Source organism: Paraburkholderia sp. J11-2 (genome assembly GCF_905220185.1).
In the GTDB taxonomy this organism is placed as follows: Bacteria; Pseudomonadota; Gammaproteobacteria; order Burkholderiales; family Burkholderiaceae; genus Paraburkholderia.
This window is the reverse complement of the sequence record NZ_CAJMYY010000026.1, coordinates 1-57,671: the sequence shown is the minus strand read 5'-3', so window position 1 is coordinate 57,671 and position 57,671 is coordinate 1. Positions and strand designations below refer to the sequence as shown.

Genomic DNA, 57,671 nt, shown 5'->3' with positions numbered 1-57,671 from the left:
GCTGTCGCCGTTCATGACGAGCGACTTGCCGAGTGCGAGCGTGGCCGCATCGACCGTGGGTTTGGCTGGCGGCGGATAGGGCGGGTGCTCCTGCGCGAAGAACTCCGCGATCTGCTTGAGGTAGGCGTCGGGCAGATACGCCAGCAGATAGTTCATGGGCGGATAGCTGCGGCCGCCGTCGCGGAAGGCGACGAGCTGGTTGAACAGATAGCCGGCCGGCTTGCCCGCGAGACGCGGAAAGTAGTCGTTGTCGGTGCCTTCGCCGTGCGCGCCGTGGCAGGCCGCGCAACCCATCACGCGGGCCTGCATCGTGTCAGGCGCGGGCTCGGCGGGCGGCGCCGCGAAGAGCGGCGCCCAAGGCAGCGCGAGCGCAAGGATGAGGAAGACGATGCGGTTTCTCAATGATTCCCTCGGTACGGAATGTGACTACACAAACGCGTTGCGATTCGATATCAGTTGAGGCGTCGTCCGTGGGGATTCTGGTTTTCTTTGACGGCCGGGCGCGCACCTTGTTGTGGAGATTATCGGAGAACGCCGACTTGTGCAGCCAGGATGCGCAAATAAATTCGCTCCGATCGCAGCGTAACGATATGTTTGCTAACACAACGACATGCGCGTCTCATTGCGAAAAGACGAGGCGTGAATTGCATCGGAATACGAAATAAAATGAGGATCATTTCGTGGGCGAACCTGTGTGGTGTTCAGGCCGTCTCGCGCGCAGTCCATCGCGCAGTCATAGGATGTCCTCAGTCGCTTGTGCACAGGCTTTTCCTGTGGTTGTCCGACAACGTATAATGCAGCGATATACGCATATCGAGCCAAGGAGAGCCACATGGCGGAGTCGCTTGCCACGCCCATCGCCGCGCGTAGCCGCAATCTCGCCGAGCAGGTCGTCAACTTCATCAACGAACAGATCGCCACGCGCTCGCTGAAGCCCGGCGACAAGCTGCCCACCGAAAGCAACCTCATGACGCAACTGGGCGTGAGCCGCACGGTGGTGCGCGAAGCCATTTCGCGTTTGCAGGCCATGTCGGTGATCGAAACGCGTCACGGCATCGGCAGCTTCGTGCTGGAGCCGCGCCGCGAGCCGCTCGATCTCGACGTCGTGCCGGCCAGCACGCTGGACGATGTGCTGTCCGTGCTCGAGCTGCGCATCAGCCTCGAAACGGAGGCCGCGGGTCTTGCCGCGCAGCGTGCGAGCGAGCGCGACCTGGCCGGCATGCGCGCCGCGCTCGACGCACTCGACGTCGTGATCCGCTCGGGCGGCGACAGCTCGGGCGCCGACCTCGAATTTCACGTCTCGGTGGCGCGCGCCACGGGCAACCGCTATTTCGTCGATATCCTCACGCAAATGGGCGCGGCATTGATCCCGCGCCGTCGCGTCGATTCGGCGGGCATTGCGCATCGCGATCCGCAGGCTTACGCCGAACTCGTGAACCGCGAGCACGAAAGCATTTTCGACGCGATTGCCCGCCACGATCCCGAAGGCGCGCGTGCGGCCATGCGCATGCATCTGTCGAGCAGCCGCGAGCGGCTGCGCCGTGCGGCGGCGGAGTCGGGGGGGAAGGCGTAGGGCGCTTGAACTTCGAGCGCGCATGAAAAAACAGCGGCCAAGGCCGCTGTTTTCATTGACATCATCGAGAGACGGCGATTAGCCGCGCACGAGTTCGCCGTTCTTGCGGCGCCAGAGGTCGAGCGGATTGGCGTCTGCGAGCGCCTGCGGCAGCAGCTCGGCGGGGAAGTCCTGATAACAGACCGGACGCAGGAAGCGCTCCATCGCGCTCGTGCCCACCGACGTCGCGCGGCTGTCGGACGTGGCCGGGAACGGGCCGCCGTGCACCATTGCGTGCGTGACCTCCACGCCGGTCGGAAAGCCGTTCACGAGCAGGCGGCCGGCCTTGCGCTCGAGAATCGGCACGAGGCGCATGGCGGCGGGCACGTCGCTGCGATCCATCTGGATCGTCGCCGTGAGCTGGCCCGCGAAGTGCTCGGCCACCGCGAGCAGTTCGGCTTCGTCCTTGCAGCGCACGAGCGTCGAGGCTGGGCCGAACACTTCGTCTTCGAGCGCGGGCTGCGCGAGGAAGGTTTGCGCATCGGTCACGAACAGGGCGGCGAACGCCTGGTTCGGGCCGCTCGCGGGCTGGCCTTGCGCGAGCGCGCTCACACCCTGGGTTTCGGCGAGACGCCGCGCGCCTTCTTCATACGCCGCATGAATGCCCGACGTGAGCATGGTCTGCGCGGGCTTCACGCCCAGCGCCTGCGCGGCGGCCTGCGCGAACTGGTCGAGCGCCGGACCTTCGATGCCGATCGCCAGACCCGGATTCGTGCAGAACTGACCCGCGCCGAGCACGAGCGAATCGACGAAGCCCTGGGCGATGGCCGCGCCGCGAGCCGCGAGCGCTTCGGGCAGCAGGAACACGGGATTGATGCTGCTCATTTCCGCATAGACGGGAATCGGCTCGGGGCGGTTCGCGGCGATGCGCATGAGCGCCGTGCCGCCCGCGCGCGAGCCGGTAAAGCCCACGGCCTTGATGGCCGGGTGCGCCACGAGCGCTTCGCCCACGGTGCGGCCTGCGCCAACGATGAGCGAGAACACGCCTTCGGGCAGCCCCATCTCCTGCACGGCTTGCTGGATCACACGGCCGACCATCTCCGAAGTGCCGAGGTGCGCGCCGTGCGCTTTGACGACCACCGGGCAGCCCGCCGCGAGCGCCGCCGCCGTGTCGCCGCCCGCCACCGAGAACGCGAGCGGGAAGTTGCTCGCACCGAACACCGCGACCGGGCCGAGCGCGATTTTCTGCAGACGCAGATCGGCGCGCGGCAGCGGCTTGCGCTCGGGCAGGGCGGCGTCGAGCGTGGGTGTGAGCCACAGGCCCTGGCGCACTTCCTGTGCGAACAGCTTCAGCTGACCAACGGTGCGGCCGCGCTCGCCTTCGAGGCGCGCCTTGGGCAGGCCGGTTTCCGCGTGGGCGCGTTCGGTGAGTGCGTCGCCCAGCGCGGCAATGCCGTCGGCGATGCGTTCGAGGAACGCCGCGCGCACGGCGAGGGGCAGCGTGCGGTAGGCGTCGAACGCTTCGGCGGCGAGCCGGCAGGCGGCGTCGACGTCGGCTGCCGTGCCGCTGCCGAAGGCCGGCGCGGGGATCGCTTCGCCCGTGGCGGGATTGAAAGCCGCGAGCGGCTTTTCCGAGCCGCGTACAGCGCGGCCTCCAATGAGCATGTCGCCAGTGATTTGCATGTCGTCTCCGAGTTTCGTTGCAGTGATGGTTACCATGAGTTAAGTCATCGTACAACTATCATACGCCAGATCACGGCCGCCGAACATCTGCGGCAGGCACTTTTGGGACGTGATGGGCGTAGAAAGTGCGTCAATACAAGCCTTATCGGTTATGATTCCCGTTCCATGACAGGGTAAACACGACGTTGGTTCCCGGTGCAGACACGCTTAGAATGTCATCAGACAACGTACCACGAAACATCCAATCCGCGCGCCACCGGCACGCCTGAAGGAGACAACCCGATGTCCGCCCCTGCCAACCGTTATGAGGACCTGCTGGAGTCGGCTAGCGCCAAGGTCCTGCGGCACGTGCTCCCGCTGTTCCTCATCATGTTCATCGCCAACTATATCGACCGTGTGAACGTCGGCTTCGCCGGCGCGCACATGAAGGCCGATATCGGTCTTTCGGCGGCGGCGTACGGGTTCGGCGCGGGGCTGTTCTTCGTGGGTTACGCGATCTTCGAGGTGCCGTCCAACATCCTCATGCAAAAGTATGGCGCACGCGCCTGGCTCACGCGCATCATGGGCACGTGGGGCGTCGTGGCGGCCGCCATGGCGTTCGTGCACAACGACACCTCGTTCTACGTGCTGCGTTTCCTGCTGGGCGTTGCCGAAGCAGGCTTCTTTCCCGGCGTGATCTATTACTTCGCGCAGTGGCTGCCGCAGAAGGAGCGCGGCAAGGCGGCGGCGGTGTTTCTCGCGGGCTCGGCGTTCGCCTCGGTGCTCTCGGGCCCGATCACGGGCGCGTTGCTTTCGGTGCGCGGCCTGGGTCTGGCGGGCTGGCAGTGGATGTTCCTGATCGAAGGCGGCTTTTCCATCGTGCTGTGCGGCGTGAGCTGGGTGTTCCTCAAGTCGCGCATTCGCGACGCGCACTGGCTCACGAGCGATGAGCAGGGCGCGCTCGAAACGTATCTGGCGCGCGAGCAGGCCGAGCGCGAAGCCGCAACGGGCGCGCACGTGCCGGTGCTGCGTCTCTTGAAGGACCCGCAGATCGTGCTGTTCTGCTTCCTCTATTTCGCCATTCAGCTCACCATTTACGCGGCCACGTTCTGGCTGCCCACGATCATCCGCAAGATGGGCGGCTTGAGCGACTTCCAGGTGGGCCTCTACAACGCCATTCCGTGGATGATCGCTATCGTCGCGATGTACGGTTTCGCGCTGCTCTCGGCGAAGTACCGCTTCCAGCAGGCGTGGCTCGCCATCGCGCTCGTGATCGCGGCCTGCGGCCTGTTCGCTTCGACTTCGGCGGACCCGGTGTTCTCGTTCGTGGCGATCTGCTTCTCGGCTATCGGCTTCAAGGCGGCTTCGTCGCTGTTCTGGCCCATGCCGCAAGGCTATCTCGACACCCGCGTGGCCGCCGGCGTGATCGCGCTGATCAATTCGCTCGGCAACCTGGGCGGCTTCTTCGCGCCGGCCACCTTCGGCTATCTTCAGCAGCATACGGGCTCGATTACGGGCGGTCTCTACGGCCTGGGCGTGACGTCGCTCATTGCCGCCGCCGCCGCGTTCCTTGCCCGCAACAAGCCGTCGCGCCGCACGTTTGCGGACGATTCCGTGCACAGCGGCGCGCACTGAACCCGAGCGCAACCATTAATCGAGAAGGACACACACACCATGAACCAGCCGAACCCCGACCGCTTCTTCGTCTACGTCGCGAATTCGAAAGACGGCGACATTGGCGTGTTTCATCTCGACGCGCGTAATGGCGCGCTCACGTCGCAAGCGCGCGTGGCCGCGCAGGACAACGTGATGCCGATGGCGCTTTCGCCCGATCGCCGCCGCCTCTATGCGGCCACGCGCGGCGCGGACAAGCGCATCAACGACTATGCCATCGACGCGCAGACCGGCAGCATCACACCGCGTGTGCAGACGCCGATCGAATCGAGCCTCGCGTATCTGTGCGCCGAGCCGCAAGGGCGTTTCCTGCTCGGCGCTTCGTACGGCGAGCATCGCGTGAGCCTGTATGGCGCGAACGCGCTCGAGAACGGGCAGGGCGCGCCGCTCCAGGTGATCGGCGACATCGAGCACGCGCACGCGGTGATCGTTTCCGCCGATGGGCGCTTCGCGTACGCGTCGTCGCTCGGCAGCGACCGCGTGTTCGCCTTCGCGCTGGAAGACGAAGGACGACTCGTCGAAATCGGCGCGGTCGATCTCGGTGCGGGCTTCGGTCCGCGGCACCTGCGCTTTTCGCCAGGCGGCGACGTACTGTATGTGCTGAGCGAATTCCGCGCGACGGTGGCGGTATTCGCGCGCGACGCCGCCAGCGGCAAGCTCACCGCGCAGCACGTTTCGCCGCGCGCCGCCGCCCTCGCGCATCTGAACGACGGTTTCGCGCGCCCGAGCCCCACGGACCCCGTGCAGCCCGACCCGGCGGTGCTCGCGAAGAACGTTTGGGCCGCCGATATCCACGTCTCGCCCGATGGGCGCTTCGTCTACGTGTCCGAGCGCACGACGAGCCAGATTCTCACGCTGCGCGTGGCTCATGATGGCGCGCTCGAATACGTGGGCGCGACTGCGACCGAAACGCAGCCGCGCGGTTTTCGCATCGATCCCACGGGCCGCTTTCTCGTGGCGTGCGGAGAAAAATCGCAGCACGTCTCGGTCTATGCAGTCGATGCAACCACCGGCGCACTCACACCCCTCTCGCGCGGCGAGGGCGGCAACGGTGCGAACTGGGTGGAGATCGTCGCCGCGAGCGCTTAACCGGTTCAACCCCAAGTTTCGATTGTCAGGGCGCAGCGCGCCGCACTTTTACAGGTAATCCGTTCATGTCTACACAAACCGTTCAACCGAACGCCACGCCCGTTGTGACCGAGCTGCGCGTCGTGCCCGTGGCGGGCCGCGACAGCATGCTGCTGAACCTCTCCGGCGCGCACGGTCCGTTCTTCACGCGCAACGTCGTGCTGCTGCGCGACAGCGCGGGCCATACCGGCATCGGTGAAGTGCCGGGCGGCGAGGCGATCCGCAAGACGCTCGAAGACGCGCGCGCGTTCGTGGTCGGCCAGTCCATCGGCAATATGCAATCGGTGCTCAACACCGTGCGCAAGCAGTTCGCCGACCGCGACTCGGGCGGCCGCGGCCTGCAGACCTTCGACCTGCGCACCACGATTCACGCCGTCACCGCGCTCGAAGCCGCGCTGCTCGACCTGCTCGGCCAGCATCTGAACGTGCCCGTTGCCGCGCTGCTCGGCGAAGGGCAGCAGCGCTCCGAAGTGGAGATGCTCGGCTACCTGTTCTTCATTGGCGATCGCAACAAGACCGATCTCGAGTACGCGAGCGGCGCCGATGGCCGCGACGACTGGGACCGCCTGCGCACCGAAGAAGCGATGACGCCGGAAGCGGTCGTGCGCCTGGCAGAAGCCGCGAAGGCGCGTTACGGCTTCAACGACTTCAAGCTCAAGGGCGGCGTGCTGGCGGGCGACGCGGAAATGGAAGCGGTCACGGCGCTGGCCGAGCGCTTTCCCGAAGCGCGCGTGACGCTCGACCCGAACGGCGCGTGGTCGCTCGCGGAAGCGATCCGCCTGTGCCGCGACAAGCACGACGTGCTCGCCTACGCCGAAGACCCCTGCGGCGCGGAAAACGGCTATTCGGGCCGCGAAGTGATGGCCGAGTTCCGCCGCGCCACGGGCCTGCCCACGGCCACCAACATGATCGCGACCGACTGGCGCCAGATGGGCCACGCCATTCAACTGCAATCGGTGGACATTCCGCTTGCGGACCCGCACTTCTGGACCATGCAGGGCTCGGTGCGCGTAGCGCAGATGTGCAACGACTGGGGCCTCACGTGGGGCTCGCACTCGAACAACCACTTCGACATTTCGCTCGCCATGTTTACGCATGCGGCGGCCGCAGCGCCCGGCAAGATCACCGCGATCGACACGCACTGGATCTGGCAGGACGGCCAGCGCCTCACGCGCGAGCCGCTGCAGATCGTGGGCGGCAAGGTGCAGGTGCCGCAAAAGCCTGGCCTTGGCATCGAGATCGACATGGACGAGCTGGAAAAGGCCCACGCGCTCTACCAGGAGCACGGCCTCGGCGCGCGCGACGACGCGATCGCCATGCAATACCTCGTTCCCAACTGGAAATTCGACAACAAGCGCCCGTGTCTCGTGCGCTGAACGCCATCTTCGACTGAACACCTTTACTGACTTCGCAACAGGATCAACACCATGACCACGCCGCAAGAACTCAAGCAAATCGTCTCCGAAGGCCTGCTTTCGTTCCCCGTGACCGACTTCGACGCGCAAGGCAACTTCCGCGCGAACACCTACGCCGAGCGCCTCGAATGGCTGGCCCCCTATGGCGCGAGCGCGCTGTTCGCGGCGGGCGGCACGGGCGAATTCTTCTCGCTCACGAAGAGCGAATACTCGCAGGTCATCAAGACGGCCACCGAAACCTGCAAGGGCAAGGTGCCGATTCTCGCGGGCGCGGGCGGCGCGACGCGTGTGGCGATCGAATATGCGCAGGAAGCCGAGCGCAATGGCGCGCAGGGCATTCTGCTGATGCCACACTACCTCACGGAAGCCTCGCAGGAAGGCATTGCCGCGCACGCCGAGCAGGTCTGCAAGGCCGTGCCGAACATGGGCGTCATCATTTACAACCGCGCCAATTCGAAGCTGAACGCGGACATGCTCGAGCAACTCGCCGATCGCTGCCCGAACCTGATCGGCTTCAAGGACGGCGTGGGCGAAATCGAGGCGATGGTGACGATCCGCCGGCGTCTGGGCGACCGCTTCTCGTACCTGGGCGGCCTGCCCACGGCCGAGGTCTATGCAGCGGCGTACAAGGCGCTGGGCGTGCCCGTATATTCGTCGGCAGTGTTCAACTTCATTCCGAAGACGGCCATGCAGTTCTATCGCGCGATTGCCGCCGACGACCACGCGACGGTCGGCAAGCTCATCGACGAATTCTTCCTGCCGTACCTCGCGATCCGCAATCGCCGCGCGGGCTACGCGGTGAGCATCGTGAAGGCGGGCGCGAAGCTCGTGGGCCACGACGCCGGCCCCGTGCGCGCGCCGCTCACCGACCTCACGCAAGAGGAAGTGGCGCAGCTCGACGTGCTGATCAAGAAGCTCGGCGCGCAGTAACGCGCCCGGTATTCACGCCATGCTCGCGCCAGCCGGCGCGCGGCATGGCTGGCTGCACGACACGCAACAGGGCCCTTGCGGCCCTGTTTGCGTATGAAGCGCGAATGCGGCCGGTCAGGCGTTGTCGGCGGTGTCGCCGAACAGGTCCAGATTGGCGCGCTCGCGCTTTTTGCCTTCATTGCCTTCATTGCCTTCATTGCCTTCGGTCTTGCGCGCGCGGCGCACGGCTTTTTCGCGGCGCGGCTTGCCGAACACCTCGTCGGGCGTGAAGCCGAATTCGGCGATTGCCGCGCGCACGGTAGCCAGCGCCTCGTGGGCCGCTTCGGCGCGCGCCGCTTCGATGCGCTCGTCAAGCTCGCGCTTCTGGGCGAGCAATTCGCGGTAGGTAGCCATCAATCATTCTTGTCGAGTGAAAACGAGCCGCTGATTTTACGCGCTGTGCGGGCTTCGCGTGGGTTTGACACATCAATTTGCGGCATCACACATAGGCGGCGAGGAGGGCGGTCACGACGCCCGATAAGCCCATCAGCAAGGCCGCGAGCCAGAGCGATCCGCGCGCGGGCGCACGCACCGAGGCGGGCAAGCGCTTTTTACCGCTTACCATCGGGCCGATCAGATTGTGGCCTTTCACGAGTGCATAGACGGCAATCGCGCACACGTGCAGCACGACGGCCGCCGCGAGCAGATCCCAGCCCCACGCGTGCAGGCCGGCGATGGCGTTGGCGATTTTTGCCGGCACGATTTCGCTGAGCGGGCCTTCGTCGGCGATATCGTTGTTGTCGTAGAGTCCGGTGAGCGTTTCGATTAGCAGCAGTGCGAGCAGTAGCAGAACCATCCAGCCGCCCGCCGCGTTGTGGCCCACCTGCACGTCGGGCTCGCGCCGCAACACGTGGCGCAGATGTTCGATCGCCCTGCGCGGCGAGGCGACGAAGCGCGAGAAGCGCGCCGTCTCGCTGCCAAAGCACCCCCACAGAATGCGAAACAGCACGAGCGCGAGCAGCGTCTCGCCAAGGCGCACGTGCATCTGCATCCAGTTCATGCGCTGCGTGACGTAAGCGGCGGCCACGAGCACGACGCTCAGCCAGTGGAAGAGCCGCGTGGGCAGGTCCCAGACGCGCACGCGGCGGTCCGGGCGTTCAGCGTGTTCGGGGTGCTTGGGGTGCTCGGGGCGGTTGCGGGATGCGGAGGTCGGGGTGTTCATGATCCGTGGCTGGCTTTCTGGCGGGCGTGGCGCTCAAGGGCATCATAGGTCAGGAACGCTTGCGCGCCATGTGCAGCGCACGATACGCAACCGTGTTGCCCCCGCGGCTACGTGGCGTCGCGCCGCGACTTCGGCCATACTTGCCGCTTGCCTTACATCCCTTGCAGACCGATCCCGCAGATGGAAAAAAATCGACTCGAAGCATTCAGCGATGGCGTGCTCGCCATCATCATCACGATCATGGTGCTGGAACTCAAGGTGCCGCACGGCGACACGCTCGCCGCGCTCGCGCCGCTCTGGCCGGTTTATCTGAGCTATGTGCTGAGCTTCATCTACGTGGGCATCTACTGGAACAACCATCACCATATGCTTCAGGTGGCGCGCCGCGTGAACGGCTCCGTGCTCTGGGCCAACCTGCATCTGCTGTTCTGGCTCTCGCTGCTGCCGTTCACCACGGGATGGATGGGCGAGAACGAATTCGGACGCTGGCCGACCGCGCTTTACGGCGTGAACCTGCTGCTCTGCGCGGTTGCCTATGTCGTGCTGCAATTCACGCTCGTGCGCTATCACGGCACGCAAAGCCCGCTTGCCATTGCATTGGGCAGTGACGTGAAGGGCAAGATTTCGCCAGTGATTTATCTGGCCGGGTTTGCGCTTGCAGCGCTCGACTATCCCCGCGTTGGCGCGATTTTCTACTTCATTGCGGCGTTGCTCTGGCTCGTGCCCGATCAACGCATGGAGCGGCTGGCTCTCGCCGCGAGCGAAAAGAAGGAAGAGTAAACGCCAAAGGGGCCGGCGCGCGAGCGGCCGGCCCCTTTGCGCATCACATCGTCATCAGCCTGCCAGGTGCTTGCGCTTGGCAAGTTCCTGCGCCTTGGCATAGTCGGCCTGGATCACGGGCAGGCCTTCCGTTGCTGCCTTCTTGAGGCCCGCGTCGCGGCCCGAGGCGATCTCCGCCTGGAACGCCGAGAGCGTTTTCTGCTGGCCGGCCAGCGCGACCTGCTCGATATACGTCTTGTCGAAATCCGCGCCGCGCAAATTGTTGATGCTGCTGATCACCGCCGCATCCGGGTCGTTGCGCGGCACGTCAACGCCGCGCGGGCTCGCCGCGCGCATCGAGTCGGAGAGCTTCGAATAGTCGGCCACCAGTTTTTCCGCGAAGGCCTTCACTTCGCGGTCGGTCGAGCGCGAGTCGGCAATGCGCGCGGCGTCGCGCTGCGTGGCGACGGTTTGCGTGCCGTCTGCGATGAAGGCCTTGTCGGCTTCGTGAAGCCGAACGGCCGCGCCCGAGGTGGAGGCAGAAGCCGCGGAAGGCGCGGGGGTCTGCGCATGAGCGCTCAGCGAAACGGCGCAAAGGCTGGCGGCCGAAGCCGCGATGAGCGAGGCAAGCGAGAGGCGAGTCATGTGAACTCCTTTCTGCATAGTTGGTATCGATTACGCGCGCAGTGCCGCGCCATTCCATGCGGCATGTGGTGCGGCTTTGTGCGCGACCGTTCTGGCGTGTCAGCCTTGCTGCTCAACGGTCTGAGGAATTCTATGAACTCGCTTGCCATTCAGGTGAAACGATTGCTTCGCTTGTGTAACGGTTGGTAAGAGAGCATGCGAGAGCCATAACGATCCGCGTATTCACATCGACGTCATGGGTTTATGCAAAACGGCGTTCTCCATTCGCGTCAACCGGCGCACAATGTCCCTCGCGCGTAATGTTGCCCCCACAGCGAAAAGTCCCACGATGTGGGCACGAACGCGGTTTGAGTCCCACGAGCGCGCGCAAAAAGCGCGCGCAAAAAAAACGTAGGCCAACGAGGAGGAGACAGGATGGACGACAAACTGGTTGCACCCGCATCCACCAGCACGCCGGCAGCCTCAACCACCGCCGCCGCGAACTTTCGCTGGCGCGTGCTGATCTGGCTGCTGTTTGGCGGCATCATCAACTACCTCGATCGCGCGAATCTCGCGATCGCCGCACCCGGCATGATTCACGACCTGGGCCTCACGCGCACGCAAATCGGCCTGCTGGGCACCGTGTTCGCCTGGACCTACGCGGTCATGCAATTGCCTGCGGGCTGGATCATCGACCGCTTCGGCGCGAAGCGCGCCTATGCGGTGGGCATGATCTGGTGGAGCGTGGCGACGTGGCTCACCGGCGTGGTCGGCTCGATCTCGGGCCTCATCGTCATGCGCGCGCTGCTTGCCGTGGGCGAGGCGCCGTGCTGGCCGACCTCCGCGAAGATCACGGCGGCATGGTTTCCCGCCAAGGAGCGCGGCTTTGCCACCGGCATTTGGGATTCGTCGTCGAAGTGGGGGCCTGCGCTCGCACCCGCCGTGCTGGTCGCGCTGATGATCGCCTTCGGCTGGCGCTCGCTTTTTCACGTGACGGGCGCTATCGGCATTGTCTTTGCGGTGCTGTTTCTGTTTCTCTATCGCAACCCCGTGCAGAGCAAGCGGCTCACGCGCGAGGAGTTCGCCTACATCGAAGCGGGCGGCGGCGGCCACGAGCGTTCGCTCACGACCGCGCCCATTCGCTGGCGCGCGCTGTTCGCTTCGCGCAGCGTGTGGGGCATGATTTTCGGTTACTTCTGCGCAATCTGGCTGTGGAATATCTTTCTCGTGTTCCTGCCGCTCTATCTGCTCGATCGCTTTCATATTTCGTTCGCACAACTGGGCTTCTACGCAAGTATTCCGTGGTTCGGCGGCGCGGCCGGCGAGATCGTCGCGGGCTGGATCGCCAAGAAGCTCGTAGATCGGCATGTGGCAACGCCCATGGTCGCCAAGCGCTTGCTGATCGTGGTGGGCGCGATTGGCGCGGGCGTGTGCGCGGCGGCGTTGCCGCTCGCGGGCACGATCGGCGCGAGCGTTGCGCTGATGACGCTGGGGCTCGCGTTCATCGCCGCCACCATCGGCAACGCGTGGGCGCTCGCCGCCGACATCGCGCCGTCTTCGATGGTCGCTTCCGTGAGTTCGATCCAGAACTTCGGCGGCTATTTCGGCGGCGCGTTCTCGCCGGTCGTGGCGGGCTTTATCGTCGACCGCACGGGATCGTATTCGCTCGCGTTCATCATGGGCGGTGCGATTGCGGGGTGCGCAGCGCTGTTCTACTGGTTCATGGCGCGCAAAACGGTGGGTCAGCCGGCCGAAGCGGCTTGAGGAGGCCAACGTGAACGCCTACGAAAGCTTTCCCTGGCGCACGCTATACGACACCGGTATCCAGGCGAATCCTCAGCAGGACTATGCGAACGGTCTGGACATGTTCGCGGCGGCGCTCGCTCGCGCGCCGCACGAAAGCGCGCTGCTTTACTTCGACGGCAGGCTCGACTGGCAGGCGCTCGACGCGTGGAGCGACCGCATCGCCTGCGTACTGATTGACGAAGGCGTGCAGCGCGGCGATCGTGTGGCGCTTTACTTGCAGAACGTGCCGCAGTTCGTGATGGCCTTGCTCGGCATCTGGAAAGCGGGCGCCGTGATGGTGCCGGTCAATCCGATGAACCGTGCGCGCGAACTGAAACTGCTGCTCGACGATTCGCAAACGCGCGCGCTGATCTGCGATGCCGCGCTCGAAGGCGATGTCGTTCGCGAAGTGCTAGCGGGCATCGAAGCCGATGGCAACGCCGCGCCGCGTGTACTGAGCACGCGCGCGCGTGCGCTGCAAACACGCGACGATCCACGCGTGTTCGGTGCACACGGCGAAGAGAGCGGGGAGGCACGCGATCTTTTGCAGGCAGCCCAGTCCGTGCAGAAAGGGCGCAAGCCGCCGCCAGTCACGCTTGCGGCGAGCGACCCCGCCATGCTCGTCTATACCTCGGGCACGAGCGGCCGCCCGAAAGGCGCGATCTGCACGCACGGCAATTTCGCGTTCAACGCGCAGACCTACCGCGACTTCTGCGGCCTGCGCGAAGGCGGCCCGATACTGGGCGTCGCGCCGCTCTTTCACATTACCGGCCTGGTTGGCCATATCGGCGCGGCGTGGATTGCGCGCGCACCGCTCATTCTCACGCACCGCTTCGACCCGGCAGCCACGCTCGACGCCGTCGAGGAGCACCGCGCGGAGTTCACCATCGGCGCGATCACGGTGTTCATCGCGCTGCTGCATCACGCCGATGCAACCCGCGAGAAACTGGCCACGCTCACGAAGATCTATTCGGGCGGCGCTCCCATCGCGCCGAGCGTGGTGGAGGCGTTCCGCGCGAAGTTCGGCCACGTGATCCACGGCGCCTACGGGCTCACCGAAACGAACTCGCCCACGCACATGGTGCCGCTCGGAAAGATGGCGCCTGTCGATCCGCGCAGCGGCGCGCTCGCCATGGGCGTGCCGGTGCCGGGCGCCGAAGCGGCGATCGTCGGCGACGACGGACAGGTGCTCGCGGCCGGTGAAACGGACGAGATCGTCTGCCGTGGACCGATGGTCGTGCCCGGGTACTGGAACAACGCGGCAGAGACGGCCCATGCGTTTCGCGGTGGCTGGTTCCATACCGGCGACGTCGGCTTCATGGACGAAGCGGGCTGGTTCTATCTCGTCGACCGCAAGAAGGACATGATCAACGCGGCCGGCTTCAAGGTTTGGCCACGCGAAGTGGAAGACGTGCTTTACGGCCATCCTGCGGTGCGCGAAGCGGCCGTGGTGGGCGTGCCCGATCCCTATCGCGGCGAAACCGTGAAGGCCGTGGTGAGCCTGCGTGCGGGCGCAGTGGCCGATGCGGCGGAGTTGATTGCGTTCTGCAAGGCGCGCATGGCGGCGTACAAGTATCCGCGCATCGTCGAGTTCCGCGACGAGTTGCCGAAGACGGCTACGGGGAAGATATTGCGGCGGGAACTAAGGTAACGGTTGCGCGAGCAACTTGATCAGGACGCGCCCCGAGACCGGCCCGGGGCGCATTTTGGCAAACTTATTGCACCTGACTGCGCAGCGCCTTGGCGGCAGCAACCATGTTGGTCAGCGCAGGAACGACCTCCGCCCACTGTCGCGTCTTCAACCCGCAATCCGGATTGACCCACAGACGCCCAGCCGGAATACGCTCGGCGGCCTTCTGCATCAGTTGCACGATGTGCGCTTCGGTCGGGATATTCGGCGAGTGAATGTCGTACACACCCGGTCCGATTTCGTTCGGATACTTGAAGTTGTCGAACGCGTCGAGCAGTTCCCTATCCGAGCGCGACGTCTCGATCGTAATGACGTCCGCATCCATATCGGCGATCGACGCGATGATGTCGTTGAACTCCGAATAGCACATATGCGTGTGGATCTGCGTTTCGTCTTCCACGCCGTTCGCGGTGATGCGGAACGATTCCACGGCCCAGCGCAGATACTCGCCCCACTGTGCGCGGCGCAGCGGCAAACCTTCGCGCAGCGCGGCTTCGTCGATCTGGATCACGCCCACGCCGGCCTTCTCCAGGTCGAGCACTTCTTCGCGAATGGCGAGCGCGAGCTGGTAGCACGAGACCGAACGCGGCTGGTCGTCGCGCACGAAGGACCAGTTGAGGATCGTCACCGGGCCCGTGAGCATGCCCTTCATGGGCTTGTTCGTGAGCGATTGCGCATAGGTGATCCATTCCACGGTCATTGCCTTCGGGCGGCTGATATCGCCGAACAGAATGGGCGGTTTCACGCAGCGCGAGCCGTACGACTGTACCCAGCCGAACTGGCTGAACGCGTAACCGTCTAGCTGCTCGCCGAAGTATTCGACCATGTCGTTGCGCTCGGCTTCGCCGTGCACGAGCACGTCGAGGCCCAGTTGCTCCTGCTCGCGCACGCTGCGTTCGATTTCGGCGCGCATGGCGGCCTCGTAGCCCACGTTGTCGAGCGCGCCGCTCTTGAACTGGCTGCGCGCCTGGCGGATCTCCGCCGTTTGCGGGAACGAGCCGATCGTCGTGGTCGGGAAGGCGGGCAGCTTCAGGCGTGCGGCCTGTTTCGCGGCGCGCTCGGCGTAAGCGTGCTGGCGATTGCCGAGTTGCGCGTCGATGCGCGCGATCGCGGCCTTCACCGCGGGGTTGTTCACGCGCGGCGACTGGCGGCGCGCTTGAACGGCGGCGGCGTTCGCGGCGAGTTCGGCGGCGACCTTGTCGCGGCCACCCTTCAGCGCCGTGGCGAGCACCTTTACTTCGTCGAGCTTTTGCAGCGCGAAGGCGAGCCACGAACGGATTTCAGCATCGAGCTTTTCTTCGCTCGCGAGATCGACCGGCACGTGCAGCAGCGAGCACGAAGGCGCGATCCAGAGGCGCTCGCCCAATTGCTTCGCGAGCGGTTCGAGCCATTCGAGCGCTGCGTTCAGGTCGGTCTTCCAGATGTTGCGGCCGTTGATCGCGCCCACCGAAAGCACGCTCTGCGCAGGCAGCTTTTGCGCGGCCAGCGCGACTTCCGTGCGGGCGTTGATCGCGTCGATATGCAGGCCGTCGACGGGCAGTGAGCACGCGAGGTCTAGATTTTCCTGTAGTTCTCCGAAGTACGTGGCCAGCAACAACTTGACGCTGCGCAGCTCGAACCCTTCATAGGCTGTCGCAAATGCCGCGCGCCATGCCGGATCGAGTTCGGTCACGAGTATCGGCTCGTCGATCTGCACCCACTCGACGTCCATCACGCGGAAGTAGTCGAGCAGCGCGCGATACACGGGCATGAGGCGTGGCAGCAGTGCAAGCTTGTCGGAGTCGTCCTTGGCCTTGCCGAGCCACAGGTAAGTGAGCGGCCCGATGATCACGGGCTTGGCCTTCACGCCCAGCTCGCGCGCTTCGCGCAGCTGTTCGGAAAGACGCGACGTGTCGAGGTTGAATTGCGTATCGGCCGTGAATTCGGGGACGATGTAGTGATAGTTCGTGTCGAACCACTTCGTCATTTCGCCGGCCGCAACGCCGCCGCAGCAAGCGGCATGGTCCTCGGCGCCATGGGCCGAGCGGCCGCGCGCCACGCGGAAGTAGTTGTCGAGCTTGTCGCCGTGAAAGCCCTGCACGCGCCCGGGCAGGTTGCCCAGCGTGAAGCTCATGTCGAGCACCTGGTCGTAGAACGCAAAGTCGCCGGCAGGCACGAAGTCGAGACCCTTCTGGTTTTCCCAATGCCGTGCGCGCAGTTGCACGCCAAGCGCCTTCAGTTCGTCGCGCGAAGATTCGCCCTTCCAGTAGCGTTCCAGACCGAATTTGAGCTCGCGTTTCGCGCCGATGCGCGGGAAGCCGAGATTGTGCGTGGTGACCATGTGCGTTGCCGTCCGAAATGAGGGTGCTGAAAACGATCCAGAGTGGCAGCGATCATAGAGGTATTCGATGATGAATAAAAATGGCATTATTTCATCCATCCATTAGTTTCATTCATCTGTTATTTCCATGCTCGAACGTGTTCATCTTGTCATCGTCCGCGAAGTTGCCCGCCAGGGCTCGCTTACCGCAGCCGCGGAGTCGCTTTTTCTCACGCAGTCGGCCCTAAGCCACACGGTCAAGAAAATCGAGCAGCAGCTCGGCACCCCGATCTGGGACCGTGAGGGCCGCAGCCTGCGGCTGACGCAGGCCGGGCAGTACCTGCTGTCATTGGCCGAACGGCTTTTGCCCCAGTTCGAACTCGCGGAAGAACGCATGAAGCAGTACGCGGCGGGCGAGCGCGGCACGCTGCGCATCGGCATGGAATGCGCGCCGTGCTATCAGTGGCTGCTCAAGGTGGTGTCGCCGTATCTGGCACGCTGGCCCGATGTCGACGTGGACGTGAAGCAGCGTTTTCAGTTTGGCGGCATCGGCGCGTTGATCGGCTATGACATTGACGTGCTCGTCACGCCCGATCCGCTCATCCGGCCCGGACTGCGTTTCGATCCGGTATTCGACTACGAACAGGTGCTGGTGGTCGCCGAAGACCATCGGCTCGCGAACGTGCGCTATGTGAAGCCCGAGCAGCTGATCGACGAAACGCTCATCACGTATCCCGTGGATACCGACCGGCTCGATATCTACAACCAGTTTCTGCGGCCCGCGAGCATCACGCCGCGCCGTCACAAGACGATCGAAACGACCGACATCATGCTGCAGATGGTCGCGAGCCATCGCGGCGTGGCCGCGTTGCCGCGCTGGCTCGCGGAAGAGTACGCAGACCGCATGCCGCTTGCGATCGTGAAGCTCGGCAAGCAGGGCATTGCGAAGCAGATCTTTCTCGGCACGCGGGAGGGCGACGCCGTGGTCGATTACCTGAAATCCTTCGTCGAATTCGCGCGCGATCCTGTCTGGCAAACGCCCCGCGTGCAAGGCTGATGCCGCGCGGCGCATGTAAAGCCTTACGTTTTTAAAATGAAAGGAATGCAGCCTAAGTTCGTATATTGATCGTTCAATTAACTTAAAGCTGCTGTTCTTGGGGCTTCGCGGGAATCGCTTGTCGCTTCTGCGCAATTGCTCGTCGCAATTGCTACGTTAGCCGGCTTTTTGCCGGACAACTATGTGTCATGAGACTTCATGACCCAGCGACGCAGTTCGATTCCTCGAGGAGATGACGATGTGCCGATTCCCCCTGCTTAAGACAGGCGCGCTCGCGTGCGCCGCAGTCCTCAGCGCCAGCGCCTTCGCGGCCGATCCCGCCGCGTGCAAGGACGTGCGTTTCGCCGACGTGGGCTGGACCGATATCGCGGCGACCACGGGCGTTGCATCGACGATTCTCGGGGCGCTGGGCTATACGCCGACGAAAACGATCGCCTCGGTGCCGATCACGTTCGCCGGACTCAAGAGCAAGCAGATCGACGTATTCCTCGGCTACTGGTCGCCGACCATGGACCCGATCATCGAGCCCTTTACGAAAGCGGGTTCGATCAAGGTCCTCTCGACGCCGAATCTCACGGGCGCGAAATACACGCTGGCCGTGCCCGATTATGTCTACCAGGGCGGCCTGAAATCGTTCCAGGACATTGCGAAATTCGCGGACAAACTGCAAGGGCGCATTTACGGCATCGAACCCGGCAACGACGGCAACGCGCTGATCCAGAAGATGATCGGTGCGAACCAGTACGGCCTCGGCAAATTCAAGCTCGTCGAGTCGAGCGAAGCGGGCATGCTCGTGCAGGTGAACCGCGCCGTGCGCGAGAAGCAATGGATCGTGTTCCTCGGCTGGGAGCCGCATCCGATGAACGTGCAGATGAAGATCGACTATCTCTCGGGCGGCGACGACGTGTTCGGGCCCAATTACGGCGCGGCGCGCGTGCTGACCGCCGAACCGCCCGACTATGCGGCGCGCTGCCCGAACGTGGCGAAGTTCGTCTCCAATCTGCAGTTCACGACCGCCATCGAGAACCATTTGATGGTGCCGATCGCCAACAAGGAAGACCCCAACAAGGCCGCCGCCGACTGGCTGCGCGGCAATCCGCAGGTGCTCGACAACTGGCTCGCCGGCGTGACCACGCTGGACGGCAAGCCGGGCCTGCCTGCCGTGCGCGCCTCGCTGGGCGTGCATTGACGTGCCCTGGTCCGCGGTGAAAGCCGCGGACCACCCTGCGGTACATCCCTATTTGCGCGGCAATTTTGGTTGATTAGCGTTCAAAAGAGGAGGAGGCAGATGGAGCAAGCGGGAATTGGGACGCACGGCGCCGAGGAGAGCGCCGCACGAGGCGGTCATGGCCATGCGCTGCAGCGCGGCCTTACATGGAAAGATGCGTTCTGGGTGACGAGCGGCGTGCCCGCGGGCGTGCTGTTCACGATTGGCGGCGTATGCGCGACGATCGGCCAGCCAGCCTGGGCCATCTGGATCGCGTCGATCACGATGGGCCTCGTGCAAAGCGCCACGTACGCCGAGATTTCAGGGCTCTTTCCGCATAAATCGGGCGGTGCTTCGGTGTACGGAGCAATCGGCTGGGTGCGCTACAGCAAGATGATCGCGCCGGTTTCCGTGTGGTGTAACTGGCTCGCGTGGTCGCCCATGCTCGCGCTGGGCTGCGGACTCGCCGCGAACTACGCGCTCGCCACGCTGTTTGCGCCCGAGGCGGCCATCATGCAGTGGCACTGGACGCTCGCGAACCTCGACTTCATCAAGCCGGGTCTCACCCTGCGCATCAACGCCACCTTCCTGATCGCAGCGGCGTTCCTGCTCATCACCTTCCGGCTTCAGCATAGCGGCGCTTCCAAGGCCGCGAAAACGCAGAAGATTCTGGGTATTGCTTCGCTCACGCCGCTTTTGATCGTCGGACTCGTGCCGTTCGTCACGGGTGACGTGCCGGCAAAACATCTGTTTCCGCTGCTGCCGCTCGGGCACGATGCGCATGGCAATCTCACGGCGTCAGTTTTCGGCGCATGGAACGGGCAGGGCGTGGTCATGGCGCTGGGCGCGATGTTCATGGCGGGATGGGCGTCATACGGTTTTGAAACGGCAGTGTGCTATACACGCGAGTTTCGTGACCCACGGCGCGATACGGCGAGGGCGATTTTCTGGTCGGGCGCGCTTTGCCTCGTTGTCATGACGCTCGTGCCGCTCGCGTTTCAGGGGTCGCTCGGCACCGCGATGATGCTCGATCCGCGCATCGGCGACGGCACGGGCGTGGGCACCGCCATGGCCGCAATGGTGGGCGGCGGCGCCTGGGTGGGCAACGCCGTGGTGGTCATGCTCATGCTGTCCATTTTGCTGATCGTGATGACGTCGATGATGGGCTCATCGCGCACGCTCTATCAGGCTTCGGTGGATGGCTGGCTGCCGCGCTATCTCTCGCGGGTGAACGAGCATGGTGCGCCGACGGCGGCGATGTGGACAGATCTCGGCTTCAATCTCGTCCTGCTCGCGATGTCGGACTATATGACGGTCCTGTCGATCTCGAACGTCTGCTACATGTTGTTCGTTTTCCTGAATTTGCAGTCGGGATGGATTCACCGCATGGACCGTGGCGCGTGGGCGCGTCCGTTTCGTTGCCCGACGTGGCTGCTCGCGCTCGGCGCGCTGTGCGGGTATGCGAACCTCGTGTTCGTGGGCGCTGGCGCCAATCTGCAAGGCGAGGGCACGCTGCGCGATGGCCTCATTGCGATGCTGCTGATCGTGCCGGTGTTTGCATTCCGGCATTACTGGCAGGATCGCGGGCGGTTTCCGGCCGGCAGTGCGCTCGATATGGAAGTAAGCGTGCCGGCGCGCAGCCGGTGGTTGAATCTCGCGCCTTATGGCGCGCTCGTTGTGGCGGCGCTGACGATCGCGGTTTCGCATTGGCTGGCCGCTTCGGTCTGAGTTGGCTTCAGTAGTCGGCTTCAGTGTTGGCGGCATCATGCGGGCTAGTTGCCCGTGTGGTGCCGCTTTTTTGTTGCCTTGCGCGCACACGGGCTGAAGGCAACAAAAAAGGCGGCGCGCAGATCCCCGCGCGCCGCCTCTGGCCGATAAGCGTGTCTTAAAGCGTCACTGCGCGTACTTTTTCCGTACGCGCCGCGCCATTCGGGGCGGACAATCCCGCATCCCGAGCCGGCGCCCCGTTCGCCACGAAATACGGCGCATGCGAACGCGCCAGCGCGTCACGCCCGCGAATCCGGTCCGCAATCTTCTCCGCGATCATGATCGTCGGTGCGTTGAGGTTGCCGGTGGTAATGCGCGGCATGATCGACGCATCCACGACGCGCAGCCCGTCAACGCCATGCACGCGGCCTTCGCCGTCCACCACGGCCATATCGTCGTAACCCATCGCACACGAGCACGACGGGTGATAGGCGGTTTCCGCGCGGTTGCGCACGAAAGCATCGATCTCTGCATCGGTCTTGAGCGCCGCGCCGGGGTTCAACTCGCGTCCGCGAAAACGGTCGAGTGCAGGCTGCGCAATGATTTCGCGGGTGATGCGGATCGCGTCGCGGAATTCGCGCCAGTCGAGCGCTTCGGCCATGTAGTTGAAGAGAATCGACGGATGCTGGCGCGGATCGCGCGATCGCAGCTTCACGCGCCCGCGGCTCGGCGAGCGCATCGAGCCCACGTGCGCCTGGAAGCCGTGCATCTTGATCGCATTGCTGCCGTTGTAGTTGATCGCAACCGGCAGAAAATGATACTGAAGGTTCGGCCACGGATCGTCGTCGCGTGTGCGGATAAAGCCGCCCGCCTCGAAATGATTGCTCGCGCCAATACCGGTGCCGCGCAGCATCCATTCAATGCCGATGGCCGGTTGATTGCGCATGAGCAGCGCAGGATAGAGCGAGACCGGCTCCTTGCACTCGTACTGCATGTACATTTCCAGGTGGTCCTGAAGATTCTGACCCACGCCCGGCAGATCGAGCACAACGGGAATGTCGAGTTCGCGCAGCCATGCGCCAGGACCGACGCCCGAACGCTGCAGAATTTGCGGCGAGGCGATCGCGCCCGCGCACAGCAGCACTTCTCGGCGCGCATAGCGCGTCACGCGCGCGGGCCCATCGAGAAAGACAACGCCGCTCGCCCGCTTGCCGCTGAACAGAATGCGGTCCGTCACGGCATGCGTGACGATGTCGATGTTCGGCCGATGCTTTGCCTGATCCAGATAGCCGCGCGCGGTGCTCGCGCGCCGGCCTTTGGCGGTCACGGTGCGATCCATCGGCCCGAAGCCTTCCTGGCGGTAGCCGTTGAGGTCGTCGGTGCGGGCGTAGCCTGCCTGCACGCCGGCTTCGATCATCGCTTCGAAGAGCGGATTCACGCCCGGCTTGCTCGTCGTCACGTGAACGGGACCTTCGCCGCCGTGATAATCGTTCGCGCCGACGTCGCGCGTTTCGGCCTTGCGGAAATAGGGCAGGCAGTCCAGATAGCTCCAGTTTTCCAGGCCTTTGCGCTCGGCCCAGCCGTCGTAGTCGAGCGCATTGCCGCGTATGTAGCACATGCCGTTGATGAGCGACGAGCCGCCCAGCCCCTTGCCGCGCCCGCATTCCATGCGCCGGTTGTTCATGTGCGGCTCGGGGTCGGTTTCGTAGGCCCAGTTGTAGCGGCGCCCTTGCAACGGGTACGCAAGCGCCGCGGGCATCTGCGTGCGGAAATCGAAGCGGTAGTCGGGGCCGCCCGCTTCGAGCAGCAGCACCGTCGCGTCGCGGTCTTCGGTGAGGCGCGCGGCGAGCACATTGCCCGCCGACCCTGCGCCAATGATGATGTAGTCGTACTCTTGCGCTGCCATGCAGGACTCCCTCAGAAAACGGGCTGATACGGTCCCAGTTCCACCTGGACGGATTTGATGCGCGTGTAGTGTTCGAGCGTCGTGATGCCGTTTTCGCGGCCCACGCCCGATTGCTTGTAGCCACCCACGGGCATTTCGGCGGGCGACTCGCCCCACGTGTTGATCCAGCAGATGCCGGCTTCGAGCCGATGAATCACGCGGTGCGCGCGCGAAAGGCTTTCCGTCACGACGCCGGCGGCCAGGCCGTACAGCGATTCGTTGGCGCGCGCGATGACTTCGGCTTCGTTGGCGAAGGCGAGAATGCTCATCACCGGGCCGAAGATTTCTTCCTGCACGATGCGCATGTCGTCACGGCAGCCGGAGAACACGGTGGGCTGCACGTATTGACCGCGCGCGAACTCGCCCTGGGTGAGGCGCACACCGCCCGCGATCAGCCGCGCGCCTTCGCGCTTGCCGCTCTCGATATAGCCGAGCACCTTGTCGAGTTGCGCGGCGCTCGCGAGCGGCCCGAAGTTGGTGGCGGGATCGGCGGGATGGCCCACGCGGATGCGCTGCACGCGTTCGAGCACACGTGCTTCGAACGCGGCAATCACGGATTGGTGAACGAACACGCGCGTGGCGTTGGTGCACACCTGGCCGGCGCTGAAAAAGTTGGCGGTCACGGCGATATCGGCGGCGCGATCGAGGTCGGCGTCTTCAAAGACGATGAGCGGCGACTTGCCGCCCAGTTCCATCGTGACTTCCTTGAGCGTGGAGCCGCCTGCGGCCGCCATGACCTTCTTGCCCGTTTCGACGCCGCCCGTGAAGGAAATCTTTTCGATGCCGGGGTGCATGCTCAGCATGGCGCCCACGCGGCCGTCGCCATGCACCACGTTGAACACGCCCGGCGGCACGCCCGCCTCGATATAAATCTCGGCGAGTTTCGAAGCCGAAAGCGGGGTGATCTCGCTCGGCTTGAAGATCATCGCGTTGCCGGCCGCAAGCGCAGGCGCCGACTTCCAGCAGGCGATCTGCAGCGGGTAGTTCCACGCGCCAATGCCGGCCGTGACGCCCAGCGGCTCGCGCCGCGTGTAGACGAACGAGGTCTCGCGCAGCGGAATCTGCTGGCCTTCCAGCGCGGGTGCGAGACCCGCGTAGTACTCGATCACATCCGCGCCGGTGACGATATCCACGCTGCGCGTTTCGGCGATGGGCTTGCCCGTGTCGCTCGTTTCGAGCGCCGCGAGTTCGTCGTTGCGCTCGCGCAGCAGCTCGACCGCGCGCCGCAGCACGCGCGAGCGCTGCATCGCGGTCATGGCCGCCCAGACGCGTTGGCCGGCGCGCGCCGATTGCACCGCACGGTCGATGTCGGCGGCGCTCGCGTGCTGCACGGTGGCGAGCCTCGTGCAGGTGGCGGGATCGTAGGTGTCGAAGGTCTCGCCGCTGGTGGCGTCGGTGTAGGCGCCGTCGATAAAGAGGCGTTGCAGGGGAAAGAGAGACATCGATAGGCTCCGGGCCGGGTTATTTGGCCGACTTGCCTGAGCGCGGCTTAGCGCGCGCTTCGAGCAGCAGGTCGATGTAGTCGTTGGCCACGCGCAGCGCGGCCTTCGTGTCGAACGGTTCGCCCGTGAGCGCGCCGCGCAGCCACAGGCCGTCGATCAGCGCGGCGAGCCCGCTCGCGGCGCGCCGGGCCGCGGCGCCTGGCAGCACCTTCTCGAACTCCGCGCAGAGGTTCGAATGTAGCCGCCGCGTGTTGACGCGCTGCAGCCGGCGCAGCGCGGGCTGATGCATGCTCTCGGCCCAGAACGCGAGCCACGTCTTCATGACGGGCGAGTTCACCTGCGAAACGTCGAAGTTGGCCGCAACGATGGCGCGCAGGCGCGCGCGCGGCTCGTCTTTCGCGGCAAGGCGTCTGCGCACCGTGGCTTCCCAAAGGTCGTGCAGCACGTGGCGCATGGTGGCTTCGAGCAGGCCGTCCTTGCCGCCGAAATAGTGACTGACGATGCCGGTGGAGATTTTCGCGTGCTGCGCGACGGTGGCGAGCGTGGTGCCCGAGAGACCCGACTGGTCGATCGATTGCAAGGTGGCGTCGATGAGTTGCGCGCGACGCACGTCGCGCATTCCGATCTTGGGCATGGAGATTCCGGGCAATGCGGGAAGGTTTCCACTCTAGGTATTTTTTATTGAATGTTCAATCAATATAAACGTAGAAATGACGGGATCGGCGGATTTTACAAAGTCCGCGTCGGATTACCGATGATCGCCACCGCGCAATGCCTCGCGAGGCCCGCCACACAACGGTTTGCGCCTGTTTTTCAGGCCTTTTTTCGCTGCGGGCGTGTCGCGTTAGCGCCAGCGCGTGTCGTGTCTGCGCAAGTCGGGTGAGATTTGGACTTGTACGTTTTGATCCACCGCGCAAGACGCCACGCGCTTTCTGTGCGGCCCGACAACCTGTATCGCCAGACAAGAGAGACCCGACATCATGAGAAAACCGAATGCGGTGGCACTGAGCGGCATCGCGATGGCATTGAGCGCTGTTTCGACCGCAAGCCATGCCCAAAGCAGCGTCACCCTGTACGGGATCATCGACGCAGGCGTGACGTACGTGAGCAATGCGGGCGGTTCGCATCAAGTGAAATTCGACGACGGCATTGCTCAGGCGAACCGCTGGGGCCTCAAGGGCACCGAGGATCTCGGCGGCGGGTTGAAGGCCGTGTTCCAGCTCGAGAGCGGCTTTCACCTTGGCAACGGGCAGATCGCCAACGGCGGCTCGCTTTTCGGCCGTCTCGCTTATGTCGGACTCCAGAACGATTGGGGCACGCTCACGTTCGGCAATCAGGCCGACATGACGCAGGAGTTCGTGTATCTCTACAACGTCACGGCGTGGGCGAGCGGCTACGCGATCAACCAGGGCGACTTCGACCGCATGAACGGCGACCATCTGCCGAACGCCGTGAAGTTCATGTCGAACACGTTCGGCGGATTCCAGTTCGGCGGCATGTACTCGTTCAGCAACACGCCCGGCGACTTTCACACCGGCAGCGCCTGGAGCGCGGGCGCACAGTACCAGAACGGCCCGTTCGCAATGGGCGCGGCCTACACCCAGCTCAACAACCCGTCGGGCATTTACGCGTTCGACCCGTACAACATGATCGGCGTGCGCACGTTCTTCGGCAGGCCGACCGTCAGCGTCGATCCGGCCACGGGCGCGGTCAGCTCGCTCTATAGCGAGACGCCGTTCCCCGTGGACAAGCAGGCGACCTTCGGCACCGGCGCGAGCTACGCGATCGGCGACGTCACGTTGATGGCCGCTTTCACGTACACGCAGATCAAGGCGTTCGGCGAGAGCGAGCACATGCAGGTGGGCGAAGGCGGCGCGAACTGGCAGGTCACGCCCGCGTTCAGCGTAGCGGGCGGCTACCAGTACACGCACTTCGACGGCCACCACTGGAACCAGATTTCGGCGGGCCTGCACTACCTGCTTTCGAAGACCACCGACGTTTATCTCTCGGGCGACTGGCTCAAGGCCTCGCAAGGTGTGGACGCAGTGATCGGCTACAGCTTCACGCCTTCTTCGACCACCACGCAGGCCGATGTGCGCGTGGGCTTGCGGCATTCGTTCTGACCGCGCAGACGGATGTTTTTCCGCCGCAAGACCTCGGGAAAACCCGCGGTGCAACCCTGGCGCAACGCGCGCCCGAGTTGCCCGAAGCCCCGTCTGGCGGGGCCGTCCAACGGCGATGGCGTTTTTGTTCTATCGGCTGCCACGGCCTCTTTGGTCTACTTGCACTCAAGCTCATCCATGCGCTCAGCGCGAAGGGAAGTCAGATGAACGTCAGCGTTTTCGACCTGTTCAAGATCGGAATCGGTCCGTCCAGCTCGCACACGGTCGGCCCCATGGTCGCTGCGTGCCGCTTCGCGTCCCATATCGAGGACGCCAATCTGCTCGCCTTTGTGCGCCGCGTCAAAGTCGAGCTGTACGGCTCGCTCGGCGCGACGGGCAAGGGCCACGGCACCGACAAGGCCGTGCTGCTCGGCCTCGAAGGCAACTTGCCCGACTCGGTCGATCCCGACCAGATCGAGCCGCGTCTCGCTGCCATTCGCCGCGAGAAGACGCTCGTGCTGCTCGGCAAGCAGACCATTCGCTTCGACGAAAAGGAGTGCATCGGCTTCTTTCGCAAGACGATGGGCGGCGCAAACACGTTGCACTCGAACGGCATGCGCTTTCAGGCCTTCGACGAAAACGGGCAGTTGCTCGTTGAAAAGGAGTACTACTCGGTGGGCGGCGGCTTCGTCGTGAATCGCGACGGCGACCGCGTCAACGGCGTGCGCAGCGGACGCGACGTGCCCTATCCGTTCCGCACGGGCGACGACCTGCTGCGCGTATGCAGCGAGAGCGGGCGTTCGATCGCCGAAGTCACGTTGGCCAACGAGTGCGCCGCGCGCTCGCCGGAAGACGTGCGCGAAGGGCTGCTCGCGATCTGGCGCGCGATGGCCGCCTGCGTGGAGCGCGGCTGCAAGATGCACGGCGAGCTGCCGGGCCCGATGCAGGTGAAGCGCCGCGCCGCCGATCTCTCGGTGCATCTGCGTTCGCGCTCGGAAGAATCGTTGCGCGATCCGCTTTCCATGCTCGACTGGGTCAACCTCTACGCGATGGCCGTGAACGAGGAGAACGCGGCGGGCGGCCGTGTCGTCACCGCGCCCACGAACGGCGCGGCGGGCGTGATTCCCGCGGTGCTGCACTACTACGTGAAGTTCGTTGCGGGCGCAAACGAAGACGGTATCGCCAACTTCCTGCTCACGGCTGCCGCCATCGGCATCATCTACAAGGAAACGGCGTCGATTTCAGGCGCGGAAGTGGGCTGCCAGGGCGAAGTGGGCGTGGCGTGCTCGATGGCGGCAGCGGCGCTGGCTGCCGTGATGGGCGGCACGCCTGCCCAGGTGGAGAACGCCGCCGAAATCGGCATGGAGCACAACCTCGGCATGACCTGCGACCCGGTGGGCGGCCTCGTGCAGATTCCGTGCATCGAGCGCAACGCGATGGGCGCGATCAAGGCGATCAACGCCGCGCGCATGGCGCTCAAGGGCAACGGCGAGCACTACGTCACGCTCGACAACGTCATCAAGACGATGCGCGAGACGGGCGCCGACATGAAGACGAAATACAAGGAGACGTCGCGCGGTGGTCTCGCCGTGAACGTCATCGAGTGCTAACGCAAGCTAATGGTAACGCGCAACAAGGGGTCTGCGAGATGAGCCGCTATTCGATATTCAGTCTGTTCCGCAACGGGTTGTCGTATCACGAGAACTGGGAGCGGCAGTGGAGAAGCCCGGAGCCGAAAAAGGAGTACGACGTCGTGATCGTCGGTGGCGGCGGGCATGGTCTCGCAACGGCCTATTACCTCGCAAAAGAGCACGGCGTGAAAAACGTCGCGATTCTGGAAAAGGGGTGGATCGGCGGCGGCAATACGGCGCGCAACACGACCATCGTGCGCTCGAACTATCTGTGGGACGAGTCGGCGGCGCTCTATGAAAAGGCGATGAAGCTCTGGGAAGGGCTCTCGCAGGACCTCAACTACAACGTGATGTTCAGCCAGCGCGGCGTAATGAATCTCGCGCACACGTTGCAGGACGTGCGCGACACCGAGCGGCGCGTAAACGCAAACCGCCTGAACGGCGTGGATGCCGAGTTCCTCACGCCCGAGCAGATCAAGGAAATCGAGCCGACCATCAACCTCAATAGTCGCTACCCCGTGCTGGGCGCCTCGATCCAGCGCCGCGCGGGCGTGGCGCGCCACGACGCCGTGGCATGGGGCTTCGCGCGCGGCGCGGACCAGCACGGCGTGGACATCATTCAGAACTGCCAGGTGACGGGCATTCGCCGCGACGGTGCGCGCGTGACGGGCGTGGATACGTCGAAGGGATTCATCAAGGCGAAAAAGGTCGCCGTGGTGGCGGCCGGCAACACCACGACGCTCGCGGACATGGCAGGCGTGCGTCTGCCGCTCGAAAGCCACCCGCTGCAGGCGCTGGTTTCGGAGCCGATCAAGCCGGTGGTCAACACCGTCATCATGTCGAACGCGGTGCACGCCTATATCAGCCAGTCCGACAAGGGCGATCTCGTGATCGGCGCGGGCGTGGACCAGTACACGGGCTTTGGCCAGCGCGGCAGCTTCCACATTATCGAGGGCACGTTGCAGGCCATCGTCGAAATGTTTCCGGTGTTTTCGCGCGTGCGCATGAACCGGCAGTGGGGCGGCATTGTCGATGTCTCGCCGGACGCCTGCCCGATCATCAGCAAGACCGACGTGAAGGGTCTCTATTTCAACTGCGGCTGGGGCACCGGCGGCTTCAAGGCGACGCCGGGCTCGGGCTGGGTGTTCGCGCACACCATTGCGAAAGACGAACCGCATCCGCTGAACGCGCCGTTCTCGCTGGACCGCTTTTATAGCGGCCATCTGATCGACGAGCACGGCGCAGCCGCCGTTGCGCACTAAAGGAGACCACACCATGTTGCTGATCGAATGTCCGTGGTGCGGTCCCCGCGCCGAAATCGAGTTCACCTGCGGCGGCGAGGCCGACATCGCGCGCCCGCTCGACACCGACCAGCTCACCGACGAGCAATGGGGCGACTACCTCTTCATGCGTCACAACCCGCGCGGTGTGCATAAAGAGCAGTGGCTGCACGCGCAGGGCTGCCGCCGCTGGTTCAAGGCGACGCGCGACACCGTCACCTACGAGATCCAGAGTTACGAGACCTTCGGCGCGCCGAGTGTGAACAATGCGGTAGCAAATGAGGCGCAAGGCAACAAGCAAGGGAGCACGCAGCGATGAGCCAGAAGAACCGTCTGGGCGCCGGTGGGCGCGTCAACCGCGCGATTCCGCTGAACTTCACGTTCAACGGGCGCACGTATCAAGGCTTCCAGGGCGACACGCTCGCCTCCGCGCTGCTCGCCAACGACGTGCATTTCGTCGCGCGCAGCTTCAAGTACCATCGCCCGCGCGGCATCATGACGGCGGACGTGGCCGAGCCCAACGCCATCGTGCAACTCGAGCGCGGCGCGCATACGGTGCCCAATGCTCGCGCGACCGAAGTCGAGCTTTACCAGGGGCTCATTGCGACGAGCGTGAACGCCGAGCCCAGCCTCGAAAACGATCGCATGGCGATCAACCAGAAGTTCTCGCGCTTTTTGCCGGCGGGCTTCTACTACAAGACCTTCATGTGGCCGCGTAAATGGTGGCCGAAATACGAAGAAAAGATTCGCGACGCCGCGGGTCTCGGCAAAGCGCCCGAAGTGCGCGACGCCGACCGCTACGACAAATGCTTCGCGCATTGCGACGTGCTCGTGATCGGCGGCGGCCCTGCGGGTCTCGCCGCCGCGCATACGGCGGGCGCGAGCGGCGCACGCGTGATTCTCGTGGACGACCAGCGCGAACTGGGCGGCAGCCTGCTGTCGTGCAAGGCCGATATCGACGGACGTCCCGCATTTCACTGGGTCGAGAAGATCGAAGCCGAACTCAGGCAAATGCCCGACGTGAAGATCCTTTCGCGCAGCACGGCTTTCGGCTACCAGGATCACAATCTCGTGACCGTCACGCAGCGTTTGACGGAGCATCTGCCGGTTTCCACGCGCCAGGGTACGCGCGAACTGCTGTGGAAGATCCGCGCGAAACGCGTGATTCTCGCAACGGGTGCGCACGAGCGTCCCATCGTGTTCGGCAACAACGATCTGCCGGGCATCATGATGGCGTCGGCGGTATCGACGTATATCCATCGCTATGGTGTGCTGCCGGGCCGCAATGCCGTGGTGTTCACGAACAACGACGCGGGCTACCGCTGCGCGCTCGACCTGAAGGCATGCGGTGCCACCGTCACCGTGGTCGATTCGCGCTCGCAGGGCAACGGCGCATTGCAGGCCGCCGCGCGCCGCCAGGGCGTAAAGGTAATGCACAACGCGGCCATTCATTGCGCGCATGGCAAGCAGCGCGTGAGTTCGGTCGATGTGGTCGGCTACGCGAACGGCCAGGCCGGCGCGCAGCAGGGTACGCTCGCATGCGATCTCGTTGCGGTGTCGGGCGGTTTCAGCCCCGTGCTGCACCTGTTCGCGCAGTCGGGCGGCAAGGCGCACTGGAGCGACGCGAAGGCGTGCTTCATGCCGGGCAAGCGCGTGCAGGAGGAAGTGAGCGTTGGCGCGGCGGTGGGCGAATTCGGCCTGGCCCGCGCGCTCACGCAGGGCGTGGACGGCGGCATCGACGCGGTGAAGTCGCTCGGCTTCCCGGTCAAGCGGCCGGCCGTGCCGAAAGCCGCCGAGGTTGCGGAAACGCCGCTTGAGGCGCTGTGGCTCGTCGGCAGCCGCAAGGACGCGGCGCGCGGGCCCAAGCAGTTTGTCGACTTCCAGAACGACGTTTCGGCCGCGGACATTCTGCTCGCCGCACGCGAAGGCTTCGAGTCGGTCGAACACGTGAAGCGCTATACGGCCATGGGTTTCGGCACCGACCAGGGCAAGCTCGGCAATATCAACGGCATGGCGATTCTCGCCAGTGCGCTCGGCAAGACGATTCCCGAAACGGGCACGACGACGTTCCGCCCAAATTACACGCCCGTCACGTTCGGCACGTTTGCGGGGCGCGAACTCGGCGACATGCTCGACCCGATCCGCAAGACCTGCATTCACGAATGGCACGTGCAGCATGGCGCGGAATTCGAGGACGTGGGCAACTGGAAGCGTCCGTGGTACTACCCGAAGAGCGGCGAGAATCTGCACGCAGCCGTGAAGCGCGAGTGCCTTGCGGTGCGCAACAGCGTGGGCATTCTTGATGCCTCTACGCTCGGCAAGATCGACATTCAAGGCCCCGACGCCGCGAAGCTGCTCAACTGGGTGTACACGAACCCGTGGCTCAAGCTCGAAGTGGGCAAGTGCCGCTACGGCCTGATGCTCGACGAAAACGGCATGGTGTTCGACGACGGCGTGACGGTGCGCCTCGGCCAGCAGCACTACATGATGACCACCACGACGGGCGGCGCCGCGCGCGTGCTCACGTGGCTCGAACGCTGGCTGCAGACCGAATGGCCCGATATGAAGGTGCGTCTGGCTTCCGTCACCGACCACTGGGCGACGTTCGCCGTGGTCGGCCCGAAGAGCCGCAAGGTGCTGCAGAAGGTGTGCAAGGACATCGACTTCGACAACGCCGCATTCCCGTTCATGTCGTATCGCAACGGCACGGTCGCGGGCGTGAAGTCGCGCGTCATGCGCATCAGCTTCTCGGGCGAGCTGGCCTATGAGGTGAACGTGCCGGCCAATGCGGGCCGCGCCGTGTGGGAGGCGCTGATGGAAGCGGGCGCCGAATTCGACATCACGCCTTACGGCACGGAAACGATGCACGTGTTGCGTGCGGAGAAGGGTTACATCATCGTGGGCCAGGATACGGACGGGTCGGTTACGCCATTCGACCTCGGCATGGGCGGTCTTGTATCGCAGACGAAGGACTTTCTCGGCCGCCGCTCGCTCAAGCGTTCGGACACCGCCAAGGAAAACCGCAAGCAGTTCGTCGGACTGCTAACGGACGACGCGCAATACGTGTTGCCCGAAGGCGGCCAGATCATCGCGCCCGACGCGCAGGCGCGGCCCGATGGCACGACGCCGATGATCGGCCACGTCACGTCGAGCTACTACAGCCCGATCCTCCAGCGTTCGATTGCGCTCGCGGTCGTGAAGGGCGGCTTGAACAAGATGGGCGAGCGCGTGGTGATTCCCATGGCCGATGGCCGGCGCGTCAGCGCGCAGATCGCAAGCCCGATTTTCTACGACACGGAAGGAGTGCGTCAGCATGTTGAATGAAACGAAGGACCCCCTGCCGGTCGCGGAGCGCATCGTTGGCGTGCGCCTCGAGTCGCCGCTCGTCGGCGCAGCGGATCTGATCAAAGCGCAGGAAGGGCGCGCCTCGAAGGCGTTTGCCATGCGCGAGCTGCCGTTTCGCGACCTCGTGAACGTGCGCGGCGAATTGAGCGACCCGGCGTTCGTCGCGGCGTTCGCCAGCGTAGTGGGCTGCGAGCCGCCCGCCGCGCCGAACACCGTCGCACGCAGCGACCAATACGACGTGCTCTGGCTCGGGCCCGATGAGTGGCTCGTGCGCTCGCTCGCACCGGTGCAAACCGGCATGCTCGAAGCGAAGCTCGCCGCCGTGCTTGGCGATGCTTATGCGGCGGCCGTGGACGTCGGCAGCGGCAGCACCGTAGTCGAGATCGAAGGCACGCGGGCGCGCGACGTGCTCTCGCGCGGCTGTCCGCTCGATCTGCATGCGCGCCTGTTCAAGCCGGGGCAATGCGCGCAAAGCGTGTATTTCAAGGCGTCGATCGTGCTGATACCCACCGGGGACGACCGCTTCGAAATCGTCGTGCGCCGCAGTTTCGCCGATTACTTCTGCCGCATGATGGTCGACGCCGCGGCGTCGGTCGCGCCATGAAGATCGTCGATGCGGCGTTCGAGCCGGCGCTGGGTGCGATCGGGGCGCTCAGCCCGCACGACGAGCCACGCGGGCGCGGCTGGAGCGTGTTCGTCGAAGCGTTGAGCGTGCCGGCGCGCATCGGCATTTATCCGCACGAGCACGGCGCGCCGCAGCCGCTCGTGATCGACGCGCAGCTCGGCTATCGCTGCATGCCGCGCGAAAAGAGCGCAGCGGGTGAAGCGGGCGACTGGATCGACTACGACGGCTATTGCACACGTCTCGCGGATTTTCTCGGGCACAAGCCGCACACACGGCTGCTCGAAACGCTGGTGGCGGACATTGCGGCGTTTTCGTTTCGCGAATGGCCCGCGCTGGAAACGCTCAGGCTCGCGGTGCACAAGCCGAAGATCCGGCCGGGCACGCGGCGTGTGGGCGTGGCCCTCGACTGGACGCGCGCCGACTATCGACTATGGATTCGGGCCGATGGTGGCGGGCAGAACGCGTAGCCCGATGTCGGTGCAAAGCAAAGGTGCGTCGTTTTTTGCACATCGTCGTATGTGGCGGGCAGGCTAACCTCGAAGCATCGTTACCTCACGCGAAAGCCCGCGCGAGGAAGCGCTATCTAGTGAGCAGCGTTGGAAGCTGCATCAAACAGGAGACAGCGAGATGAGCGGTAATCGAGGCGTCGTGTATCAAGGTCCGGGCAAGGTCGAGGTGCAGAACATCGCGTATCCGAAGATGGTCGATCCGAGCGGACGCTCGATCGGCCATGGCGTCATTCTGAAGGTGGTCAGCACGAACATTTGCGGCTCGGACCAGCATATGGTGCGCGGACGTACGACGGCGCCCGTCGGTCTCGTGCTGGGCCACGAGATCACGGGCGAAGTGGTGGAAGTGGGCAACGACGTCGAAACGCTGAAGATCGGCGACCTCGTTTCTGTGCCGTTCAATGTGGCCTGCGGGCGTTGCGCGATGTGCCGCGAGCAGCACACGGGCGTGTGCCTGAACGTGAATCCCTCACGCGCGGGCGGTGCGTATGGCTACGTCGACATGGGCGGCTGGATTGGCGGCCAGGCCGAATACGTGCTCGTGCCGTATGCCGATTTCAACTTGCTGAAGTTCCCGGACCGCGATCAGGCCATGTCGAAGATCCGCGATCTCACGTGCCTCTCGGATATCTTGCCCACGGGCTATCACGGCGCGGTGACGGCGGGCGTGAAACCGGGTTCGACTGTTTATATCGCGGGTGCGGGGCCGGTGGGGATGGCGGCGGCGGCTTCGGCGCGCCTGCTCGGTGCGGCCTGCACGATCGTCGGTGACATCAATGCGGAGCGTCTTGCCCATGCGAAGGCGATGGGCTTCGAAGTGGTCGATCTTTCGAAAGACGCGACGCTCGGCGAGCAGATCGAACAGATTCTTGGCAAACCGGAAATCGATTGTGCGGTGGATTGTGTGGGCTTTGAAGCGCACGGGCATGGCGCTTCTGGGCACTCGGAGGAGGCGCCGGCCACCGTGCTCAATTCGCTGATGGAGATTACGCGGCCTGCGGGGATGATTGGGATTCCGGGGCTTTATGTGACAGACGATCCGGGTGCGCGCGACGTGGCTGCACAGCATGGGAGTTTGAGCATCCGCTTCGGGCTTGGCTGGGCCAAGTCGCATACGTTCCATACCGGGCAAACGCCCGTGCTCAAATACAACCGCAATCTCATGCAGGCGATTTTGTTTGATCGGTTGCCGATTGCCAAGATCGTTAATGTGTCGGTTATTTCGCTTGATGAGGCGCCTGAAGGCTATAAGAAGTTTGATGGTGGTGCGCCGCGGAAGTTTGTGATTGATCCGCATGGGTTGTTGGCGGCGTAGGTTTTTTTGTCGCCGGTTCGTGGGGCTTTGGCCTTTCCTTGTGTTCGTGGTGGTATGCGAGCGTTGCCCCTGTGCGGGGCGGCACCTACTTTTCTTTGCAGCGGCAAAGAAAAGTAGGCAAAAGAAAGCCGCTCAAACCGCCAGCGCCAGCCACAGTTCACCTCGCACCACGAAAGGTTAATGGCTCCGGAGCGTCTGTCATCTCGCACCATTCTCGTTAGTGACAAAGGGCTTGTCCGTTCCCGCTGCTCGCTACGCGCGCAGCGGCCGGGTCTGCAAGGGAAACCAAGGGGCATTGTCATGGGTAACGCAATGCAAGCGCACCACTGGTTTTAAGTTATGCCCTTCGGGGCGCGCAGCGCCACCGGAAGAATGAGCGCCTTGTCACTCAGTTCGGTGGTGCGAGATGACAGACGCTCCGGAGCCATTCAAGTGTGGTGGCGCGAGGTGAACTGTGGCAGGCGCTGGCGGTTTGAGCGGCTTTCTTTTGCCTACTTTTCTTTGCCGCTGCAAAGAAAAGTAGGTGCCGCCCCGCACAGGGGCAACGCATGCATACCGCCACGAACACAAGTTTCAAACATGCACAGTGGCAGGCGAAACAAGAGCCGCAGCAGGCGTATCCACCCCAGATAGGGGAGCGATCCGCTTCCGCCTTTCGCCGGTAGGCGCATTCCCAAACGCATCCCGATAGCTCTTGCTGAAGTGACAAGCGGATTGAAACCCGCAGGCCATCGTAATCTGCATAATCGACATATCGGTCTGCAGCAGCAGCTCGCGTGCACGGCGCAGGCGCAGCGTCAGATAGTAATGAGTAGGCGTCATGCCGAGATGCTCATGAAAGAGCCGCTGCAACTGCCGCTGGGACATATTCGCCAAACGCGCGAGTTCTTCACGCGAGAGCGGCTCCTCGATATTGTTCTCCATAAGCGAGATGACTTCGAAGAGCGACTTGTTCGCCGACCCAAGCCGGGCAACTAGCGGCATGCGCTGCTGAGCCGAGGTATCGCGCACATGCTCCACAACGAACTGCTCGGCAATCTGCGTCACGCGTGCAGTCCCCACACGCGCCGTGATGAGGTGCAGCATCATATCGAGCGGCGCAACGCCACCCGTGCAGGTCACGCGGTCGCGATCAATAACGAAGAGCTCCTTGAGAAACCGCGTGGACGGAAACTCTTCCTTCAGCGCCGACATGTTCTCCCAGTGAATCGCACACGCATACCCTGCCAGCAGCCCGGACTTCGCGAGCGCATAGGTCCCCGTGCAAAGGCTGCCCAGCGCAACCCCCATGCGCGCAAAGCGGCGCAACGCAGCGAGATGCGCCGCCGTGGTGGCGCGCTGCACGTCGATGCCGCCGCAAACGAACACGATATCGGGCTGCCCCACGCATTCGGCAGGGCCGGTGTCGATGGAAAGCCCATTGCTCGACGTGACCGGACCGCCCTCCGGGCTGATGATCGACCACCTGTAAAGCGGCTGCCCGCTCAGGTAATTAGCCATACGAAGGACTTCGATAGCGTTCGTAAACGCGATCATCGTGAAGTCGGGCAGCGGCATGAACGCGAAGTGCGCGAACGACGCTGTGCGATCCGGCAGCATGGGGGACGATTCCTTGTGATCGGTAGCCTTGTGCCCAGTGGGGGCCCGGTCAGGCCCGGGGGGCCGGCTACGCTACCGCAATTTTCGAATTTGGCGGGTCCAGTTTGCCATGCGGCAAAACCCTGAGTCATCTGGACAAAAATGCCAAACGCGGAAAAGAACGAGGGTGCGGGATTGGTGCACTGCGATGCACGATAAATAATTCGGATTGGGAAACATGGGGCACCGTGCACCTTGAGCGGGCGGGCGCAGCCAGGGTCACTTGTGAAAAATGGACGCGGATGGCGGAAAAGGAAAAGAACGCGTCTGAATTTCGACGTTGAGCGCCATTTCGAACGACAAGAATAGAACCGTCGGTCCCCAACCGGTTAAACCGCCGTAAAGCCAGCCGTGACGGGGCCTCGAGCATTGCAGGACGTCCTTCATTCATTGTCACGGAAGCCCCATGTCGAATACTCAACCTTTCTTTTCGCAAACGCTGGCGCAGCGCGATTCGGCGGTTCGCGGCAGCATCCTGAAAGAACTCGAGCGGCAGCAGTCGCAGGTCGAAATGATCGCGTCGGAAAACATCGTGTCGCGCGCCGTGCTCGAGGCGCAAGGCTCGGTGCTGACCAACAAGTACGCGGAAGGCTATCCGGGCAAGCGTTACTACGGCGGTTGCGAATTCGCCGACGAGGTGGAAGCGCTTGCCATCAGCCGCATCAAGCAGCTTTTCAATGCCGGTTTCGCCAACGTGCAACCGCACTCGGGCGCGCAGGCCAACGGTTCGGTCATGCTCGCGCTCGCCAAACCGGGCGACACGGTGCTCGGCATGTCGCTCGACGCGGGCGGCCACCTCACGCACGGCGCCAAACCGGCGCTTTCCGGCAAGTGGTTCAACGCCGTGCAGTACGGCGTGAATCGCGAAACCATGCTGATTGACTACGACCAGGTCGAAGCGCTCGCGCAGCAGCACAAGCCGAACCTCATCATCGCGGGCTTTTCCGCTTATCCGCGCGCGCTCGACTTCGCACGTTTTCGTGCGATCGCCGACTCGGTCGGAGCGAAGCTCATGGTGGACATGGCCCATATCGCGGGCATCATCGCAGCGGGGCGGCATCAGAATCCGGTCGAGCATGCGCATGTCGTCACGTCGACGACTCACAAGACGCTGCGCGGCCCGCGCGGCGGCTTCGTGCTGACCAACGACGAGGAGATCGCGAAAAAGATCAACTCGGCCGTATTCCCCGGCCTGCAAGGCGGTCCGCTCATGCACGTGATCGCCGGCAAGGCCGTGGCGTTCGGCGAAGCGCTCGATGCGAGCTTCAAGACCTATATCGACAGTGTGCTCGCCAATGCGAAGGCGCTGGGCGACGTGCTGAAAGCGGGCGGTGTGGACCTCGTGACGGGCGGCACGGACAACCACCTGCTGCTCGTCGATCTGCGGCCCAAGGGCCTCAAGGGCAATCAGGTCGAGCAGGCGCTGGAGCGCGCCGGCATCACCTGCAACAAGAACGGCATTCCGTTCGACGCCGAAAAGCCCACGGTCACCTCGGGCATTCGCCTCGGCACGCCCGCAGGCACCACGCGCGGCTTTGGCGTGAACGAGTTCCGCGAGATCGGCCGCCTGATTCTCGAAGTGTTCGACTCACTGCGCACGCATCCCGAAGGCGACGCGGCCACCGAGCAGCGCGTGCGCCGCGAGATCTTCGCGCTGTGCGAACGCTTCCCGATCTACGCGCAAGCCTGATTCATCACACCACCGCCTTTCAATTTCATTCGCGAGTTCCGGAGCGGCTAATGAGCACTCTGCACGACAACAGCATCATCATCGACGGCCTGAACATTTCGAAGTTCGAGCGCTCGGTGTTCGAAGACATGCGCAAGGGCGGCGTTACCGCCGTCAACTGCACGGTTTCTGTATGGGAAGACTTCCAGAAGACCGTCGACAACATCGCGCAAATGAAGCAGCAAATTCGCGAGTACAGCGAGATCCTCACGCTCGTGCGCACGACCGACGACATTGTGCGTGCGAAGAAAGAGAACAAGACCGGCATTATCTTCGGCTTCCAGAACTCGTATGCGTTCGAGGACAACCTTGGCTATATCGAGGTGTTCAAGGAACTCGGCGTGAATGTGGTGCAGCTTTGCTACAACACGCAGAACCTCGTGGGCACCGGCTGCTATGAGCCGGACGGCGGCCTCTCCGGTTACGGGCGCGAAGTGATCCAGGAAATGAACCGCGTGGGCATCCTGGTCGATCTTTCGCACGTGGGCGGAAAGACTTCGTCGGACGCGATTGCCTGCTCGAAGAAGCCGGTCACGTATTCGCACTGCTGTCCGTCGGGTCTCAAGGAGCATCCGCGCAACAAGACCGATGAGCAATTGAAGGAAATCGCCGATGCGAACGGTTTTGTCGGCGTGACCATGTTCGCGCCGTTCCTCAAGAAAGGCCCGGATTCGACCGTCGAGGATTACATCGAAGCGATCGAATACGTGGTCGATCTGATCGGCGAAGACCGCGTAGGCATTGGCACCGACTTCACGCAGGGCTACAGCACCGAGTTCTTCGACTGGATCACGCACGACAAGGGCCGTTATCGCCGCCTCACGAATTTCGGCAAGGTGGTGAATCCGGAAGGCATCCGCACGATCGGTGAATTTCCCAATCTCACCGCCGCCATGCAAAAAGCAGGCTGGAGCGAAACGCGCATCAAGAAGGTGATGGGCGAGAACTGGATGCGTGTGTTCGGCGAAGTCTGGGGCGGTTGACCGCCAGGCCTGACCGGTTGATACGGAAAGGCCATCGCAAGAAATTAGAAACCCTAAATAAATTCGCTCACTGAGTCACTGGAGCCCCACGAAATGCAACCGCAACTGCCGATCGATGTCGATCCCGCCACCGGCGTCTGGACCACGGACGCGCTGCCGATGCTGTATGTGCCGCGCCACTTCTTCACCAACAATCACACCGCCGTGGAAGAGGCGCTGGGCCGCGACGCGTACGCCGAGATTCTCTACAAGGCCGGCTACAAGTCGGCGTACCACTGGTGCGCGAAGGAAGCCGAAAAGCACGGCATGGCGGGCATGGCCGTGTTCGAGCATTACCTGAAGCGTCTTTCGCAGCGCGGCTGGGGCCTTTTCACGATCCGCGAGGCGGACCCGGCCACGGCGCGCGCGAAGATCGAATTGCGCCATTCGTCGTTCGTGCTCGCGCAGCCGGGCAAAGAGGGCAAGCTCTGCTACATGTTCGCGGGCTGGTTCGCAGGCGCGATGGACTGGGTGAACGACACCACGGAAGGCGGCAAGAACGCGCCGCGCGCGCACTCGAAGGAAGTGCAGTGCGCCGCCGAAGGCCACGCGCACTGCGTATTCGAAGTCTCGCCGATCGCCGCCTGAACGGCCGGCGCCCCGTAATACAGGACTCACCGAAAGACACGAACACCAGAGGTCGTCTGCGATGCGCTACCCCAATTTGTTCAAACCCTTGACGCTCAATCAGCTCACGCTGCGTAACCGCATCGTCAGCACGGCCCATGCGGAGGTCTACGCGGAGCCGGGCGGCTTGCCGGGCGACCGCTATATCCGCTACTACGAGGAGAAGGCCAAGGGTGGCGTGGGCCTCGCCGTGTGCGGTGGCTCGAGCCCGGTGTCGATCGACAGTCCCCAGGGCTGGTGGAAATCGGTGAACCTCGCCACGGACAAGATCATCGATCCGCTCGCGCGTCTGGCCGAAGCCATGCACCGCCACGGCGCGAAGATCATGATCCAGGCCACGCATATGGGCCGCCGTTCCGCCTTTCACGGCGAACACTGGCCGCATCTGATGTCGCCTTCGGGGGTGCGCGAACCGGTGCACCGCGGCAACGCGAAGATCATCGAGGTGGAGGAAATCCGCCGCATCATCGGCGACTTCGCGGCGGCAGCGAAGCGCGTGAAAGACGCGGGCATGGACGGCATCGAAATCTCTGCCGCGCACCAGCATCTGATCGATCAATTCTGGAGCCCGCGCACGAACTTTCGCACCGACGAATGGGGCGGCTCGCTCGAAAACCGTCTGCGCTTTGGCGTGGAAGTGCTCAAGGCCGTGCGTGAGGCGGTGGGCAAGGACTTTTGCGTCGGCCTGCGCATGTGCGGCGACGAATTCCATGAAGACGGCCTTGATCACGAGCAGTTGAAGGACATCGCGCAGGCGATGTCGGAAACGGGTCTCATCGATTATCTCGGCGTCATCGGCTCCGGCGCGGACACGCACAACACGCTCGCGAACTGCATGCCGCCCATGGCGCTGCCGCCCGAGCCGTTCGTGCATCTCGCGGCTGGCATCAAGTCGGTGGTCAAGCTGCCCGTGATGCACGCGCAGAGCATTCGCGACGCGGGCCAGGCCGAGCGTTTGCTCGCGAGCGGCATGGTCGATCTCGTCGGCATGACGCGCGCGCAGATCGCCGACCCGCACATGGTCATCAAGATTCGCGACGGCCGCGAAGACGAAATCAAGCAGTGCGTGGGCGCGAACTATTGCATCGACCGCCAGTACAACGGGCTCGACGTGCTGTGCGTGCAGAACGCCGCAACGTCGCGCGAAGCGACCATGCCCCATGTCATCGAAAAATCGCGTGGCCCGAAGCGTAAGGTCGTGGTGGTCGGCGCGGGCCCGGCGGGGCTGGAAGCGGCGCGCGTGGCGCGGCTGCGCGGCCATGACGTGGTGCTGTTCGAAAAGAACGACGCCGTGGGCGGCCAGATCCTGCTCGCAGCGAAAGCGCCGCAGCGCGAGCAGATGGCGGGCATCGTGCGCTGGTTCGACATGGAGACGAAGCGCCTGGGCGTGGATCGCCGCCTTGGCGTCGCGGCCGACGAGAAAACGATTCTCGCGGAAAAGCCCGACATCATCGTGCTCGCAACCGGTGGGTCGAGCTTCACGCAGCAGGTTCCGGCCTGGGGCGTGGAAGAGGGGCTGGCCGTGAGCGCGTGGGACATCCTGAGCGGCAAGGTCGAGCCGAAGCAGAACGTGCTCGTGTACGACGGCGTGAGCACGCATGCGGGCGCGGGCGTGGCCGACTTCATTTCGAGCCGTGGCTCGAAGGTCGAAATCGTTACGCCCGACGTCAAGGTCGCCGACGACGTGGGCGGCACCACGTTCCCGATCTTCTATCGCCGCCTCTACGCACAGGGCGTGATTCACACGCCGAATTACTGGCTCGATCGCGTGTACGAAGAAGACGGCAAGAAGATCGCCGTGCTGCGCAACGAGTACACGGAGGAGCAGGAAGAGCGCGCCGTCGATCAGGTAGTGATCGAAAACGGCAGCACGCCGAACGACGAGTTGTACTGGAAGCTCAAGCCCGAATCGGTCAATCGCGGTCAGGTGGACGTGCACAAGCTCTTCGCGGCCGAGGCGCAGCCGTGTCTTTCCGAGGACCTCGGTAATGGCCGTTTCCTGCTCTTCCGCGTGGGCGACTGCATTTCCTTGCACAACATCCACGGCGCGATTTACGACGCGCTGCGGCTTGCCAAGGACTTCTGAACCATGAATCCGACCTGGCTCATTACCGCGCTGTTGTGGATGTCGATGGCGGGGCTCGCGTTCGCGGTCGCGAAGCGCGCCGCCTTCTGGCGGGTGGGGCGCGCCGCCGCGCCCAGCTCTGTGGGCTTCGCGAAGCTGTTCAGCATACCGAAACGTTATTTCGTCGATTTGCACCACGTGGTGGCGCGTGACCCGTATATCGCGAAGACGCACGTCGCGACGGCCGGTGGTGCGATCGCGGCGCTTGCGCTCGTGTTCGTCAACTACGGGCTCGCGATCTATTCGCCGTGGCTCGACAAGCTCATCTTTCTCGCGGCGCTCGCCATGCTGATCGGTGCGGTGTTCGTCTGGCGTCGCCGTCACGCGAAAGATGTCCCAGCGCGTCTCTCGCGAGGGCCGTGGAATACGCTGCCGTGGCTGCTCGGTTCGTTCGCGCTGGGCGTGGCGCTCTTTACGTTGGTGCCTGCGGGCGCCATGTCGGGCGGCTTCGCGGTGCTTTGCGCCGTGCTGATCGGCGTTGGCGCGTTCGCGATGACGTTTGGCGCAGCGAAGGGCGGCCCGATGAAGCACGCGATTGCCGGCCTGTTGCATCTGGCGTTCCATCCGCGCCAGGAGCGCTTTTCGGCAACGCGCGAGGGTTGGACCGGCAACGGCACGGCCACGCCGCCCACGGCGCTGAAGCTCCCCGACATCGAAGAGAAGCAGGAATACGGCGTGGCGAAGCCCGTTGAGTTTCGCTGGAACCAGCTGTTGAGCTTCGACGCCTGCGTGCAGTGCGGCAAATGCGAGGCCGCGTGCCCCGCATTCGCTTCGGGCCAGCCGCTCAATCCCAAGAAGCTGATTCAGGACCTCGTGGTCGGCATGGCGGGCGGCACCGACGCGGCCTATGCGGGCAGCCCCACGCCCGGCATCCAGGTTGGCCAGCATAGCGGTGCGCCGAACGGCCCGATCGTTTCCGGCCTGATCGAAGCGCAAACGCTTTGGTCTTGCACCACCTGCCGCGCCTGCGTGCAGGAGTGCCCCATGCTGATCGAGCACGTCGATGCGATCGTCGACATGCGCCGCAACCAGACGCTCGTGCTTGGCGAAGTGCCGGGCAAGGGCCCCGAAGTGCTCGCCAATCTGCGCGAAACGGGCACGGCCGGCGGCTACGACAAGGCGGCGCGCTACGACTGGGCGGTGGACCTCAATGCACCCGTGGCGCAACCGGGCAAGCGTGTGGACATTCTCGTGGTGGCGGGCGAGGGCGCGTTCGACATGCGCTATCAGCGCACGCTGCGCGCGCTCGTGAAGGTGCTCAACAAGGCGGGCGTGAACTACGCGGTGCTCGGCGGGTGCGAAACCGACACAGGCGACGTGGCGCGCCGCCTGGGCGACGAGGCGACGTTCCAGCGCATGGCCAGGCAGATGATGACGACGCTCGCTACGCTGAACTTCGCGCGCATCGTGACCGCCGATCCGCATGTCATGCACAGCCTGCGCAACGAGTACCGCGCGCTGGGCGGGCGTTACGAGGTGCTGCATCACACGACCTACCTCGCGGAGCTTGCCGCGACCGGACGCATCGCGCCCAAGGCCGTGCAGGCGCTCGCTGAAAAGCGCACGACGTATCACGATCCTTGCTATCTGGGCCGCTACAACGGCGAAACCGAAGCGCCGCGCAAGCTGCTCAAGACCATCGGCATCAAGGTCGTGGAGATGGAGCGCAGCGGCATGCGCGCACGTTGCTGCGGCGGCGGTGGCGGCGCGCCGCTCACCGATATCCCCGGCAAGCAGCGCATTCCCGATATCCGCATCGCCGACGCGCGCGCAGTGAACGCCGACGTCGTCGCCGTGGCCTGCCCGCAATGCACGGCCATGCTCGAAGGCGTGGTGGGCCCGCGCCCGGACGTGCTCGACGTGGCCGAACTCGTGGCCGCCTCGCTGGAGTGAGTCGATGAATACCCTCAAACGAATCGATCCGCGCCGCCCCTTCGTCGTCACGGCGGCTGGCCTCAAGCGCATTACGCTGGGCGAGACCGGCAGCGCGGATGCAAGCGCGGCGCAATGGCTCATGCAACACGGTCACACCGGTGCGACGAAGCCTCGTCGTGTGATTAGCAACCCGAACCAGTTTTTTCTCGTAGTCGCGCATGCCGAACGCGGCGCGCTCGACGACCACGCGTGCCAGGCCATTGCCGCCGCCGCGCTGCTCGCCGACGCGCAAACCGAAGTGGCGCTGCTCGTGTTCGGCGAACTGAAAGACGACGCCGGGGCGCTCGGCGTGGACAAGCTGATCGAACTGCCCGGATTCGAGCGCCGCACGTTCGCGCCGGAAAGCGAGTTGCGCGCGCTGCGGGCCTGCGCGGCGGCGCTTGCCCCGAAGCATGTATTTGTGCCCGACAACGCCTATGGCGACGGCGATCTCGGGCGGCGCTACGCGGCCAGCGCCGGGGCGAGCGTGGCGGCGCATGTGGTGGAGATCGACGCGAAGCATGTCGGCGTGTACGAGCAGGCAAAGCGCGCGTGGGCCGCGCGCTCGCTGCCCGATGTGATCCTGCTCGCGCCGAACGCCGTCGATTCGAAGCTGCCGTTCGTTGGTGCGGGTGAGCGGCTTGCGGGCGATTTCATCCGGCCTGCCAACGACCTCGCGTCGCCGTATAAGGATCTCGGCCTCGAATCCATCGACGCCGCCCAGGTCGCGCTCGAAGAGGCCGATTTCATCGTCTCGGCGGGCAACGGCGTGACCGACATCGCGGCGTTTGGCCGGCTCGCGGGCGCATTCGGCGCCGCCATTGGCGCGAGCCGCGTGGCCGTGGACAACGGTCACTTCACGCGCGACAAGCAGGTGGGCGCAACGGGCAAGACGGTCGAGGCGAGCGTGTATATCGCGTTCGGCATTTCCGGGGCCGTGCAGCACTTGCAGGGCATCAAGGACTGCCGCCATGTGATCGCCGTGAATCTCGACGGCAGCGCGCCAATCGCGAAGCGCGCCAATCTGACCGTGGTCGGCGACGCGCAAGGCACCATCGCCGCGCTGATCGAGCAGGTGCAGGCCGCACGCGCCACGCGGGGCGGGGCAAGCGCCATACATGACGACACGCATTGCGCAGGAGTTGCCGCATGAACGCACGCCATGATCCTCAACGCGCCATTGAGCGCATCGCCGTGCTCGTTTCAGTGGGGCGCCACCCGGTAAGCGGCGCACCGCGCTATAGCCGCAACGACGCGCTCGCGCTCGACCTTGCGCGCACGCTCGCCGAGCGGCATCGCGCGCGTCTGTCCGTGCTGCATGCAGGCGATGCCGCCGATCCGGCGCTCGCCGAATACCTTGCGCTAGGCGCGCAGGAAGTGGAGGTGCTGGCCTGCACGCCGTCCGACGACGCGGCGCGCCTTATCGCCGAGCGCGTGCGCGGTTACGACCTCGTCTTGACCGGCACGCGCGCCGAAGGGGCGCACGACAGCGGCATGCTGCCGTACCGCTTGGCAGCCGCGCTTGGGGTGCCGTTGGTGGGGAGCGCCGTGGACATCGACGTCAATGTGGCCGCGCGCACCGCCGTCGTGCGGCAGTTCCTGCCCAAAGGGCTGCGCCGGCGCGTGCAAACGGCGCTGCCCGCCGTGATCGCCGTGCATCCGCTCGCCAACGCCCAGCCTCGCTATGCCTACGCGCGCTTGCGTGCGGGCGCGGTGCGGCCCGAGCACGCCACGCGTGCGAGCGTTGCCGCTTCCACCGAATCCACCGAATCCGCCGCATGGACCGTTGGCCCCATCGAGCGCAAGCCTGTGCGCCTCGCCGCGGCAGAGAAGCGCTCGGGCCACGCGCGCATGCTTTCGGCGACCACGACCGAAAGCCGGGGCGGCAACGTCGTAATTGAGGGGAGTTCGGTCGAAAAAGCACAAGTGATCCTCGCTTATTTGCGCGAGCATCAACTCATCGACTACTGATTTTGCTGGCGTGTCGGCAACGAACTGGGATGAAAAATCCGGAGCACACATGAAAGTAACGGCAGAGATTCGCGCACTGATCGAGCGGCGTCAGGCGGGTTACAGCCTGGAAGCGCCCTTCTACCTGAGCGAGGAGATTTTCGCGCTCGATATGGAGACGATTTTCCGGCAGCACTGGATCGAGGTCGCAACCGAAGCGGAAATTCCCGAACCGGGCGATTACGTGACCATCGAACTGGCGGGCGACTCGATCCTGATCGTGCGCGACGACGACATGCAGGTGCGCGCGTTCCACAACGTCTGCCGCCATCGCGGTGCGCGCCTGTGCAATGAAGAAAAGGGCTCGGTGGGCAATATCGTCTGCCCGTACCACAGCTGGACCTACAACCTCACCGGCGCGCTGATGTTCGCCGAGCACATGGGCGAGCAGTTCGACCGCTGCAAGCACAGCCTCAAGACCGTGCACGTGGAAAATCTCGCGGGCCTGATCTTCGTGTGCCTCGCCGAAGAACCGCCCACCGACTTCGCGGACATGCGCGCCGAAATGGAGCCGTATTTGCTGCCGCACGATCTGGCGGGCTGCAAGGTCGCCGCGCAGGTCGACATCATCGAGAAGGGCAACTGGAAGCTCGTGATGGAAAACAACCGCGAGTGCTATCACTGCGTGGCGAACCATCCCGAGCTGACCATTTCGCTCTACGAATACGGCTTTGGCTACGCACGGACGGAAGCCAATGCGGAAGGCATGGATGCGTTCGAGCGCACCTGCAACGAGCGCGCGAAGCAGTGGGAAGCAATGGACCTGCCATCGGTCGAAATCGAAAAACTGCTGGACGTCACCGGTTTTCGCACGCAACGCCTGCCGCTCGACCGCTGCGGCGAGTCGCAAACGCTCGACGCGAAGGTCGCCTCGAAGAAGCTGCTTGGCGAATTCCGCACAGCGGATCTAGGCGGTCTCTCGTTCTGGACGCAGCCGAATTCGTGGCATCACTTCATGAGCGATCACATCGTGTCGTTTTCGGTCATTCCGCTTTCCGCGGGCGAGACGCTCGTGCGCACGCGCTGGCTCGTTCACAAGGACGCGCGCGAAGGCATCGACTACGACGTGGACAATCTCACCGCCGTGTGGAACGCGACCAACAACCAGGACCGCACGCTCGTGGAGTATTCGCAGCGCGGCGCGGCGAGCAGTGCGTATGAGCCGGGCCCGTATTCGCCGTACACGGAAGGGCTCGTCGAAAAGTTCTCGGCCTGGTATATCGGCCGCCTCGCCAGGCAGATCGGCGCATAACGCACGCGCGTAAAAGTAAAGAGAGCGGAGTTTGACATGATGCGAGACGCGGCCCAATTCAATCCACTCGATCTCAGCGACAGCCGGGTGACGCGCCCGGCGTTCTGGGGCGCGTTGCCCGAACGGTGGACGAGCGAGGTCGAAGAAACCCTCGAGTGCTGCCACGTATGGCAGGAAACGCACGACGTGAAGAGTTTTTTCCTGCGCTCGCCGCAGGGCCGCACGTTCTCGTTCGAGCCGGGGCAATTCCTCACACTCGAACTCGAGATCGACGGGGAGGCCATCAACCGGTGCTATACGATTTCGTCGTCGCCCGCGCGGCCTCATACGATTTCCATCACGGTCAAGCGGGTGCCCGGCGGCAAGGTGTCGAACTGGCTGCACGACAATCTGCGCCCCGGCGTTTCGCTGCGCGTGCTCGGGCCGGCCGGCGAATTCACGTGCGCGCGTCACCCTGCGCCGAAGTATCTGTTTCTTTCCGCCGGGTCGGGCGTCACGCCGCTCATGTCGATGAGCCGCGCACATCACGATCTCGCCGAGGACCGCGACATCGTTTTCGTGCACAGCGCCCGCACGCCCGACGACATCATCTTCGCACGCGAGCTGGAACTGATCGCTTCGAGCCGCGCCAATTTCCGCACGTCGTTCGTCTGCGAGAGGGTGGGCGCACGCACCGATTGGCCGGGCGTGACCGGCTTTCTTTCGCTGCCGCTGTTGAAGCTCATCGCGCCGGACTTCATGGAGCGCGAAATCTTTACCTGCGGGCCCGCACCCTACATGAAAGCCGTGCGCGATCTGCTCGACGAAGCCGGTTTCGCGCGCGAACGCTACCACGAAGAGAGTTTTTCATTCGAAACGCTTACGGCGCCAGACGAAGCGCCGGTGGAGCAGCCTCCGGCGGAATCAGAATCGTCCGTCGAAACGGCCAGCTTCAAGATCACGTTCGCGAAGAGCCGCCGCGAGATTGAATGCGGCGCACAACAGACCGTGCTCGATGCCGCGCGTCAAGCGGGCGTGCGGTTGGCCTCTTCGTGCAGCCAGGGCATGTGTGGAACCTGCAAGGTCAAGCTCGTTTCCGGGCAGGTGGAGATGAAGCATAGCGGCGGCATACGCCAGCGCGAAATCGATCAAGGCATGGCGCTGCTGTGCTGCTCGAAGCCGCTGTCCGACCTCGTCGTCGACAAATAGCGCGCGCGTCGCGCAACGACAAGAACACGTCGTAAATCGACGTTAGCGGCAGATTGTGGCGGGCGAATCTGCATAGGACGGGGCGCTTGCCCATATCACAGGAGATCGACCATGAAGCTGGCTGGAAAACTCTTTTGGACCGGTGTGTTATCGGCGATGGTGAGCTTGAGCGCCCCGGCATTTGCCGACGGCAAGCCGACCTTGAAGATCGGTTATGTCGAAGGCTGGGACGACAGCGTGGCGACGTCGAACGTGGCCGCGCGCATCATCGAGAAGCGCTATGGCTACCCGGTGCAACTCGTGCCCGTGGCCGCGGGCATCATGTGGCAGGGCGTGGCGCGCGGCGACCTCGACGCGACGCTTTCCGCCTGGCTGCCGGTCACCCAGGGCGCGTACTGGGCGCAGTTCAAGGACAAGGTGGTCGACCTCGGCACGAACTTCCCAGGCGCGAAGATCGGCCTCGTGGTGCCTGACTACGTGAGCGCGAAGAGCATCGCCGATCTGAACGCGGACAAGTCGGCGTTCGGCGGGCGCATCGTCGGCATCGACGCGGGCGCGGGCGTGATGCGCAAAACCGACGAGGCCGTCAAGCAATACGACCTCAGCTACAGCGTGATGCCGAGTTCGGGCAGCGCGATGACGGCCGAGCTGGCGCGCGATGTGGGCTCGAAAAAGCCCGTGATCGTCACGGGCTGGACCCCGCACTGGATGTTCGCCAAGTACAAGCTGCGCTTCCTCGACGATCCGAAGAACGTGTACGGCGCAGCCGAGCACGTGGACAACGTGGCCAACCCGGAGCTTGAGAAGAAGGCGCCGCAGGTGGTGGCGTTCCTGAAGAACTTCCAGTGGAAGCCGGGCGAGATCGACAGCGTGATGCTCGCGATCCAGAACGGCGAGAAGCCCGACGCCGCCGCCGACACGTGGATCGCCGCGCACGGCGACCGCGTGAATGCCTGGGCAGCCACGCAGTAATCATCAGCAGAAAAACGGCAGGGGGCCCGCTGTGGCCCCGCCAGACCCGTGTCCGTTACGGGGTGCGCGCCGCGGTTGTGCACGCGCAGCACGTGATTTTCCTGAAGCGGCGCCGTGTCGCTTTTGCGTAAGCGTCTGTCGCAATTCGCCATCCCGGCCGGGCTTTTTCTGGCAACCATGTAGACATACCGTGCGGGCCGGCGCCTGCCGTTCGAGGAGATGGAGTCGATGAAATCCCCCAAGATCGTGGTCGATGGATTATGCAAAGTGTTCGGGCCCAACCCGAAGCTTGCACGTGAGCTGCTCGCCAAGGGCGCAACGAAAGACGAACTGTTCGCCAAGACCGGCTACGTGCTCGGTGTGAACAATGCCTCGTTCGAGGTGCATGAAGGCGAGATTTTCGTGCTGATGGGGCTTTCCGGCTCGGGCAAGTCCACGCTGATCCGGCTCATCAACCGGCTCGTGGAGCCCACTGCCGGCAAGGTCATCATCGACGGGCGCGATATCGCCGCCGTGCGGCGCTCGGAGCTGGTCTCGCTGCGCCGCACCGACATGAGCATGGTGTTTCAGTCGTTCGCGCTCATGCCGCAGCGCAGCGTGCTGGCGAACGCCGCGTTCGGCCTCGAAGTGGCGGGCGTGGGCCGCAAGGAACGCGAGCGGCGCGCGCTGAGCGTGCTTGAGCAAGTCGGTCTCGCGGCATTTGCGCAGAAGCTGCCCGCCGAGCTTTCGGGCGGCATGCAGCAGCGTGTGGGTCTCGCCCGCGCGCTTGCGGTGAATCCCTCGCTGATGATCATGGACGAAGCGTTTTCCGCACTCGATCCGCTCAAGCGCAAGGAAATGCAGAACGTGCTGCTGCAACTGCAAAAGGAGCAGCGCCGCACGATCATGTTCGTCTCGCACGATCTTGAAGAGGCGCTGCGCATTGGCAGCCGCATCGCGATCATGGAAGGCGGTCGCATCGTGCAGATCGGCACGCCGCAGGAAATCATCAGTAATCCTGCCGATGACTACGTGCGCGCGTTCTTCGACGGCGTGGACACGAGCCGCTATCTCACGGCAGGCGATCTCATGCAGCGCGAAGCGGTGCCGCTCATTCGCTCGCTCGACGCGAAAAGCGTGGCTTCGTCGCTCAACGGCAGCGCCGAATACGCGTTCGTGCTGGACGGGCAGCGGCGCATCAGCGGTTTCGTCACGCGCGATGCGATTGGCGCCGCGCAGCCGTCGCTCAAGAAAGTCGAATGCATCACGCTGGGCACGCCGCTGGAGCAGGTCGTGACGCGCGTGTGTGCGAACACGACGGCGCTGCCCGTGGTCGACGACGAGGGCCGTTACTGCGGCTCCATCGATCAGGCTGCCGTTCTGAAGGTCATTACGCGTAATCGAGGTGCTCATGTCTGAGATCATTCCCATCGGCCAGTGGGTCGATCAGTCGGTTCACTATCTGCTCGACCACGACGCCAACAGCTTCGATGCCGTCGGCAAGGCCATCGAGGGCTTCGCCGCACTTGTCGAGCACGGCTTGCAGGCTATCCCCATGTGGGCGCTCATGGCGTTCTTCATCGCCATCGGCCTGTGGCGCGTGGGCTGGCGCTTCGCGATCTTCGCGACCTGTTCGCTATTGCTGATCTATGCGACCGGCTTCTGGGATCAGACCGTCGTGACACTCGGCCTCACGCTTTCGTCAACGGTGATCAGCCTCGTGATCGGCATTCCGCTCGGCATCTGGACGGCCAAGAGCAAGGTCGTGCAGACCATCGTGCGGCCCATCCTCGACCTGATGCAGACGATGCCGGCCTTCGTCTATCTGATTCCTGCCGCGATGCTGTTTGGCCTTGGCCGCGTGCCAGGCATTCTCTCCACCGTGATCTTCGCCATGCCGCCCGCCGTGCGCCTCACGAGCCTCGGCATCAAGCATGTGAACCGCGAGATCGTGGAAGCCGGGCAGGCGTTCGGTTGCACGCCGTGGCAGTTGCTGTACAAGGTGCAGTTTCCGAATGCGCTGCCTTCGATCATGCAGGGCGTGAACCAGACCATCATGATGGCGCTTTCCATGGTCATCATCGCTTCGATGGTCGGGGCGGGAGGTCTTGGCAACGATGTGCTCGCGAGTATTCAGCGGCTGGATATTGGCCTCGGTTTCGAAAGCGGACTTTCAGTCGTGCTGCTCGCGATTATTCTCGACCGCATTACCGAAAGCTTTGGCCGCGCACCGGGCGCCGTGAAAGCACCGTTGTTCTCCGGGCTCAAGCATCTAATGCGCGTGCGGCCTGCAGTCGTCGAGGCGTAATGGTTTGAACTAATACGATCAACCGCCGTTCCCGAGGAGCGCAATGTGACGACCGACATCGCCATGCCCGAGCCCGAAACGCGCACGGCATCGTCCATCAGGCATTTCGGTTTCCTGACGTTGCAGAACTTTTCGATGATCGCGTTTTCGAGCGCGGTCGAGGTTCTGCGCATGGCGAACTACGTGGGGCGCGCGGACCATTACCGCTGGTCGATCTACTCGCTCGACGGCGCACCGGCCCGCGCCAGCAACGGCATCACGGTGCGCCCCGCGCAGGCGCTCGCCCCGGCGTGCCTGCCCGACGTGCTGATCGTGTGCGGCGGCATACGCATTCGCGAGATCATGAGCGACAGCGTGCGCGCCACGCTCGCCATGGTGGCGCAGCAGGGCGTGCCGCTTGGCGGCATCTGCACCGGTGCATACGCGCTGATGGCGAGCGGGTTGCTGGACGGTTATCGCTGCGCCGTGCATTGGGAAGATCTTACGGTGCTGCACCAGGAGTTTCCGCGCGTACGCTTTGCCGACGAGCTGTTTGTTGTCGATCGCGACCGCCTTACCTGCACCGGGGGCACCGCGCCGCTCGACCTGATGCTTGAACTCGTTGGCGCGCGCCTTGGGCAAAGCCTTGCTGCCAAGGTGTCCGAACAGTTCATCCTCGAACGCATTCGCAGCTCCACTGATCTGCAGCCCATACCCGTGGACGCGCGCGTGGGCTTTTCGCGGGCCGAACTCGTGGAGGTCGTGCGGCTGATGGAAGCGAATATCAAGGAGCCGCTTTCGCTGGAGGAGCTGGCGCGGCTCGTGCGGCTCTCGCAGCGGCATTTGCAGCGAATGTTCAAGGCGTATTTGAACGTATCGCCGACGCATTATTACCTTACGTTGCGGTTGAAACGCGCGCGTGAGTTGTTGCGTACCACCGATACGTCGATCTCACGTGTGACCGCGATTTGCGGGTTTAATTCGCCTTGCCATTTTAGTAAGGCGTATCGGGTGCAGTTTGGGCATGCGCCGAGTCATGAGCGGCGTGGGGAGTAGGGGGCTTGCTGCTGCTGACGGTTGGAACTTGTGTTCGCGTCGGTATGCCGGCGTTGCCCCTGTGCGGGGCGGCACCTACTTTTCTTTGCAGCGGCAAAGAAAAGTAGGCAAAAGAAAGCCGCTCAAACCGCTAGCGCCTGCCACCGTTCACATCGCGCCACCAAGGGTTAATGGCTCCGGAGCGTCTGTCACCTCGCACCACCGAACTGAGTGACAAAGCGCTCATCCTTCCGGCGGCGCTACGCGCGCCGAAGGGCATAACCTAAAACCAGTGGTGCGCTTGCATTGCGTTACCGCATGACAATGCCCCTGGTTTCCCTTGCAGACCCGGCCGCTGCGCGCGTAGCGAGCAGCGGGAGCGAATGAGCGCTTTGTCACTAACGGGAATGGTGCGAGGTGACAGACGCTCCGGAGCCATTCACCTGGGGTGGTGCGAGGTGAACTGTGGCAGGCATTAGCGGTTTGAGCGGCTTTCTTTTGCCTACTTTTCTTTGCCGCTGCAAAGAAAAGTAGGTGCCGCCCCGCACAGGGGCAACGCTGGCATACCGCCACGATCACAAGGAAACGCCAAAGCCCCAGAAAGACCACAACAAAAAAAGCACATCAATGCAGCGACACCCGAACAACGCCCCCCTCAGCATCCGCCCGCGCAAGCGGCGATTCACTGCGCAACAGCGCATCGAGATCCGCCAACTGCGCAGCATCCTGCCCACTGCGCTGCGCGCGAAACATGACAGGCGGCACGCCAAACTGCTTACGAAATTCGCGCCCAAGATGCGAAGCATCCGAAAACCCACAACTCGAAGCAATATCGGCAACAGTGCGATCCGAACTCGTGAGCAGCCAGGCCGCAGTGCGCAGGCGCAGCACGTTGGCGAACGCACGCGGGCTCTTACCCGTTTCCGCCTTGAAAAGCCGTTCGAGCTGCCGCGCCGAGAGATTCAGTTTGCAGGCCAGCTCTTCCAGCGGCACGTTGCGGCCAACCTGCTGCTCCATCAGCAGCACGGCGCGCTTGACCTTCGGGTGCGTGGCGGGTTCGAGGCCGGGCGGGTGAGGCTGGGGCGCATTGCCCTTTTGCATTTCGCCCACCAGCAAAATGCGCAACGCCTTCTGCACGGTCGCGTGATCGAAGTGGCGCAGCAAAATCGCCGCGGCGACGTCGATCGATGCGCGCCCGCCCGAGCACGTAATGCGACGGCGGTCGATCGCGAACAGGCGGTCGGCGACGATAGCGTCGGCATTGACGTTGGGGAAGCGCTCGATGAAGTCCCAGTAGTGGAACCAGCTCACGCAAATACGATGGCCGTCCAGCACGCCGGCGCGCATGAGCGCGAACACGCCCGTGCAGATCCCGACCACTGTCGTCTCGCCGCTGGCCGCGCGGCGGATGTACTGCAGCGTGGCTTCGCTCGCGTGCGGGCCGGAGTGCAGCAGTCCGCCCACGACCACGAGATAGTCGACCGGCTCGGCATCGGCAAAGGTTTCCCACGGCGCGATCTGAATGCCGCAACTCGCACGCACGGGCGCGAGCGTTTCGCCGATCACGCGCCAGGAGCAGCGCACCGGCTTGCTGTAATCGCCTTCGTCGGCGGACAAACGCAGCATGTCGACGAATCCGGAGAACGCGGTCAGCGTGAAGTTCGGCAGCAGCACGATGCCGAAGCGAATGCGCTCCTTGGGAGCGGCGTCGAAGGAAACGGCGGTGGCAAGTGTGTCGGACATGGGGGGCGCTGGAAATCGGCGATACGGTTTCAGCCAAGCATCCTCGATATGACCCCCTGGCGCTTGTCGTTTTCCGCCATCGATCTTCGCAAAAGCGAAATCCGCGCAATGTTGAAAGGAATACCTGCCGCATGGCGGCGCGGTTCTGTCGCCCTGGCGCGTTCGTTCTAGCGGCGGCGCCGCCGCTTTGGTCAACTCGCTAGTGGGCACGCGCCCCACGCCGAACCTATCCACGAGGCCTGCTTTCATGCCGCGCACCGAAACCGTCGAACTCAACAAGCGCGCCCGTCACGGCGACGCCGAGGCCGCGCTCGCGCTGCTGGAGCAGAGCATGACGCGCGGGCACGGGCGCATCGGGCTGCTGCGCTATTTGCAGGCGCGTTGCGTGGGCGCGGCGCTCGAGCAGCGGCATCACGACTACGCGCAACGGGTGGCCAGCAAGATGAGCGAAGGCCCGTTCGCGGCGCTAGTCGCGCAAGCGCAGCGCCGCCACGGCAACGCGGCGGCTTGAACACCCTCGCTCGTGCTTACAGCACGACGGTGCGCCCGTCGTTGATGAACACCCGGCGCTCGAGAAATACCCGCACGGCGCGCGCGAGCGTCACGCATTCGACGTCGCGCCCGACGGCCAGCAGGCGCTCCGGGTTCAGCGAGTGGTCGACCCGCTGCACTTCCTGCTCGATGATCGGGCCTTCGTCGAGATCGTCGGTGACGAAGTGCGCCGTCGCGCCGATTAGCTTGACCCCGCGAACATGCGCCTGATGATAGGGCCGCGCGCCCTTGAAGCCAGGCAGGAAAGAGTGGTGGATGTTGATCGCGCGGCCGGCCAGCTTCTGGCTCGTTTCGTCGGAAAGAATCTGCATGTAGCGCGCAAGAATCAGCAGCTCCGAGCCGGTCGAGTCGAACAGGTCGAGGATCGCGGCTTCCTGTTCGCGGCGCGTTTCCGGCGTAACAGGAAGATAGTGAAACGGCAGGTCGTGCTGCCGCGCGAGCGGTTCGAAATCGCGGTGATTCGAGGCAATGCCCGCAATGTCCATCTGCAGCTCGCCCATGCGCCAGCGAAACAGCAGGTCGGCCAGGCAGTGTTCAAGCTTGGAGACCATGATGAGCACTTTGGGACGCACCCGCAGATCGTGGATGGCCCAGGTCATCTCGTGCTTGCGGCCGACGCTCGCGAATTCGTCGCGCAGGCCCGCGAGATCGAAGCGCTCGCCCGCGCCGGGCTGCACGACCTCGTGAAAGACGCAACGCAGGAAAAAGCGCGTGCTGATGTCGTCGTCGAACACCGTGAGTTCGTCGATATAGCCGCGGTGCGCGTCGAGAAAGCCGGCGACCGCGGCAACCTGCCCGGCGGCGGCGGGGCAGGACAGCGTGAGCACGTAGCGGTGCTGTGGGTCTTCGGTGGGCATGCGCGTTCTCCTCGTGTCGTGATGCGCCCGGTGCGTCTTGCGGTTCGTGCCGGGGCGCTGGCGTGATGGCGCAAGTAAGCCATCAATCCGGGCGTGGCACATAGAACCCACGCGCTGTATCGCGAGAATGAAAACGCCAAACGCGGCAGACGCGCGCCGACCCGAAGCAAAGCGCTTTTGCCCTGATGGCTGTCGCTTTGCTCCTAGCGCGCGGCTTTTAGGGCTGAGGCGAATCTGGAACGGAGATGGAGAGATGCGTGGGTCTGCAGGTAAGGGTGTGGAGTAGGCGGCGTGGGCGCTTCTTCGTGCGCATAAGTCGCTCGCCGCCCGGTGGATGTCGTGAGCCGCGCGAACTACGGCAACGAGGCAATCTGATCTTGCGCCATGTTGACGTTTTGCATGAAGTTGAACGGATGGCCTGGCCGGCGCACCGGTACGCTGCATGCCCTTTTTTCGGGCCACATTACAACAGCGCACCGCTTTCAGGATGGTTCTCCATCAATACCCTCTGACCTCTGACATCGGCGGCATGCGCCGCTTTTCCCGGCGAGGGCGTTCCATTGGGCGGGTCGCGCTGTAGTGATTTGTAGGTGCGTTCTCGATTCAGTATGAATGCCACCTTGCACAAGACTTGTCGGCCTTGTGCTATCGATACTCGTCAATCTCGACTGTACCGCCCATTGTCTCCATCATGACGCGAATATCACCGGGCACATCGGGGACACGATCACCGGATTCGTTGTCCCAGTAGCAGAAGAAACGCATGTGTGCGTCTTTGTCTGCAAGGAGTTGACGGAGGTCTTCGCGTGGTAGATTTAGGTGACGGATGAGATAGCGAAAATGAGGTTCGAGTGAATCACTACGAACAGCTGTCTTGCTTCGAATGCCCCATACTCCGGTCCGACCCTGTACGCTGCTAAACCGGCCGGAAGGAGTTTTGAATCGTTGGCCCTTCACGACCGAAAAATCCGGGGGGACCCCGAAATATGCCGTCCAGAACTCGGGGTGGAGACTATCTCCGGCAACCGAGAACGAGACATAGGCCAGTTGGTGTGTGTTTGTCATGTCGTGCTCAGAATGCGTAATCGTGCATGTTGCCGATGATGTTTTTTCTAAACTCGATATTTCCGTTGTCGTGCCAAATGACATTATCGTCGCCACGCAAGTCAAGATCGTCCTTCATGACGTGCACCATGTCGCCGAATGTGTCGCGATCGTAGCCAAGCATCTTCGCCGCGTAGTCTGGATTGTTGGTTGATTTGGCAAGCTGCGCTACGTCAGCACTAAGTTCGAGCGGCTGATAGTCGAACGGCTGTGCATCACTGAGCGTCGCCGACTCGCCTTCGATGGCATCGCCGCTCAAATCAGCGTCATTGCCACCGAGCAAAGCGCCTGCCGCTGGTTCAACGAACCCTAAGAATCCTGCGCCTCCATCTCCTTCGCCAGTACTTGCGGCACTGCTTACAGCTTGCGTCAGTCCCGTTGCGGCTTTGGTTCCCTGCGAAGGCACATCGAATGCCTCAGAGAGGGTAGACCCTGCTCCAGCCGTTTTTCCCTCCTGGCGGCCTTGAACGCGACCCACAGATCCCATGTCAACGGACGGTTCGCGTTTCCCCCGCCAGATGCACTTGCTGACTGCCAGAACTGCGGTGCTCGCGTGACCCGGAACACGCGCGGCCGCTGCGTCCACTGCCGGTCCATATACGGCACAAGGCGACCACTGCGCACCACATCGACACGGAGAAGGCGCCCACCACGACGGACGCGCAACGCTGGAAGATCGCCAGATGAATGAACGGCGCATGCCCATTGCGCGGCGCGGCGCCGATAGCGATCCACGTCAGGCCAATGGGGACC

At 63.9% G+C, this 57,671-nt stretch carries 47 protein-coding genes and 1 pseudogene (1 of these 48 running past the window's edge); 33 read left to right on the top strand and 15 right to left on the bottom strand.

Annotated features, from left to right (window positions below; translation table 11 throughout):
• On the bottom strand, nt 1-309 hold the 5' portion of the coding sequence (locus U5A57_RS30625; protein ID WP_321915491.1) for a c-type cytochrome. It extends 297 nt beyond the left edge of the window; only the first 309 of its 606 coding nucleotides appear in the window; the start codon lies at nt 307-309; its stop codon lies beyond the left edge, outside the window.
• Nucleotides 310-832: 523 nt separating this feature from the next.
• Between U5A57_RS30625 and U5A57_RS30620 the strand changes: the two genes are divergently transcribed.
• Nucleotides 833-1,573, top strand: coding sequence for a FadR/GntR family transcriptional regulator (locus U5A57_RS30620; protein WP_321915424.1), 741 nt, complete (start codon nt 833-835; stop codon nt 1,571-1,573).
• Between the two features lie 78 nt (nt 1,574-1,651).
• Here U5A57_RS30620 and U5A57_RS30615 read toward each other — a convergent pair whose 3' ends face one another.
• Entirely contained in the window at nt 1,652-3,235 is a 1,584-nt protein-coding gene (locus U5A57_RS30615; RefSeq protein ID WP_321915423.1) for an aldehyde dehydrogenase (NADP(+)), read from the bottom strand.
• Nucleotides 3,236-3,517: 282 nt separating this feature from the next.
• Here U5A57_RS30615 and U5A57_RS30610 point away from each other — a divergent pair, with 282 nt between their 5' ends.
• The 4 genes from U5A57_RS30610 (at nt 3,518) to kdgD (ending at nt 8,361) form a co-directional block, all read left to right on the top strand.
• A complete protein-coding gene (locus tag U5A57_RS30610; protein WP_321915422.1) occupies nt 3,518-4,849 on the top strand; it encodes an MFS transporter in 1,332 nt (443 codons plus the stop codon).
• A gap of 39 nt (nt 4,850-4,888) precedes the next feature.
• Nucleotides 4,889-5,977 (top strand): lactonase family protein, encoded by a 1,089-nt coding sequence (locus U5A57_RS30605; RefSeq protein ID WP_321915421.1) that lies wholly within the window; start codon nt 4,889-4,891, stop codon nt 5,975-5,977.
• 65 nt (nt 5,978-6,042) lie between these two features.
• Nucleotides 6,043-7,392 (top strand): glucarate dehydratase, encoded by a 1,350-nt coding sequence (gene gudD / locus U5A57_RS30600; RefSeq protein ID WP_321915420.1) that lies wholly within the window; start codon nt 6,043-6,045, stop codon nt 7,390-7,392.
• Nucleotides 7,393-7,443: 51 nt separating this feature from the next.
• Nucleotides 7,444-8,361 (top strand): 5-dehydro-4-deoxyglucarate dehydratase, encoded by a 918-nt coding sequence (gene kdgD / locus U5A57_RS30595; protein WP_321915419.1) that lies wholly within the window; start codon nt 7,444-7,446, stop codon nt 8,359-8,361.
• A gap of 114 nt (nt 8,362-8,475) precedes the next feature.
• On the opposite strand, the gene U5A57_RS30590 is transcribed toward kdgD, so the two are convergent.
• Entirely contained in the window at nt 8,476-8,754 is a 279-nt protein-coding gene (locus U5A57_RS30590) for an H-NS family nucleoid-associated regulatory protein (RefSeq protein ID WP_321915418.1), read from the bottom strand.
• A gap of 85 nt (nt 8,755-8,839) precedes the next feature.
• The gene (locus tag U5A57_RS30585; RefSeq protein WP_321915417.1) at nt 8,840-9,562 is read right to left on the bottom strand and encodes a cytochrome b/b6 domain-containing protein; all 723 of its coding nucleotides are present in this window, start codon (nt 9,560-9,562) and stop codon (nt 8,840-8,842) included.
• A gap of 180 nt (nt 9,563-9,742) precedes the next feature.
• Between U5A57_RS30585 and U5A57_RS30580 the strand changes: the two genes are divergently transcribed.
• A complete protein-coding gene (locus U5A57_RS30580) occupies nt 9,743-10,342 on the top strand; it encodes a TMEM175 family protein (protein WP_321915416.1) in 600 nt (199 codons plus the stop codon).
• Between the two features lie 54 nt (nt 10,343-10,396).
• Here the strand turns inward: U5A57_RS30580 and U5A57_RS30575 are convergent, their stop codons facing one another.
• The gene (locus U5A57_RS30575) at nt 10,397-10,966 is read right to left on the bottom strand and encodes a DUF4142 domain-containing protein (RefSeq protein ID WP_321915415.1); all 570 of its coding nucleotides are present in this window, start codon (nt 10,964-10,966) and stop codon (nt 10,397-10,399) included.
• 414 nt (nt 10,967-11,380) lie between these two features.
• Between U5A57_RS30575 and U5A57_RS30570 the strand changes: the two genes are divergently transcribed.
• Complete coding sequence (locus tag U5A57_RS30570; protein WP_321915414.1) at nt 11,381-12,709, top strand: MFS transporter; 1,329 nt, start codon at nt 11,381-11,383, stop codon at nt 12,707-12,709.
• Between the two features lie 10 nt (nt 12,710-12,719).
• Entirely contained in the window at nt 12,720-14,381 is a 1,662-nt protein-coding gene (locus tag U5A57_RS30565; protein ID WP_321915413.1) for a class I adenylate-forming enzyme family protein, read from the top strand.
• A 64-nt stretch (nt 14,382-14,445) separates the two neighbouring features.
• Here the strand turns inward: U5A57_RS30565 and metE are convergent, their stop codons facing one another.
• Nucleotides 14,446-16,740 carry a 5-methyltetrahydropteroyltriglutamate--homocysteine S-methyltransferase gene (gene metE / locus U5A57_RS30560; protein ID WP_321915412.1) on the bottom strand — a complete coding sequence of 765 codons (2,295 nt, stop codon included), beginning with the start codon at nt 16,738-16,740 and terminating at the stop codon, nt 14,446-14,448.
• A 127-nt stretch (nt 16,741-16,867) separates the two neighbouring features.
• On the opposite strand from metE, the gene U5A57_RS30555 reads away from it, so the two are divergent.
• The 3 genes from U5A57_RS30555 (at nt 16,868) to U5A57_RS30545 (ending at nt 20,711) form a co-directional block, all read left to right on the top strand.
• Nucleotides 16,868-17,776 carry a LysR family transcriptional regulator gene (locus U5A57_RS30555; protein ID WP_321915411.1) on the top strand — a complete coding sequence of 303 codons (909 nt, stop codon included), beginning with the start codon at nt 16,868-16,870 and terminating at the stop codon, nt 17,774-17,776.
• Nucleotides 17,777-18,014: 238 nt separating this feature from the next.
• Nucleotides 18,015-18,965 carry a choline ABC transporter substrate-binding protein gene (locus tag U5A57_RS30550; RefSeq protein WP_321915410.1) on the top strand — a complete coding sequence of 317 codons (951 nt, stop codon included), beginning with the start codon at nt 18,015-18,017 and terminating at the stop codon, nt 18,963-18,965.
• Nucleotides 18,966-19,064: 99 nt separating this feature from the next.
• A complete protein-coding gene (locus U5A57_RS30545; RefSeq protein WP_415774679.1) occupies nt 19,065-20,711 on the top strand; it encodes an APC family permease in 1,647 nt (548 codons plus the stop codon).
• Nucleotides 20,712-20,868: 157 nt separating this feature from the next.
• Here the strand turns inward: U5A57_RS30545 and betA are convergent, their stop codons facing one another.
• The 3 genes from betA to betI are packed head-to-tail and all read right to left on the bottom strand — an operon-like array spanning nt 20,869 to nt 24,711.
• On the bottom strand, nt 20,869-22,596 hold the full coding sequence (gene betA / locus U5A57_RS30540; protein ID WP_321915409.1) for a choline dehydrogenase: 1,728 nt from the start codon (nt 22,594-22,596) through the stop codon (nt 20,869-20,871).
• Between the two features lie 11 nt (nt 22,597-22,607).
• Nucleotides 22,608-24,077, bottom strand: a complete 1,470-nt coding sequence (gene betB / locus U5A57_RS30535) for a betaine-aldehyde dehydrogenase (protein ID WP_321915408.1) — start codon at nt 24,075-24,077, stop codon at nt 22,608-22,610.
• A 19-nt stretch (nt 24,078-24,096) separates the two neighbouring features.
• Nucleotides 24,097-24,711: a transcriptional regulator BetI gene (gene betI / locus U5A57_RS30530; protein ID WP_321915407.1), complete on the bottom strand. Its 615-nt coding sequence runs from the start codon at nt 24,709-24,711 to the stop codon at nt 24,097-24,099.
• Nucleotides 24,712-25,057: 346 nt separating this feature from the next.
• On the opposite strand from betI, the gene U5A57_RS30525 reads away from it, so the two are divergent.
• The 8 genes from U5A57_RS30525 (at nt 25,058) to fdhA (ending at nt 34,884) form a co-directional block, all read left to right on the top strand.
• Nucleotides 25,058-26,200, top strand: a complete 1,143-nt coding sequence (locus tag U5A57_RS30525; protein WP_321915406.1) for a porin — start codon at nt 25,058-25,060, stop codon at nt 26,198-26,200.
• 203 nt (nt 26,201-26,403) lie between these two features.
• Nucleotides 26,404-27,789: an L-serine ammonia-lyase gene (locus U5A57_RS30520; protein WP_321915405.1), complete on the top strand. Its 1,386-nt coding sequence runs from the start codon at nt 26,404-26,406 to the stop codon at nt 27,787-27,789.
• A 38-nt stretch (nt 27,790-27,827) separates the two neighbouring features.
• Nucleotides 27,828-29,072, top strand: coding sequence for a sarcosine oxidase subunit beta family protein (locus U5A57_RS30515; RefSeq protein ID WP_321915404.1), 1,245 nt, complete (start codon nt 27,828-27,830; stop codon nt 29,070-29,072).
• 13 nt (nt 29,073-29,085) lie between these two features.
• Nucleotides 29,086-29,409: a sarcosine oxidase subunit delta gene (locus U5A57_RS30510; protein ID WP_321915403.1), complete on the top strand. Its 324-nt coding sequence runs from the start codon at nt 29,086-29,088 to the stop codon at nt 29,407-29,409.
• Entirely contained in the window at nt 29,406-32,414 is a 3,009-nt protein-coding gene (locus U5A57_RS30505) for a sarcosine oxidase subunit alpha family protein (protein WP_321915402.1), read from the top strand. The genes U5A57_RS30510 and U5A57_RS30505 overlap by 4 nt, the downstream gene beginning before the upstream one ends.
• Nucleotides 32,404-33,039, top strand: coding sequence for a sarcosine oxidase subunit gamma (locus U5A57_RS30500; protein WP_321915401.1), 636 nt, complete (start codon nt 32,404-32,406; stop codon nt 33,037-33,039). Before U5A57_RS30505 ends, U5A57_RS30500 begins: the two co-directional genes overlap by 11 nt.
• A complete protein-coding gene (locus tag U5A57_RS30495; RefSeq protein ID WP_321915400.1) occupies nt 33,036-33,527 on the top strand; it encodes a dihydroneopterin aldolase in 492 nt (163 codons plus the stop codon). Before U5A57_RS30500 ends, U5A57_RS30495 begins: the two co-directional genes overlap by 4 nt.
• 160 nt (nt 33,528-33,687) lie before the next feature.
• Complete coding sequence (fdhA, locus tag U5A57_RS30490; RefSeq protein ID WP_069267059.1) at nt 33,688-34,884, top strand: formaldehyde dehydrogenase, glutathione-independent; 1,197 nt, start codon at nt 33,688-33,690, stop codon at nt 34,882-34,884.
• A 573-nt stretch (nt 34,885-35,457) separates the two neighbouring features.
• Here fdhA and U5A57_RS30485 read toward each other — a convergent pair.
• Entirely contained in the window at nt 35,458-36,483 is a 1,026-nt protein-coding gene (locus U5A57_RS30485; protein WP_415774072.1) for a GlxA family transcriptional regulator, read from the bottom strand.
• A gap of 445 nt (nt 36,484-36,928) precedes the next feature.
• On the opposite strand from U5A57_RS30485, the gene U5A57_RS30480 reads away from it, so the two are divergent.
• The 13 genes from U5A57_RS30480 (at nt 36,929) to U5A57_RS30420 (ending at nt 52,683) form a co-directional block, all read left to right on the top strand.
• Nucleotides 36,929-38,212 carry a serine hydroxymethyltransferase gene (locus tag U5A57_RS30480; RefSeq protein ID WP_321915399.1) on the top strand — a complete coding sequence of 428 codons (1,284 nt, stop codon included), beginning with the start codon at nt 36,929-36,931 and terminating at the stop codon, nt 38,210-38,212.
• Nucleotides 38,212-39,234 carry a dipeptidase gene (locus U5A57_RS30475; RefSeq protein ID WP_321915490.1) on the top strand — a complete coding sequence of 341 codons (1,023 nt, stop codon included), beginning with the start codon at nt 38,212-38,214 and terminating at the stop codon, nt 39,232-39,234. Before U5A57_RS30480 ends, U5A57_RS30475 begins: the two co-directional genes overlap by 1 nt.
• A 93-nt stretch (nt 39,235-39,327) precedes the next feature.
• Complete coding sequence (locus tag U5A57_RS30470) at nt 39,328-39,861, top strand: DUF5943 domain-containing protein (RefSeq protein WP_321915398.1); 534 nt, start codon at nt 39,328-39,330, stop codon at nt 39,859-39,861.
• A 61-nt stretch (nt 39,862-39,922) separates the two neighbouring features.
• A complete protein-coding gene (locus U5A57_RS30465) occupies nt 39,923-41,986 on the top strand; it encodes an NADH:flavin oxidoreductase (protein WP_321915397.1) in 2,064 nt (687 codons plus the stop codon).
• A 3-nt stretch (nt 41,987-41,989) separates the two neighbouring features.
• Nucleotides 41,990-43,918 carry a (Fe-S)-binding protein gene (locus U5A57_RS30460; RefSeq protein ID WP_321915396.1) on the top strand — a complete coding sequence of 643 codons (1,929 nt, stop codon included), beginning with the start codon at nt 41,990-41,992 and terminating at the stop codon, nt 43,916-43,918.
• Nucleotides 43,919-43,922: 4 nt separating this feature from the next.
• Entirely contained in the window at nt 43,923-45,092 is a 1,170-nt protein-coding gene (locus U5A57_RS30455) for an electron transfer flavoprotein subunit alpha/FixB family protein (protein ID WP_321915395.1), read from the top strand.
• A complete protein-coding gene (locus U5A57_RS30450) occupies nt 45,089-45,910 on the top strand; it encodes an electron transfer flavoprotein subunit beta/FixA family protein (RefSeq protein WP_321915394.1) in 822 nt (273 codons plus the stop codon). Before U5A57_RS30455 ends, U5A57_RS30450 begins: the two co-directional genes overlap by 4 nt.
• A 49-nt stretch (nt 45,911-45,959) precedes the next feature.
• Nucleotides 45,960-47,201, top strand: a complete 1,242-nt coding sequence (locus U5A57_RS30445) for an aromatic ring-hydroxylating dioxygenase subunit alpha (RefSeq protein ID WP_321915393.1) — start codon at nt 45,960-45,962, stop codon at nt 47,199-47,201.
• Between the two features lie 36 nt (nt 47,202-47,237).
• Nucleotides 47,238-48,389, top strand: coding sequence for a hybrid-cluster NAD(P)-dependent oxidoreductase (locus U5A57_RS30440; RefSeq protein WP_321915392.1), 1,152 nt, complete (start codon nt 47,238-47,240; stop codon nt 48,387-48,389).
• A gap of 111 nt (nt 48,390-48,500) precedes the next feature.
• Nucleotides 48,501-49,361 (top strand): glycine betaine ABC transporter substrate-binding protein, encoded by an 861-nt coding sequence (locus U5A57_RS30435; protein ID WP_321915391.1) that lies wholly within the window; start codon nt 48,501-48,503, stop codon nt 49,359-49,361.
• Between the two features lie 228 nt (nt 49,362-49,589).
• Nucleotides 49,590-50,759, top strand: a complete 1,170-nt coding sequence (locus tag U5A57_RS30430) for a quaternary amine ABC transporter ATP-binding protein (RefSeq protein WP_415764740.1) — start codon at nt 49,590-49,592, stop codon at nt 50,757-50,759.
• Entirely contained in the window at nt 50,752-51,648 is an 897-nt protein-coding gene (gene choW / locus U5A57_RS30425) for a choline ABC transporter permease subunit (RefSeq protein ID WP_321915390.1), read from the top strand. The genes U5A57_RS30430 and choW overlap by 8 nt, the downstream gene beginning before the upstream one ends.
• 63 nt (nt 51,649-51,711) lie before the next feature.
• Nucleotides 51,712-52,683, top strand: coding sequence for a GlxA family transcriptional regulator (locus U5A57_RS30420; protein ID WP_321915489.1), 972 nt, complete (start codon nt 51,712-51,714; stop codon nt 52,681-52,683).
• Between the two features lie 603 nt (nt 52,684-53,286).
• On the opposite strand, the gene U5A57_RS30415 is transcribed toward U5A57_RS30420, so the two are convergent.
• The gene (locus tag U5A57_RS30415; RefSeq protein ID WP_321915488.1) at nt 53,287-54,405 is read right to left on the bottom strand and encodes a GlxA family transcriptional regulator; all 1,119 of its coding nucleotides are present in this window, start codon (nt 54,403-54,405) and stop codon (nt 53,287-53,289) included.
• Nucleotides 54,406-54,652: 247 nt separating this feature from the next.
• On the opposite strand from U5A57_RS30415, the gene U5A57_RS30410 reads away from it, so the two are divergent.
• Nucleotides 54,653-54,916, top strand: coding sequence for a hypothetical protein (locus U5A57_RS30410; RefSeq protein ID WP_321915389.1), 264 nt, complete (start codon nt 54,653-54,655; stop codon nt 54,914-54,916).
• Nucleotides 54,917-54,932: 16 nt separating this feature from the next.
• On the opposite strand, the gene purU is transcribed toward U5A57_RS30410, so the two are convergent.
• The 4 genes and pseudogenes from purU to U5A57_RS30390 form a co-directional block, all read right to left on the bottom strand.
• Entirely contained in the window at nt 54,933-55,814 is an 882-nt protein-coding gene (gene purU, locus U5A57_RS30405; RefSeq protein WP_321915388.1) for a formyltetrahydrofolate deformylase, read from the bottom strand.
• A gap of 645 nt (nt 55,815-56,459) precedes the next feature.
• On the bottom strand, nt 56,460-56,879 hold the full coding sequence (locus U5A57_RS30400; protein WP_321915387.1) for a DUF4279 domain-containing protein: 420 nt from the start codon (nt 56,877-56,879) through the stop codon (nt 56,460-56,462).
• Nucleotides 56,880-56,886: 7 nt separating this feature from the next.
• Complete coding sequence (locus U5A57_RS30395; protein WP_321915386.1) at nt 56,887-57,324, bottom strand: hypothetical protein; 438 nt, start codon at nt 57,322-57,324, stop codon at nt 56,887-56,889.
• Nucleotides 57,325-57,406: 82 nt separating this feature from the next.
• A pseudogene (locus U5A57_RS30390) lies at nt 57,407-57,671 on the bottom strand (hypothetical protein); the annotation flags it as partial.

Excerpts from the sequence above, each read along its gene's own strand:
- U5A57_RS30445 (WP_321915393.1), top strand. The coding sequence starts at position 45,960 with ATGAAAGTAACGGCAGAGATTCGCGCACTGATCGAGCGGCGTCAGGCG.
- U5A57_RS30545 (WP_415774679.1), top strand. The coding sequence starts at position 19,065 with ATGGAGCAAGCGGGAATTGGGACGCACGGCGCCGAGGAGAGCGCCGCA.
- U5A57_RS30465 (WP_321915397.1), top strand. The coding sequence starts at position 39,923 with ATGCGCTACCCCAATTTGTTCAAACCCTTGACGCTCAATCAGCTCACG.
- U5A57_RS30575 (WP_321915415.1), bottom strand. The coding sequence starts at position 10,966 with ATGACTCGCCTCTCGCTTGCCTCGCTCATCGCGGCTTCGGCCGCCAGC.
- gudD (WP_321915420.1), top strand. The coding sequence starts at position 6,043 with ATGTCTACACAAACCGTTCAACCGAACGCCACGCCCGTTGTGACCGAG.
- U5A57_RS30510 (WP_321915403.1), top strand. The coding sequence starts at position 29,086 with ATGTTGCTGATCGAATGTCCGTGGTGCGGTCCCCGCGCCGAAATCGAG.
- U5A57_RS30500 (WP_321915401.1), top strand. The coding sequence starts at position 32,404 with ATGTTGAATGAAACGAAGGACCCCCTGCCGGTCGCGGAGCGCATCGTT.
- U5A57_RS30450 (WP_321915394.1), top strand. The coding sequence starts at position 45,089 with ATGAACGCACGCCATGATCCTCAACGCGCCATTGAGCGCATCGCCGTG.
- U5A57_RS30480 (WP_321915399.1), top strand. The coding sequence starts at position 36,929 with ATGTCGAATACTCAACCTTTCTTTTCGCAAACGCTGGCGCAGCGCGAT.
- U5A57_RS30485 (WP_415774072.1), bottom strand. The coding sequence starts at position 36,483 with ATGCTGCCGGATCGCACAGCGTCGTTCGCGCACTTCGCGTTCATGCCG.
- U5A57_RS30420 (WP_321915489.1), top strand. The coding sequence starts at position 51,712 with ATGCCCGAGCCCGAAACGCGCACGGCATCGTCCATCAGGCATTTCGGT.
- U5A57_RS30550 (WP_321915410.1), top strand. The coding sequence starts at position 18,015 with ATGTGCCGATTCCCCCTGCTTAAGACAGGCGCGCTCGCGTGCGCCGCA.
- betA (WP_321915409.1), bottom strand. The coding sequence starts at position 22,596 with ATGGCAGCGCAAGAGTACGACTACATCATCATTGGCGCAGGGTCGGCG.
- U5A57_RS30520 (WP_321915405.1), top strand. The coding sequence starts at position 26,404 with ATGAACGTCAGCGTTTTCGACCTGTTCAAGATCGGAATCGGTCCGTCC.
- U5A57_RS30455 (WP_321915395.1), top strand. The coding sequence starts at position 43,923 with ATGAATACCCTCAAACGAATCGATCCGCGCCGCCCCTTCGTCGTCACG.
- U5A57_RS30585 (WP_321915417.1), bottom strand. The coding sequence starts at position 9,562 with ATGAACACCCCGACCTCCGCATCCCGCAACCGCCCCGAGCACCCCAAG.
- U5A57_RS30440 (WP_321915392.1), top strand. The coding sequence starts at position 47,238 with ATGATGCGAGACGCGGCCCAATTCAATCCACTCGATCTCAGCGACAGC.
- purU (WP_321915388.1), bottom strand. The coding sequence starts at position 55,814 with ATGCCCACCGAAGACCCACAGCACCGCTACGTGCTCACGCTGTCCTGC.
- U5A57_RS30570 (WP_321915414.1), top strand. The coding sequence starts at position 11,381 with ATGGACGACAAACTGGTTGCACCCGCATCCACCAGCACGCCGGCAGCC.
- U5A57_RS30620 (WP_321915424.1), top strand. The coding sequence starts at position 833 with ATGGCGGAGTCGCTTGCCACGCCCATCGCCGCGCGTAGCCGCAATCTC.
- U5A57_RS30470 (WP_321915398.1), top strand. The coding sequence starts at position 39,328 with ATGCAACCGCAACTGCCGATCGATGTCGATCCCGCCACCGGCGTCTGG.
- U5A57_RS30410 (WP_321915389.1), top strand. The coding sequence starts at position 54,653 with ATGCCGCGCACCGAAACCGTCGAACTCAACAAGCGCGCCCGTCACGGC.
- betB (WP_321915408.1), bottom strand. The coding sequence starts at position 24,077 with ATGTCTCTCTTTCCCCTGCAACGCCTCTTTATCGACGGCGCCTACACC.
- betI (WP_321915407.1), bottom strand. The coding sequence starts at position 24,711 with ATGCCCAAGATCGGAATGCGCGACGTGCGTCGCGCGCAACTCATCGAC.
- U5A57_RS30555 (WP_321915411.1), top strand. The coding sequence starts at position 16,868 with ATGCTCGAACGTGTTCATCTTGTCATCGTCCGCGAAGTTGCCCGCCAG.
- U5A57_RS30610 (WP_321915422.1), top strand. The coding sequence starts at position 3,518 with ATGTCCGCCCCTGCCAACCGTTATGAGGACCTGCTGGAGTCGGCTAGC.
- metE (WP_321915412.1), bottom strand. The coding sequence starts at position 16,740 with ATGGTCACCACGCACAATCTCGGCTTCCCGCGCATCGGCGCGAAACGC.
- U5A57_RS30415 (WP_321915488.1), bottom strand. The coding sequence starts at position 54,405 with ATGTCCGACACACTTGCCACCGCCGTTTCCTTCGACGCCGCTCCCAAG.
- U5A57_RS30590 (WP_321915418.1), bottom strand. The coding sequence starts at position 8,754 with ATGGCTACCTACCGCGAATTGCTCGCCCAGAAGCGCGAGCTTGACGAG.
- U5A57_RS30615 (WP_321915423.1), bottom strand. The coding sequence starts at position 3,235 with ATGCAAATCACTGGCGACATGCTCATTGGAGGCCGCGCTGTACGCGGC.
- U5A57_RS30430 (WP_415764740.1), top strand. The coding sequence starts at position 49,590 with ATGAAATCCCCCAAGATCGTGGTCGATGGATTATGCAAAGTGTTCGGG.
- U5A57_RS30400 (WP_321915387.1), bottom strand. The coding sequence starts at position 56,879 with ATGACAAACACACACCAACTGGCCTATGTCTCGTTCTCGGTTGCCGGA.
- U5A57_RS30460 (WP_321915396.1), top strand. The coding sequence starts at position 41,990 with ATGAATCCGACCTGGCTCATTACCGCGCTGTTGTGGATGTCGATGGCG.
- kdgD (WP_321915419.1), top strand. The coding sequence starts at position 7,444 with ATGACCACGCCGCAAGAACTCAAGCAAATCGTCTCCGAAGGCCTGCTT.
- U5A57_RS30605 (WP_321915421.1), top strand. The coding sequence starts at position 4,889 with ATGAACCAGCCGAACCCCGACCGCTTCTTCGTCTACGTCGCGAATTCG.
- U5A57_RS30580 (WP_321915416.1), top strand. The coding sequence starts at position 9,743 with ATGGAAAAAAATCGACTCGAAGCATTCAGCGATGGCGTGCTCGCCATC.
- U5A57_RS30505 (WP_321915402.1), top strand. The coding sequence starts at position 29,406 with ATGAGCCAGAAGAACCGTCTGGGCGCCGGTGGGCGCGTCAACCGCGCG.
- choW (WP_321915390.1), top strand. The coding sequence starts at position 50,752 with ATGTCTGAGATCATTCCCATCGGCCAGTGGGTCGATCAGTCGGTTCAC.
- U5A57_RS30525 (WP_321915406.1), top strand. The coding sequence starts at position 25,058 with ATGAGAAAACCGAATGCGGTGGCACTGAGCGGCATCGCGATGGCATTG.
- fdhA (WP_069267059.1), top strand. The coding sequence starts at position 33,688 with ATGAGCGGTAATCGAGGCGTCGTGTATCAAGGTCCGGGCAAGGTCGAG.
- U5A57_RS30435 (WP_321915391.1), top strand. The coding sequence starts at position 48,501 with ATGAAGCTGGCTGGAAAACTCTTTTGGACCGGTGTGTTATCGGCGATG.
- U5A57_RS30515 (WP_321915404.1), top strand. The coding sequence starts at position 27,828 with ATGAGCCGCTATTCGATATTCAGTCTGTTCCGCAACGGGTTGTCGTAT.
- U5A57_RS30495 (WP_321915400.1), top strand. The coding sequence starts at position 33,036 with ATGAAGATCGTCGATGCGGCGTTCGAGCCGGCGCTGGGTGCGATCGGG.